54 protein-coding genes (1 of these 54 only partly in view) are annotated in these 56,049 nt (G+C 66.8%); 27 read left to right on the forward strand and 27 right to left on the reverse strand.

Going from position 1 to position 56,049, the window contains the following annotated elements:
* Positions 1-1,005: transketolase-like TK C-terminal-containing protein (locus BS38_RS0112665; protein ID WP_028271143.1), on the forward strand; the 1,005-nt coding region annotated here is incomplete at its 5' end.
* Positions 1,006-1,088: 83 nt separating this feature from the next.
* Positions 1,089-1,700 carry a nicotine blue oxidoreductase gene (gene nboR / locus BS38_RS0112670; RefSeq protein WP_028271144.1) on the forward strand — a complete coding sequence of 204 codons (612 nt, stop codon included), beginning with the start codon at positions 1,089-1,091 and terminating at the stop codon, positions 1,698-1,700.
* 32 nt (positions 1,701-1,732) lie between these two features.
* On the opposite strand, the gene BS38_RS0112675 is transcribed toward nboR, so the two are convergent.
* The 7 genes from BS38_RS0112675 to BS38_RS0112705 all read right to left on the reverse strand — a co-directional run bounded on the left by BS38_RS0112675 (position 1,733) and on the right by BS38_RS0112705 (position 10,935).
* Positions 1,733-2,383 (reverse strand): uracil-DNA glycosylase, encoded by a 651-nt coding sequence (locus BS38_RS0112675; RefSeq protein WP_028271145.1) that lies wholly within the window; start codon positions 2,381-2,383, stop codon positions 1,733-1,735.
* Positions 2,384-2,478: 95 nt separating this feature from the next.
* Positions 2,479-3,462 carry an aldo/keto reductase gene (locus BS38_RS0112680; protein ID WP_028271146.1) on the reverse strand — a complete coding sequence of 328 codons (984 nt, stop codon included), beginning with the start codon at positions 3,460-3,462 and terminating at the stop codon, positions 2,479-2,481.
* A gap of 7 nt (positions 3,463-3,469) precedes the next feature.
* Positions 3,470-6,322 carry a molybdopterin-dependent oxidoreductase gene (locus BS38_RS0112685; RefSeq protein WP_028271147.1) on the reverse strand — a complete coding sequence of 951 codons (2,853 nt, stop codon included), beginning with the start codon at positions 6,320-6,322 and terminating at the stop codon, positions 3,470-3,472.
* 2 nt (positions 6,323-6,324) lie between these two features.
* Positions 6,325-7,395, reverse strand: a complete 1,071-nt coding sequence (locus BS38_RS0112690; RefSeq protein WP_028271148.1) for an FAD binding domain-containing protein — start codon at positions 7,393-7,395, stop codon at positions 6,325-6,327.
* Entirely contained in the window at positions 7,386-8,696 is a 1,311-nt protein-coding gene (locus BS38_RS0112695) for an XdhC family protein (RefSeq protein WP_028271149.1), read from the reverse strand. The genes BS38_RS0112690 and BS38_RS0112695 overlap by 10 nt, the downstream gene beginning before the upstream one ends.
* A gap of 218 nt (positions 8,697-8,914) precedes the next feature.
* A complete protein-coding gene (locus BS38_RS0112700; protein WP_028271150.1) occupies positions 8,915-10,426 on the reverse strand; it encodes an NCS2 family permease in 1,512 nt (503 codons plus the stop codon).
* A 14-nt stretch (positions 10,427-10,440) separates the two neighbouring features.
* Positions 10,441-10,935, reverse strand: coding sequence for a nucleoside deaminase (locus BS38_RS0112705; protein ID WP_028271151.1), 495 nt, complete (start codon positions 10,933-10,935; stop codon positions 10,441-10,443).
* Positions 10,936-11,343: 408 nt separating this feature from the next.
* Between BS38_RS0112705 and BS38_RS0112710 the strand changes: the two genes are divergently transcribed.
* Positions 11,344-12,708: an 8-oxoguanine deaminase gene (locus BS38_RS0112710; protein WP_028271152.1), complete on the forward strand. Its 1,365-nt coding sequence runs from the start codon at positions 11,344-11,346 to the stop codon at positions 12,706-12,708.
* A 42-nt stretch (positions 12,709-12,750) separates the two neighbouring features.
* Positions 12,751-13,995, forward strand: coding sequence for a non-homologous end-joining DNA ligase (gene ligD, locus BS38_RS0112715; RefSeq protein WP_028271153.1), 1,245 nt, complete (start codon positions 12,751-12,753; stop codon positions 13,993-13,995).
* Between the two features lie 9 nt (positions 13,996-14,004).
* Here ligD and BS38_RS0112720 read toward each other — a convergent pair whose 3' ends face one another.
* Positions 14,005-14,199: a hypothetical protein gene (locus BS38_RS0112720; protein ID WP_028271154.1), complete on the reverse strand. Its 195-nt coding sequence runs from the start codon at positions 14,197-14,199 to the stop codon at positions 14,005-14,007.
* Positions 14,200-14,561: 362 nt separating this feature from the next.
* On the opposite strand from BS38_RS0112720, the gene pucL reads away from it, so the two are divergent.
* The 4 genes from pucL to BS38_RS25080 all read left to right on the forward strand — a co-directional run bounded on the left by pucL (position 14,562) and on the right by BS38_RS25080 (position 19,756).
* Positions 14,562-15,470, forward strand: a complete 909-nt coding sequence (gene pucL, locus BS38_RS0112725) for a factor-independent urate hydroxylase (RefSeq protein ID WP_028271155.1) — start codon at positions 14,562-14,564, stop codon at positions 15,468-15,470.
* A 163-nt stretch (positions 15,471-15,633) separates the two neighbouring features.
* Positions 15,634-17,139: a nucleobase:cation symporter-2 family protein gene (locus BS38_RS0112730; protein WP_028271156.1), complete on the forward strand. Its 1,506-nt coding sequence runs from the start codon at positions 15,634-15,636 to the stop codon at positions 17,137-17,139.
* A gap of 103 nt (positions 17,140-17,242) precedes the next feature.
* A complete protein-coding gene (locus BS38_RS0112735; RefSeq protein WP_028271157.1) occupies positions 17,243-18,067 on the forward strand; it encodes a MurR/RpiR family transcriptional regulator in 825 nt (274 codons plus the stop codon).
* 126 nt (positions 18,068-18,193) lie between these two features.
* Positions 18,194-19,756 carry an NCS1 family nucleobase:cation symporter-1 gene (locus BS38_RS25080; protein ID WP_043438575.1) on the forward strand — a complete coding sequence of 521 codons (1,563 nt, stop codon included), beginning with the start codon at positions 18,194-18,196 and terminating at the stop codon, positions 19,754-19,756.
* Between the two features lie 162 nt (positions 19,757-19,918).
* Here the strand turns inward: BS38_RS25080 and BS38_RS0112745 are convergent, their stop codons facing one another.
* A complete protein-coding gene (locus BS38_RS0112745) occupies positions 19,919-20,674 on the reverse strand; it encodes an IclR family transcriptional regulator (RefSeq protein ID WP_011693256.1) in 756 nt (251 codons plus the stop codon).
* 221 nt (positions 20,675-20,895) lie between these two features.
* On the opposite strand from BS38_RS0112745, the gene BS38_RS0112750 reads away from it, so the two are divergent.
* From BS38_RS0112750 to BS38_RS0112775, 6 genes are all read left to right on the forward strand, one after another.
* Complete coding sequence (locus BS38_RS0112750) at positions 20,896-22,338, forward strand: NAD-dependent malic enzyme (RefSeq protein ID WP_028271158.1); 1,443 nt, start codon at positions 20,896-20,898, stop codon at positions 22,336-22,338.
* Between the two features lie 26 nt (positions 22,339-22,364).
* Positions 22,365-23,963 carry a malate synthase A gene (gene aceB / locus BS38_RS0112755; protein ID WP_028271159.1) on the forward strand — a complete coding sequence of 533 codons (1,599 nt, stop codon included), beginning with the start codon at positions 22,365-22,367 and terminating at the stop codon, positions 23,961-23,963.
* A gap of 3 nt (positions 23,964-23,966) precedes the next feature.
* Positions 23,967-25,241: a DUF6986 family protein gene (locus BS38_RS0112760; RefSeq protein ID WP_028271160.1), complete on the forward strand. Its 1,275-nt coding sequence runs from the start codon at positions 23,967-23,969 to the stop codon at positions 25,239-25,241.
* A 10-nt stretch (positions 25,242-25,251) separates the two neighbouring features.
* Entirely contained in the window at positions 25,252-26,064 is an 813-nt protein-coding gene (locus BS38_RS0112765; RefSeq protein ID WP_028271161.1) for a bifunctional allantoicase/(S)-ureidoglycine aminohydrolase, read from the forward strand.
* Positions 26,065-26,119: 55 nt separating this feature from the next.
* Positions 26,120-27,283, forward strand: a complete 1,164-nt coding sequence (locus BS38_RS0112770) for a serine hydrolase domain-containing protein (protein ID WP_043438577.1) — start codon at positions 26,120-26,122, stop codon at positions 27,281-27,283.
* Between the two features lie 134 nt (positions 27,284-27,417).
* On the forward strand, positions 27,418-27,636 hold the full coding sequence (locus BS38_RS0112775; protein ID WP_028271163.1) for a hypothetical protein: 219 nt from the start codon (positions 27,418-27,420) through the stop codon (positions 27,634-27,636).
* Between the two features lie 32 nt (positions 27,637-27,668).
* On the opposite strand, the gene BS38_RS0112780 is transcribed toward BS38_RS0112775, so the two are convergent.
* From BS38_RS0112780 to BS38_RS0112800, 5 genes are all read right to left on the reverse strand, one after another.
* Entirely contained in the window at positions 27,669-28,367 is a 699-nt protein-coding gene (locus BS38_RS0112780) for an HAD family hydrolase (protein ID WP_028271164.1), read from the reverse strand.
* A gap of 45 nt (positions 28,368-28,412) precedes the next feature.
* Entirely contained in the window at positions 28,413-28,724 is a 312-nt protein-coding gene (locus tag BS38_RS0112785; RefSeq protein WP_028271165.1) for a DUF1508 domain-containing protein, read from the reverse strand.
* Between the two features lie 98 nt (positions 28,725-28,822).
* Positions 28,823-29,200, reverse strand: a complete 378-nt coding sequence (locus BS38_RS0112790; protein WP_028271166.1) for a VOC family protein — start codon at positions 29,198-29,200, stop codon at positions 28,823-28,825.
* An 86-nt stretch (positions 29,201-29,286) separates the two neighbouring features.
* Complete coding sequence (locus BS38_RS0112795) at positions 29,287-30,159, reverse strand: fumarylacetoacetate hydrolase family protein (RefSeq protein ID WP_028271167.1); 873 nt, start codon at positions 30,157-30,159, stop codon at positions 29,287-29,289.
* Positions 30,160-30,265: 106 nt separating this feature from the next.
* Positions 30,266-32,059, reverse strand: a complete 1,794-nt coding sequence (locus tag BS38_RS0112800) for a glycoside hydrolase family 15 protein (RefSeq protein WP_028271168.1) — start codon at positions 32,057-32,059, stop codon at positions 30,266-30,268.
* A gap of 152 nt (positions 32,060-32,211) precedes the next feature.
* On the opposite strand from BS38_RS0112800, the gene BS38_RS0112805 reads away from it, so the two are divergent.
* Both BS38_RS0112805 and BS38_RS0112810 read left to right on the forward strand, forming a co-directional pair.
* Entirely contained in the window at positions 32,212-32,943 is a 732-nt protein-coding gene (locus BS38_RS0112805) for a DUF72 domain-containing protein (protein WP_028271169.1), read from the forward strand.
* A 96-nt stretch (positions 32,944-33,039) separates the two neighbouring features.
* Positions 33,040-34,098 (forward strand): App1 family protein, encoded by a 1,059-nt coding sequence (locus BS38_RS0112810; protein ID WP_043438579.1) that lies wholly within the window; start codon positions 33,040-33,042, stop codon positions 34,096-34,098.
* A gap of 44 nt (positions 34,099-34,142) precedes the next feature.
* Here BS38_RS0112810 and BS38_RS0112815 read toward each other — a convergent pair whose 3' ends face one another.
* The 4 genes from BS38_RS0112815 to BS38_RS0112830 form a co-directional block, all read right to left on the reverse strand.
* Positions 34,143-35,642 (reverse strand): GH1 family beta-glucosidase, encoded by a 1,500-nt coding sequence (locus BS38_RS0112815; RefSeq protein ID WP_028271171.1) that lies wholly within the window; start codon positions 35,640-35,642, stop codon positions 34,143-34,145.
* A 40-nt stretch (positions 35,643-35,682) separates the two neighbouring features.
* Positions 35,683-36,072 (reverse strand): hypothetical protein, encoded by a 390-nt coding sequence (locus BS38_RS0112820; RefSeq protein ID WP_028271172.1) that lies wholly within the window; start codon positions 36,070-36,072, stop codon positions 35,683-35,685.
* Between the two features lie 18 nt (positions 36,073-36,090).
* Entirely contained in the window at positions 36,091-36,516 is a 426-nt protein-coding gene (locus BS38_RS25085) for a J domain-containing protein (RefSeq protein ID WP_043438582.1), read from the reverse strand.
* 96 nt (positions 36,517-36,612) lie between these two features.
* On the reverse strand, positions 36,613-37,038 hold the full coding sequence (locus BS38_RS0112830) for an Hsp20/alpha crystallin family protein (RefSeq protein ID WP_028271173.1): 426 nt from the start codon (positions 37,036-37,038) through the stop codon (positions 36,613-36,615).
* Positions 37,039-37,179: 141 nt separating this feature from the next.
* Between BS38_RS0112830 and BS38_RS25090 the strand changes: the two genes are divergently transcribed.
* Positions 37,180-37,515, forward strand: a complete 336-nt coding sequence (locus tag BS38_RS25090) for a MerR family transcriptional regulator (RefSeq protein WP_051628885.1) — start codon at positions 37,180-37,182, stop codon at positions 37,513-37,515.
* A gap of 59 nt (positions 37,516-37,574) precedes the next feature.
* On the opposite strand, the gene BS38_RS0112840 is transcribed toward BS38_RS25090, so the two are convergent.
* Both BS38_RS0112840 and BS38_RS0112845 read right to left on the reverse strand, forming a co-directional pair.
* Entirely contained in the window at positions 37,575-37,883 is a 309-nt protein-coding gene (locus BS38_RS0112840; protein WP_043438585.1) for an MmcQ/YjbR family DNA-binding protein, read from the reverse strand.
* Positions 37,884-37,889: 6 nt separating this feature from the next.
* The gene (locus tag BS38_RS0112845; RefSeq protein ID WP_028271175.1) at positions 37,890-38,672 is read right to left on the reverse strand and encodes a phosphatase PAP2 family protein; all 783 of its coding nucleotides are present in this window, start codon (positions 38,670-38,672) and stop codon (positions 37,890-37,892) included.
* Between the two features lie 146 nt (positions 38,673-38,818).
* Between BS38_RS0112845 and BS38_RS0112850 the strand changes: the two genes are divergently transcribed.
* The 5 genes from BS38_RS0112850 to BS38_RS0112870 all read left to right on the forward strand — a co-directional run bounded on the left by BS38_RS0112850 (position 38,819) and on the right by BS38_RS0112870 (position 44,731).
* Positions 38,819-39,931 carry a DNA alkylation repair protein gene (locus BS38_RS0112850; protein ID WP_028271176.1) on the forward strand — a complete coding sequence of 371 codons (1,113 nt, stop codon included), beginning with the start codon at positions 38,819-38,821 and terminating at the stop codon, positions 39,929-39,931.
* A gap of 319 nt (positions 39,932-40,250) precedes the next feature.
* Positions 40,251-41,375 carry a multiple monosaccharide ABC transporter substrate-binding protein gene (gene chvE, locus BS38_RS0112855; protein ID WP_028271177.1) on the forward strand — a complete coding sequence of 375 codons (1,125 nt, stop codon included), beginning with the start codon at positions 40,251-40,253 and terminating at the stop codon, positions 41,373-41,375.
* Positions 41,376-41,482: 107 nt separating this feature from the next.
* A complete protein-coding gene (mmsA, locus tag BS38_RS0112860; RefSeq protein WP_028271178.1) occupies positions 41,483-43,012 on the forward strand; it encodes a multiple monosaccharide ABC transporter ATP-binding protein in 1,530 nt (509 codons plus the stop codon).
* A 5-nt stretch (positions 43,013-43,017) separates the two neighbouring features.
* Positions 43,018-44,334 carry a multiple monosaccharide ABC transporter permease gene (gene mmsB / locus BS38_RS25095; protein WP_051628887.1) on the forward strand — a complete coding sequence of 439 codons (1,317 nt, stop codon included), beginning with the start codon at positions 43,018-43,020 and terminating at the stop codon, positions 44,332-44,334.
* Between the two features lie 181 nt (positions 44,335-44,515).
* On the forward strand, positions 44,516-44,731 hold the full coding sequence (locus tag BS38_RS0112870; protein WP_028271179.1) for a hypothetical protein: 216 nt from the start codon (positions 44,516-44,518) through the stop codon (positions 44,729-44,731).
* Here BS38_RS0112870 and BS38_RS26455 read toward each other — a convergent pair.
* The 5 genes from BS38_RS26455 to BS38_RS25105 all read right to left on the reverse strand — a co-directional run bounded on the left by BS38_RS26455 (position 44,724) and on the right by BS38_RS25105 (position 48,402).
* Positions 44,724-45,545, reverse strand: a complete 822-nt coding sequence (locus BS38_RS26455) for an NYN domain-containing protein (protein ID WP_051628888.1) — start codon at positions 45,543-45,545, stop codon at positions 44,724-44,726. The genes BS38_RS0112870 and BS38_RS26455 overlap by 8 nt on opposite strands.
* Before the next feature lie 83 nt (positions 45,546-45,628).
* Positions 45,629-46,660, reverse strand: a complete 1,032-nt coding sequence (locus BS38_RS0112880) for an aldo/keto reductase (protein WP_028271180.1) — start codon at positions 46,658-46,660, stop codon at positions 45,629-45,631.
* A gap of 8 nt (positions 46,661-46,668) precedes the next feature.
* Positions 46,669-47,541, reverse strand: coding sequence for an NAD-dependent epimerase/dehydratase family protein (locus tag BS38_RS0112885; protein WP_028271181.1), 873 nt, complete (start codon positions 47,539-47,541; stop codon positions 46,669-46,671).
* Positions 47,542-47,693: 152 nt separating this feature from the next.
* Positions 47,694-48,071 (reverse strand): hypothetical protein, encoded by a 378-nt coding sequence (locus BS38_RS0112890; protein ID WP_156037121.1) that lies wholly within the window; start codon positions 48,069-48,071, stop codon positions 47,694-47,696.
* A 13-nt stretch (positions 48,072-48,084) separates the two neighbouring features.
* Positions 48,085-48,402, reverse strand: a complete 318-nt coding sequence (locus tag BS38_RS25105) for a DUF3040 domain-containing protein (protein WP_051628889.1) — start codon at positions 48,400-48,402, stop codon at positions 48,085-48,087.
* A 135-nt stretch (positions 48,403-48,537) separates the two neighbouring features.
* On the opposite strand from BS38_RS25105, the gene BS38_RS0112900 reads away from it, so the two are divergent.
* The 3 genes from BS38_RS0112900 (at position 48,538) to BS38_RS0112910 (ending at position 50,481) form a co-directional block, all read left to right on the forward strand.
* The gene (locus tag BS38_RS0112900; RefSeq protein ID WP_028271183.1) at positions 48,538-49,017 is read left to right on the forward strand and encodes a universal stress protein; all 480 of its coding nucleotides are present in this window, start codon (positions 48,538-48,540) and stop codon (positions 49,015-49,017) included.
* Between the two features lie 131 nt (positions 49,018-49,148).
* Positions 49,149-49,862 (forward strand): hypothetical protein, encoded by a 714-nt coding sequence (locus tag BS38_RS0112905; RefSeq protein WP_028271184.1) that lies wholly within the window; start codon positions 49,149-49,151, stop codon positions 49,860-49,862.
* Positions 49,843-50,481, forward strand: a complete 639-nt coding sequence (locus BS38_RS0112910; RefSeq protein WP_028271185.1) for a response regulator transcription factor — start codon at positions 49,843-49,845, stop codon at positions 50,479-50,481. The genes BS38_RS0112905 and BS38_RS0112910 overlap by 20 nt, the downstream gene beginning before the upstream one ends.
* A gap of 42 nt (positions 50,482-50,523) precedes the next feature.
* Here BS38_RS0112910 and BS38_RS0112915 read toward each other — a convergent pair whose 3' ends face one another.
* Positions 50,524-52,209, reverse strand: a complete 1,686-nt coding sequence (locus BS38_RS0112915) for a GAF domain-containing sensor histidine kinase (protein WP_028271186.1) — start codon at positions 52,207-52,209, stop codon at positions 50,524-50,526.
* A gap of 358 nt (positions 52,210-52,567) precedes the next feature.
* Here BS38_RS0112915 and BS38_RS0112920 point away from each other — a divergent pair, with 358 nt between their 5' ends.
* Positions 52,568-53,626: a glycosyltransferase family 4 protein gene (locus tag BS38_RS0112920; protein WP_028271187.1), complete on the forward strand. Its 1,059-nt coding sequence runs from the start codon at positions 52,568-52,570 to the stop codon at positions 53,624-53,626.
* On the opposite strand, the gene BS38_RS0112925 is transcribed toward BS38_RS0112920, so the two are convergent.
* A complete protein-coding gene (locus BS38_RS0112925; protein WP_028271188.1) occupies positions 53,596-54,951 on the reverse strand; it encodes a phosphoribosyltransferase family protein in 1,356 nt (451 codons plus the stop codon). The genes BS38_RS0112920 and BS38_RS0112925 overlap by 31 nt on opposite strands.
* Positions 54,952-55,335: 384 nt before the next feature.
* Here BS38_RS0112925 and BS38_RS0112930 point away from each other — a divergent pair, with 384 nt between their 5' ends.
* Positions 55,336-56,049: the 5' portion of a GAF and ANTAR domain-containing protein gene (locus tag BS38_RS0112930; protein ID WP_028271189.1), read on the forward strand. The gene runs 30 nt beyond the window's last position; only the first 714 of its 744 coding nucleotides appear in the window; it begins with the start codon at positions 55,336-55,338; its stop codon lies beyond the right edge, outside the window.

Consider the following 56,049-nt stretch of genomic DNA (forward strand, 5'->3'; position numbering starts at 1 on the left):
GAAGCCGGCGCCGTCGCAGCCTTCACCGCCGCCGGCACCGCCTACGCCACCCACGGCGTGCCGCTGATCCCGGTCTACGTGTTCTACTCCATGTTCGGCTTCCAGCGCACCGGCGACGCCTTCTGGGCAGCCGCGGACCAAATGACCCGCGGCTTCATCATCGGCGCCACCGCAGGACGGACCACCCTCACCGGCGAAGGCCTCCAGCACGCCGACGGCCACTCCCCCATCCTCGCCGCCACCAACCCGGCAGTGGTCACCTACGACCCCGCCTACGGCTACGAAATGGGCCACATCGTCCGCGACGGCATCGAACGCATGTACGGACCGGCTTCCGAAGGAAACAACGGAACCGGTTCAGCTGCTGACCGCAACCTGATGTACTACATCACCGTCTACAACGAACCCATCACCCAGCCCAACGAACCGGAGAACCTCGACGTCACCGGCGTCCTGAAAGGCATTTACCGGGTGTCGGCGTCGGACGCTGAGGGTCCGAGGAGCCAGATCCTGGCGTCAGGCGTTTCGGTCCCGTGGGCGCTGGAAGCCCAGCGGATCCTGGCCGAGGACTGGGGCGTCTCCGCCGACGTCTGGTCCGTCACGTCCTGGAACGAGCTCCGCCGTGACGGCCTGGCGGCCGAGGAGGAGGCCTTCCTGAACCCCGGCGAACCGGCCCGGATCCCCTTTGTAGCCCAGCAGCTGGCCGATGCGCAGGGCCCCGTGGTGGCGGTCTCGGACTACATGAAGGCCGTCCCGGACCAGATCCGGCAATTCCTGCCGCATCAGTTCGCCTCGCTCGGCGCGGACGGCTTCGGCTTCTCCGACACCCGCGCCGCGGCCCGCCGCTTCTTCAAGAACGACACCCACTCCATCGTGGTGAAGACGCTGCAAATGCTCGCGGCGAGGGGCGACGTGGAGGAGGGCGCGCCGTCGTACGCCATGGACCGCTACAAGCTCCTGGACGTCAACGCCGGGACCACCGGCGGAGCGGGCGGCGACGCCTGACCTGCGAATCCACATGACAGATGACGGCAGTGTTCCCGCGGCACACTGCCGTCACCTGTCATGTCGCTGGATAGGCTGGGGCGATGGCTGACTCACTGGAACCGCGCACGACGGCGGTGCTGCTCGCCGCCGGGGCGGGCACCCGTTTGGGACGGGGACCCAAGGCCCTGCTGCCGTTCCGCGGCGGCACCCTGGTGGAAGTGCTCGCCGGGGTTCTGCTCGACGGCGGCTGCCGCGAGGTCGTGATCGTCCTCGGCGCCGACGGGGCGGGAGTCGCAGAAACCGCGGATCTGGGCCGTTATACCGTCGTCGAAAACCCCGATTGGGAGTCCGGGATGGGCGGTTCGTTCCGCGTAGGTGTGGGGGCTGCGCCAGCCGGGGACCACGTGCTGATCGCGCTTGTCGACCAGCCCGGCCTGACTCCGGAAACGGTGTCCCGGCTCTTGGCAGCGCACCGGCCGGGCCGGGTGACTGCCGCCGCCTACCGCGCGCCGGACGGGTCCCTGGAACGGGGTCATCCGCTGCTGCTGGACGCCGCCTTGCGTACCGAAGCGGCGGAATCAGCAAGGGGCGACGCCGGCGCACGGTTCTTCCTCAAGGCGCACCCGGAACTTATCGACCTGGTGGACTGCAGCGACCAGTCCGGCGGCGACGACCTGGACTCAACGGACCAGCTGGGGCTGCTCGGCCAATAGCCCCGGCCGGCAATCCCCAAACCCGCATTCACTCAGGCCCGCACCCCGGCCGCGAGCAGCTCCTCCAATCCGCGCTTGAACCCGGACCGGCCGCCGTGTGCGGGATGCCTGATCTTCGGCACGTCCAGTCCGGACCGTTGCAGGCTGCGGTGCGCCACGTTGCCCACTGCCACCACGGTTTCAATGGGAAACAGCTCCGTCAGCGCCTGCCAAAACGGAGTCCCCAGGATTGCCTCGGCGGCCGTGGGCGTCCGGTTGGACAGGGGACGCCCGGGTACGTGGGTGTGCCACGGGCAGGCGCTCCACAGCACGGGCAGGAAATCCAGCTCGGCCAGCACCTCCCACATCACCGTGGCCGTGGGCTCCGCAGGAATCCCCGCGGCATCCGGCGGCAGCACGTAGCCCTTCCCCGGACCGAACAACCCGAAGCTGTTGGCCGGGCCCTCGAACATGGTGCGGCTGGTGAAGGGAACACCGGTGATCCGCATGCCCCTGAAACCGGGAGCCTCACCCACCAGCAGCACCCTCGGACGCCGCTCCAGCATTTCGCCCAGATACAGCTCCAGGTTGCGTCGGCGCTGCGCATTTTCCGGTACGGCGTGATCGAAGAAATTGTTGCACCCCGGGCCTGTGGCCACGGCTGCGAGCCGCTCAATGAACGCCTCAACGGACCGCGTGCTCACACTAGCCCCCGCCCAAGCGCGAACGGGCAGATAATGCCCGCAAACCGCCGGTTTGGGGTCATTATCTGCCCGTTCGCGCTCAAGTGAGTGACCGGCTACCAGCGCGGGTGGATCGACTCGCGGAAGTAGCGGTCGTAGATTTCGTGGACGCCGACGTCGAACGTTGCGTCAATGCCGCTGACGGCCGCGGCGGCGGCATTGGAGCGGGCCTGTTCCACGTTGCGCGCGCCGGGGATCACCGTGCTGACGCCGTCCTGCGCAGCGATCCAGGCGATCGCCGCCTGGGCGGTGCTGACGCCGTCGGGTACCAGTTCCTCGAACTCGGCCACCGCCTTGAGTCCCTGCCCGAAGTCGACGCCGGAGAAGGTCTCCCCGACGTCGAACGCGGAGCCGGTGCGGTTGTAGTTCCGGTGGTCGTCCGCCGCGAAGGACGTGTCCGCGGTGTACTTGCCGGAGAGCAGGCCCGAGGCGAGCGGGACCCGGGCAATGATGCCCACCCCGGCTGCCTCGGCCGCGGGCAGCACTTCGTCCAGCGGCTTGAGCCGGAAGGCGTTGAGGATGATCTGCACGGTGGCCGTGCCGTCGTGGCGCATGGCCTCGAGGGCTTCCTCGGTCCGCTCCACGCTGACGCCGTAGTTCCGGATGGCACCTTCGGCCACGAGCGTGTCCAGTGCGTCATAGACCTCGGCGTTGCTGTACACGGCGGTGGGCGGGCAGTGCAGCTGGACCAGGTCCAACTGCTCGACGCCCAGGTTGCGCCGGGACCGGTCGGTCCACTCGCGGAAGTTGGCGAGGTTGTAGTTCTCCGGCTGCTGCTCCATCCGGCGGCCCATCTTGGTGGCCACCGTGATGTCCAGGCCGGGGTTGTCCGCCAGGAACGCGCCGACGGCCTGCTCGCTGCGGCCGTCGCCATAGACGTCCGCCGTGTCGAAGAACGTAACGCCCTCTTCCACGGAGGCGGCCAGGATGGCCTGCGCCTGTGCGGGGTCCACGTTGCCCCAGTCCGCCCCGAGCTGCCAGGTCCCCAGTCCAACGATGGAGACGTTCCGTCCGGTCTTGCCCAACAATCGCTTTTCCATCATCCGACTATAGGCCGTTAGCGCTCTCAAGGCGCGGAGTCAGTCCCGCTTCCTTCAGCCCCAGGTAGATCTTGTCCCGTGCGATGGGGAGCTCGGCAAACCTCACCCCCGTGGCGTTCCGGATAGCGTTGGCGAGCGCCGGGGCCACGGGATTGAACGGGCTCTCGCTCATCGATTTCGCCCCGAGCGGGCCCAGTTTGTCGCTGGTCTCGGCGAAATAGACCTCGCTGCGGGGCACGTCCGCGAAGGTGGGGATGTGGTACTGCCGCAGGATGTCCGTGGTGACCTTCCCGCCGTCGTCCACTTTCACTTCCTCGTACAGCGCCGCGCCGAGGGCCTGCGCGATCCCGCCTTCGATCTGGCCGCGGCACTGCCGCGGGTTGACCACCACGCCGGCGTCGGCGGCCTGCACGCTCTGCAGGATCTTCAGTTCGCCGGTGCCGGTGTTGACTGCCACCCGGAAACCCTGGACGTTGAACGCCACCGATCGCGGTGTCCCGCCCCAGTGCCCCTCGGTGGCGAGCTCGACGCCGGCGGCTTCGGCGGCGTCGAAAATATCCGTCAGCGGCACCCGGGCTCCTTCGCACACCACGGCGTCCTCCTCCAGCACGACGCCGGAGGCCTGCACCTGGCGGATGCCCGCGGCGAACGCCCGGATCCGGATGGCGAGTTCTTCCGCCGCAGCCAGCGTGGCCTTGCCGGCCACCACGGTTCCGGCGGAGCCGAAGGCGCCAGTATCGTGCTGCACCAGGTCGGTGTCCGACTGCCGCACCGTGATCCGCCCCGCTGTCGTGGACAGCGCGGTGGCCGCGAGCTGCGCGTGCACGGTGGTGGTGCCGTTGCCGAATTCGGCGGTCCCGACGTCGGCGGCGTACGTTCCGTCTTTGAGGAGCCGGAGCCTGGAGTGGGCAAAGTGGCCGCGCGGCGGGACCGTGTCGATCATGGACAGCGCAGTCCCCTCCCCCGTGACCCAGTCCGGGCCCAGGTCATCGAGGCCGGCGGCCCGGTACCGCTCGAGTCCGCGGGCTAGGGCGTCCTGGACCAGGCTGGTGCACTGGTCCAGGCCGTAGCTGCCGTAGTGCACGTCCTCTTCCGGTTCGGAGTGCGTGGAGAGCATGTCGTCGCCTTCGAGGACCATGTTGCGGCGGCGGAACTCCAGCGGATCCATCCCGATTCCGGTGGCGAGCTCGTCGATGCCGGACTCGATGGCGAAGATCATCTGGCTCAGCCCGTAGCCGCGGAACGCCCCGGACGGCACCGTGTTGGTGTACACCGCGTGGGCGTCCACCTTCTTGTTCGCGCACTTGTACACGCCCAGGGATTCGCCGCAGCCGTGGAACATCACGCCCGGGGCGTGGTTGCCGTAGGCGCCGGTGTTGGTGAGCACGTCCAGCTGCAGCGCGGTGAGCCTGCCGTCCCTGCTGGCACCGGCTTTGAGGTGGATGGTGAACGGGTGCCGGGTGGTGGCGGCCGTGAACTGTTCGGTCCGGGTGAATTCGAGCTGCACCGGTCGCTTCAGTTTCAGCGCGGCAAGGGCCACGACGTCCTCGGTGAGCACCTCCTGCTTGCCGCCGAAGCCGCCGCCCACCCGGCCGGCCACCACGCGGATCTGCTCCTCCGGCAGGCCAAAGACCCGGGACAGCGTGCGCCGGACCAGGAACGGGACCTGGCTGGAGGTACGGACCTGGAGCCGCCCGTCGTGGTCCACGGAGGCGATCGCGGCATGCGTTTCCAGCGCAGTATGCTGCACGCGGTGGGTCCGGTAAGTCTGTTCATGGATGAAGTCGGCCTCGGCAAACCCGGCGGCAACGCTGCCCAGTTCCGAGTGCAGCTCCGCCACGACGTTCTGTTCGGGCCGGCTGATGCGCGCCGCGGCCGCGTCCTTTTCGCCGTGGACCGCCGGGGCTCCGGGGCGCATGGCTTCCTCCGGCGTGAAGACCGCGTCCAGCACCTCGTACTCGACGTCGAGGGCGCGCACGCCGGCTTCCGCCGCCGCCACGGAATCGGCGACGACGGCGGCAACCTTCTGCCCGATGAACCGGACGACGTCGTCCAGGACGCGCGTATCGTCCGGATCGTCGGTGTACAGCTCGTGCTGGGCCGTGGAGAACAACTGCGCCGGCGCGTCCTCATGGGTGAAGACGGCCACCACTCCCGGGATCTCCAGTGCGGCAGTTGAGTCGATGGACAGCACCCGGGCATGGGCGTGCGGCGACCGCGCGAGTTTCAGGTGCAGCAGCCCGGGCAGTTCCTCGGCGGGGACGTCCAGGGTGTAGCGGGCCTTTCCTGTCACGACGGCGAGGCTCGCCGGGGCGGGAACGTCGTCACCCAGCTGGCCCGGCTTGGGCTCCGGCTGCCCTTCGCCGGCGATCCCCGAACCGGGGCCCTTGGGGTCCGGGTGTCCTTCACGGCCGCAGACGGCGTCCTCGATGGCCCGGTATCCGGTGCAGCGGCAGAGGTTGCCCTTGAGGTTCCGGGCCAGGTTCTCCGTCTGCTCCTCGTCGAAGGTCGCGGCCGTCATCACCATGCCGGCGGTACAGAATCCGCACTGGAATCCCTGGCGCTCCAGGAACTGCTGCTGCATCGGGTGGAGCTCGCCGGCGGTTCCGCAGGTGCCGGCGAGCCCCTCGACAGTAGTGACGGAGTGCCCCTCAGCCCGGACGGCAGGGTAGATGCAGCTGTGAACGGGAGTGCCGTCCACGTGGACCGTGCAGGCGCCGCAGTCGCCGCCGTCGCAGCCTTTCTTGACGCCGAAGTTGCCCTGCTCTCGCAGGAAGGTGCGCAGGCACTGGCCGGGACGCGGCTCGGCGTCGGCCGGGACGCCGTTGATTTCAATGGCGCGGGTGGTCTGGTTGGCCATGCTCAGGCCCCTTCCTGCTGTGGCGAAGCCTGCGGTGAAGACGTTTGTTGTGGTGAACCGTGCCGGGGCGAAGCGATTTGCTGGGGCGACTTGCGCTGGGGCGGTTGTGGCTGCGGCGGCCAGAAGTCCCCGGAGACCCGGACCGGCGGAACCCCCGCAGGGGCTGCCAGTTCCGCCCTGATTTCCTCCGCGAGACGGTAGGTCATGTCCTTCCGCCAGGCGGGCAGGCCGTGGATGTCGTCGTGGTACAGCTCCGCCGGAATGGCGGCGTCGAGCGCGTCGACGAGCGCGGCCGCGGAAACCGCCGCAGAGGCCTGATCCCGCGTCGGGACACCGGCCCGCGTCGCGGCGGGAAAGCGCAGCTGCACGGGCCGCTTGGTGGCGGCGGTGACGGTGAGGACCAGGGTGCCGTCGGCGTCGAGCCTTCCGATCAGCAGCACCCCGGACCGTCCCAGGTTGCTCAGCGACAGGCGCCGGAATGCCACCCGGGACGCCAGCGCCGACGCCGGGAGGCGGATGCTGCGCAGGAGCTCACCGGGTGCCAGGCAGTTTTTGCCGTCCCCGGTGACGAAGGCGGCCACAGGAACCGTGCGGCTGGCACCGCCCGGGCCCAGAACCGTGGCCTGGCCGTCGAGGGCGGCGCACATCGAGATCATCGGCCCGGCCGGCAACGAAGTGCAGAGGTTGCCGCCCACCGTGGACATGTTCCACACCTTGAAGGAGGCCACGAAGGAGTCGCAGCACGGCCGGATGAGGTCCAGGGCGGGCCAGGAGGCTGCCTTGTCACGGCTGGCGGAGGCGGACCCGGCGGCGGTCGCCACGGCCTCGGACTCCGGCAGGGCATAGAGTTCGGCCACCGTGCAGGTTGCCGCAAGCTCGATGCCGGCGTCCGTCACCGTGACGGCGGGCCAGCCGGCGTCGCCAAGGTCCAGCAGCCGCCGGAGCGGCTCCTTGCCGAAGGCGAGGCTCCCGTAGGAGAAGAGGACTGTCCCGCCGGCGAGCCAGGCATCGCCGTCGCGCCATTCTGCCGGGTCCTGGGTGCGGACCACGGCCTCGATGGTGTTCATGTCCATGGGGTCTCCTGGTGTTGCGGGGTGTTGAGGTTCTGAGTTGTGACGGCCTGAAGGGGTCCGGTGTGATGAGACCCGGCGTGGATCGGGCCGGTGCCGTCCTTCAGCGATGAAGCCTGGACGGATGCACCGGCGGAGCGGCTGCGGCTGGCCACGAGTTCGGCGGTGATGGACACCGCCACTTCGGCCGGGGTGACCGCGCCGAGGTCCAGTCCGATGGGCGAATGCAGCCGGGAGAGGTCTTCGGTGCTGACTCCGGCGGCAAGCAGTGAGTCGACGCGCTGGCGGTGGCTGCGGCGCGATCCCATGGCGCCCACGTAGGCCAGGTCCAGGCCCAGCGCTGTGCGGAGCAGCGGAATGTCAAACTTGGGATCATGGGTCAGGACGCACGCCACGGTCCGGGCGTCGATCCGTCCGGCCGCTGCTTCCTCGGCCAGGTACCGGTGCGGCCAGGCGGTGACCACCTGCTCCGCACCGGCGAACCGTGCCTGGCTTGCGAAAGCCGGCCGGGCGTCGCACAGGGTCACGTGGTAGCCGAGCAACTGTGCGGCGGGCAGCAGGGCGGCACCGAAGTCGTTGGCGCCGAAGATCAGCAGCCGGGCGGGTGGCAGCCGGCTCTCCACCAGCAGGGTGATCGGTTCCGGGCCGGTGGCCGGGCCGGTCCCTGCTTTTTGTGGCACGGTTGTGCCGGAAAGGCACCCCTCCGGCGGGGCAAGCCGCACCAGGCCGGTGCGCCCGCCGCGCAGTAGCGGTTCCAGCTGGGCAGCAGCAGCCCGTGCCAGGCGTCCGGCCTCCGGCGCACCGGTGGAGGCCAGCCCCAGCAACGCTGCAAGTTCGGCCGAAGAATCCGCCCGGAAGCTTGCCGGATCCGGGATCACGACGGCGCCGCCCCCGTTGGCGTCCACCCGCCGGATCAGCGCGAGGGCGCTCGCGGGTCCGGGACCGGCCAGGGTCCGCAGGTTCTCCAGCCGGAGCCCGCCGGGCGCCGAGCCCAGCGGCTCGATATGGATCTCCAGCTCACCGCCGCAGGTCAGCCCGACGGCGAACGCGTCCTCGGCGCTGTAGCCGAAAAACTCACGGCGCGTGCCGCCGTCGTGCATTGCCTGCAAAGCCGCCTCCACCACGGCGCCTTCAACGCAGCCGCCGGACAGGCTGCCCAGCACGTCGCCGGCCTCGGACACGAGCATGGACGTGCCCAGCGGCCTCGGCACGGATCCGCCGGCGCCCACCACGGTGGCCACTGCGCAGCGCTGGCCGGTAACGGCCGGCTGCCACTCCCTGAGTGAGGGCATCAGATCCAACATTGCTGCACTCCCTTTTCCTGTGCGGCGATGGTGTCCATATTCTCGTTCCTATCCTGCGCCGGGGGAAGCACCGGCAGTTGTTGCGCCTGCGTCAGTTTCGTTGCAGTTTTCGCTGCGGTTTGGTGGACCGGCATTTTGGTGGACCGGGGCCGGCCCCATCTGCCTGCCCCGGTCCGGTCTAAGGGTGTTCCTACGCGCGGGTTCCTGCGCCCGGAGTGCTACGCACCCAGCAGGGCGTTGATGGGACCGCGGGCGAAGTACACCAGGAAGCCGGCGGTGACCACCCACATCAGCGGGTGCACCTTCCGGATCTTCCCCGAGCAGGCGCTGATGACCGCCCAGGAGATGAAGCCGACGCCGATGCCGTTCGCGATGGAGTAGCTCAGCGGCATCGTGACAATGGTCAGGAACGCCGGCAGCGCCACGGAGAACTTGCTGAACTTGATCTCGCGGATCTGGGCCATCATCATCGCGCCCACCACCACCAGGGCGGCGGCAGCAACTTCCAGCGGCACCACGGAGGTGAGCGGGGTCAGGAACATCGAGCCCAGGAACAGCACGCCCGTCACCACGGAGGCCAGCCCGGTGCGGGCGCCCTCCCCGATGCCCGCCGCGGAATCGATGTACACGGTGTTGGACGAACCGGACGTCGCGCCGCCGGCGACGGCTCCCAGGCCTTCGACAATAAAGGCCGACTTCAGCCGCGGGAACGTGCCGTCCTTGTGCGCCACGCCGGCGCTCTTGGCCAGGCCGGTCATGGTGCCCATGGCGTCGAAGAAGTTGGTGAACACCAGCGTGAACACCAGCATGGTCGCGGCGAGCCCGCCGATCCGGCCGAAGGCGCCGAACAGGTCGAACTGGCCCACCAGGGACAGGTCCGGGGCGGACACCAGGTGGCCGGAGAGGACAGGGGTGTTCAGGTGCCAGCCGCCGGGGTTGCCCGCGCTGCCGGGGCCGATCTTCATCACGGCCTCAACCACGGCCGCCAGTGCGGTGGTGGCCACGATGCCGATCAGCAGGCCTCCCTGCACCTTCCGGGCCACGAGGACTCCCATGACCAGCAGGCCCACAATGAACACCAGGGTGGGAACCGAGGTGATGGATCCGTTGTCGCCCAGCTGGACCGGAGGACCGGCCGTGGTGGCCCGGACAAAGCCGGAATCCACGAATCCGATGAAGGCGATGAACAGGCCGATGCCCACCGTGATGGCGGCCTTCAGTTCCTTGGGGACTGCCCGGAAGATGGCCGTCCGGGCGCCGGTGACACCGAACAGGACGATCAGGATGCCGTTGATGACCACCAGGCCCATGGCCTCGGCCCAGGTAACCTCCTGGATCACGGCCACGGCCAGGAAGGAGTTGATGCCCAGCCCGGCCGCGAGCCCGAAGGGCAGGTTGGCGATCAGCCCGAACAGGATGGTCATAACGCCGGCGGTGAGGCCGGTGACGGCACCCACCTGTGCTGCGGACAGCCAGCCGCCGGCAACATCGGTGGGGGCGTTGTCCGCGCTGAAGCCGCCAAGGATCAGCGGGTTCAGGATGACGATGTAGGCCATGGTGAAGAACGTGACCAGGCCGCCGCGCACCTCGCGGGCCACAGTGGAACCGCGCTTGGTGATGTCGAAGAAACGGTCCAGGAAAGCGTTCGTCGGCTGCGGGCGCTTGGGGGCGGCAGGCTGTTGCCCGTTGCCTTGCGGATGTCCGCCCGTGGTGGTGTCCAGGATTGTCATCTCAGCCACCGGCCCTAGTAGTCAATCCTGGAGTCGAGCGTATTCCAGGTGTTGAAGGGTTCGAGGATCGGCGGTGCCTGCGGGTCGTCGAGTTCCAGCTTGGCCACCGGCATGAGCGCGTCGCGCCCGCCGTTTTCGAAGTACTCGTAGAACACGGCGTCGTCGAAACCCACGGACGCGGCGTCGTGCCGGTCCGCCGCAAACACCACCCGCTCCACCCTGGCCCACAGCGCTGACGCCAGGCACATGGGGCACGGCTCGCAGCTGGTGTAGAGGGTTGCGCCGGTGAGGTCGAACGTGCCCAGCTCGCTGCAGGCGCGGCGGATGGCCGTGACTTCGGCGTGGGCTGTGGGGTCATTCGTGGCGGTGACGCGGTTGACGCCGCCGAACGTTTTTCCGTCTGCCGTGACGATGACGGCGCCGAACGGGCCGCCGCTGTTCAGGACGTTGGCCGTGGCCAACCTGATTGATTTGGCCAGGTAATCCTGGGCCGTGACGGTGGTACTCATGATGCGACTCCCTTTGCTGGGAAGCCGGTACGCCGAGGTGGGACGAAATGGCCAGATGCGACGGTTACCAGGCTTCAGCATGTGCTTTTGAAGGTTAAGTTGCGCCTGGTAGATAGCTTCCCCGGAGTCCGGGGGCCCGCCTTTGGCAAAATCGAGATTAGCACCGGAACGTGAGCTGCGCCATAGGTTTTGGAAAGTTAATTTCGTGATGTGAAATTGCGTCGGCCTGGCGGGGCCCCGGAAGGGGCCGCAGGCTGTCACAATCCAGTGCGTTGACGCGGCGCTTCCCGCCGTCCTACGCTGATGCCCAACCGGCGCCCGCTTTAGCCTGCGCCGGGAGCCTGGATCAGCAGACAGGCCCTCACTGAGCTGGCATTTCATCCGCACGCTCAGACAGGAATCCCGTTTATGGCTACCCAACCCTCCGCACACCGGCTCTGGATCCGGAATCCGCTCGCGGCCTTTACCGCCAACACCCTGGACGCCTCCGGCGGCATCGTGGTGAGCGGCGGAGTCATCACGGAAGTGCTTGCCGCCGGCCAGCTACCGTCCGCGCCCTGCCAGGAAACGTTCGACGCCGGCAGCCACGTCCTGCTGCCCGGCCTGATCAACACGCACCACCACTTTTACCAAACGCTTACGCGTGCCTGGGGTCCGGTGGCCAACGCCCCGCTGTTCCCGTGGTTGCAGAACCTGTACCCGGTCTGGGCGCGGCTGACGCCGCGGGACCTGGAACTGGCCACCACTGTTGCGCTCGCGGAGCTGCTGCTCTCCGGCTGCACCACCGCAGCGGACCACCACTACCTTTTCCCGGACGGCATGGAGGACGCCATCGACATCGAGGTCCGCGCGGTGCGGGAGCTGGGCATGCGGGCCACGCTCACCCGCGGCTCCATGACGCTCGGGGAGGACGACGGCGGGCTGCCGCCGCAGTCCACCGTCCAGGCGCCGGAGGTCATCCTGGCCGACAGCGAGCGGCTGATCCGCGAGTACCACGAGCGCGGCGACGGCGCCGTGATCCAGATTGCCCTGGCCCCGTGTTCACCGTTTTCCGTGACGAAAGAGATCATGGCCGAGAGCGCCTTGCTCGCCGAGCGGCACGACGTCCGGCTGCACACGCACCTGGCCGAAACCCTGGACGAGGAGGACTTCTGCCGGGAGATGTTCGGCCTGCGCACGGTGGAGTACCTGGAGAGCGTGGGCTGGCTGACGGACCGGACCTGGCTGGGCCACGGCATTCATTTCAGCGACGCGGAAATCGCCGCGCTGGGAGCCGCGGGCACCGCCGTCGCGCATTGCCCCACCTCCAACATGCGGCTGGCCTCAGGCACGGCGCGTGTGCTGGAACTGGAGGACGCTGGAGTCCCGGTGGGGCTGGGAGTGGACGGATCGGCGTCGAACGATGCCTCCAACATGATCCTGGAGGCGCGGCAGGCGCTGTACCTGCAGCGGCTGCGCTACGGCGCGCAGGTGCCGGTGGAGCGTGCGCTGGGCTGGGCGACGCGGGGCTCGGCGGCGGTACTGGGCCGCGGTGATCTGGGGCAGCTGGCGCCGGGGATGCAGGCGGACCTGGCCCTGTTCAGACTCGACGAGCTGCGGTTCTCCGGCAGCCACGATCCGGTGGCCGCGCTCCTGCTGTGCGCGGCAGACCGGGCAGACCGGGTGATGGTGGGCGGCCAGTGGCGGGTGGTGGACGGGCAGATTCCGGGACTGGATCTTTCTTCGTTGATTGCGAAGCACTCGGCTGCGGCGCGGAAGCTGGTGAACGGGTAGGGGCCCTATGCCCGGGCATCCGTTCGTTGCTAGCGTGACGGAATGAACCCGTCGAAGACTCCGGCCGAGATCCTGGCGATTGACGGCACCGAGGTTCGCATCTCGAGCCCCGACAAGGTGGTGTTCCCCGAGCCGGGGCTGACGAAGCTCGACCTGGTGCGCTACTACCTCGCGGTCGCGGATGGTGCACTGCGCGGCGCGGGCGGCCGGCCCATGGTGCTCAAGCGCTTCCCGAAGGGCATCGACGCCGAGCCGTTCTTCCAGAAGCGCGTGCCGGAAAACCATCCCGGTTTCATCGAGACGGCAACACTGCACTATGCGTCCGGGACATCGGCCGAAGAGGCCGTCATCCGGGATGCCGCAGGCCTTGCCTGGGTGGTGAACCTTGGCTGCCTCGACCTCAATCCGCATCCCGTGCGCGCCGAGGACCTCGAACATCCCGACGAGCTCCGGGTGGACCTCGATCCGATGCCCGGGGTCGGCTGGTCGCAACTGGTCGACGTCGCCTATGTGGCGCGTGAGGTGCTCGACGACGCGGGGCTGGTCGGGTGGCCGAAGACGAGCGGGTCGCGCGGGCTCCACATCCTGGTGCGCATCGCACCGCAGTGGTCATACCGCGACGTGCGGCTCGCCGCAGAGACGCTCGCCCGCGAGGTGGAGAACCGCGCTCCCGGACTCGCCACCGCGCGGTGGTGGAAGGAGGAGCGCGGCGAGAGCGTGTTTGTCGATTTCAACCAGAACGCCAAGGACCGCACAGTGGCATCGGCGTACTCGGTCCGGCCGCTGCCCGATGCCCGGGTTTCGACGCCGCTCACCTGGGACGAGGTCCGCACCACGCGGCCGGAACAGTTCACGGTGCTCACCGTGCCGGAGCGGTTCGCAGCGGTGGGCGACCCGCACGCCGGGATCGACGACGCGGCGGGTTCACTCGACGGGCTTCTGGCGCTGGCAGCACAGCTCGGCCCGGCCGAGAAAGCGCCGCGCAGCGGAGACGCCGCAGGCCGCCGGCAGTCGGTGATGCCGCTGATCGAGGTGGCCCGGACCAGGACCAAGTCCGAGGCGCTTGCCGCGCTGGACGAGTGGAAGGCCCGGCATGCGGACGTTGTCCCGGACCTGCATCCGGCCGACGTACTGGTCGATGGAATGCGCGGCTCAAGCTCGCTCTGGTACCGGGTGCGGGTGAATCTTCAGCACGTTCCGGAGGCGGAGCGTCCGCCGCAGGAGGAACTCATCGCCGACTACGACCCCTGGGCGGGCAAGGTGTGGCCGGGGCGTACCGAGTCCTGAGGTCCGCCGCTATGGCCGGCGACGCGGGCCGCCGAAGCCCGGCAGGCCGTGGACCCAGCGCGAGAACCGGCCCGGGACGTGCTCCCGGTCTGCGGGCAGGTAGAAGTCCGGATCCGTTCCGCCTCCGAGGGGGAGGTAGAACTCCTGGACTGAGGGTGCCGCCGTCTGTGCCGGTGCAACCGGCGTCGTGTCCTGCTGGTACATCTGATCCTCCTCCAAGGTGGTTGATAGCGTTCTTCGAATTTCCACAAAATGGAAAATAACTTTTGCTATGCGAAATAGCGTAGAACGCCCCCTGGCCGTTCGTCAATGGTTCCGGGCATCGTCGGTCACAATCGGATTTTTCAAGGAGTGATGTACACCACGGCAAAGCTCGGCTACGCTTTAAGTCAACTCGTGGCGTAGGTCACGTAACCTGGGAGCAGCAGGCAGGGTCGTAATGAGCTGGCGTCATTGGATGCCGGCTCTTTTTTGTTGGGTCGGCTCCATCAGAAACGCGTGCGAAACACGCGCTTAATTTCAATGATGGAACCTAGGTTCCACATCACGGAAGTTGGGAACAGACCATGAGCAGCAAAATCATCCTCGGCCAGAACCAGTACGGCAAGGCCGAAGTCCGGGTTGTAAAAATCACTCGCGACACCGACCGCCACGAGATCGAAGACCTGAACGTCACCTCGCAGCTGCGCGGGGACTTCGCCGCCGCCCACCTCGAAGGCGACAACAGCCACGTCGTTGCCACGGACACGCAGAAGAACACCATCTACGCGTTTGCCCGTGAAGGCGTCGGCTCACCGGAGGCCTTCCTCCTGCGGCTGGGCGAGCACTTCACGTCCAGCTTCGACTGGGTCACCGGCGGCCGCTGGGAAGCCGAGTCCTACAGCTGGGAGCGGATCCAGGCCCACGGTGCCGAGCACGACCACTCCTTCGTGCGGAAGGGCCAGGAAGTCCGCACGGCCGTCCTGGTCCGCGACGGCGCGGCAGCACACCTCATCTCGGGCCTGAAGGACCTCACCGTCCTCAAATCCACCCAGTCCGGCTTCGTCGGCTACCCGCGGGACAAGTACACCACCCTGCCGGAAACCACGGACCGCATCCTGGCCACGGATGTTTCCGCCCGCTGGCGCTTCAACGCCAACACCGACTACAGCTCGCTCGACTTCAACAAGAGCTACGAAGACGTCAAGAGCCTGCTGCTGGAAGGCTTCACCGAGAAGTACTCCCACGCCCTTCAGCAGACCCTGTTCGATATGGGCGCCAAGGTCCTGGAAGCACACAGCGAGATCGACGAAATCAAGTTCTCGATGCCCAACAAGCACCACTTCCTGGTGGACCTCTCGCCGTTCGGCCTCGACAACCCCAACGAGGTCTTCTTTGCCGCCGACCGCCCGTACGGCCTGATCGAGGCCACCGTCCAGCGCGAGGACGCCGCCCCGGCGGACATCGCCTGGTCCGGTATCGCCGGCTTCTGCTAAGCCGCACCTCGGTGGTTGAGCCTGTCGGGACCCCCGGTTTCGACAGGCTCAACCACCGGGCATTCGTTGAGTGAGCCCGTCGAAACCCACCAACGATCCACAACTGTTAGCCAGACACCGTTAGCCAGACAAAGACGTCTGCCATGAACCAAGAAAGTCTGCCATGAACACCAAGAAGAAATCCGGCGCTGCAACGGCCGCCACCGGCCGCAAGCAGTCCGACCGCCCCGAAGACCAGCGGCTGCCCCTCGGAAGCACGTTCGCCTACGGCTTCCAGCACGTGCTCACCATGTACGGCGGCATCATCGCCCCGCCGCTGATCATCGGCGCAGCCGCCGGCATGTCGTCCCAGGACATCGGCCTGCTGATCGCCGCCTGCCTTTTCGTCGGCGGCCTGGCCACCATTCTCCAGACGGTCGGCATCAGGTTCTTCGGATCCCAGCTGCCCCTGGTCCAGGGCGTGTCCTTCGCCGGTGTTTCCACGATGGTGGCGATCGTCCACGGCGGCGGCGGGATCCAGGCGGTGTTTGGCTCGGTGATTGCGGCTTCGCTGATCGGCCTGCTCATCACCCCCCTGTTTTCGAAGATCATCCGCTTCTTCCCGCCGGTGGTCACGGGCACCGTCATCACCACCATCGGCCTGACGCTGATGCCGGTCGCGGCCAACTGGGCCATGGGCGGCAACAACAAGGCGCCGAACTACGGCAGCATGGCCAACATCGGCCTTGCCGCAGCCACCATGGCGATTGTGCTGCTGCTGAGCAAAGTGGGCAACGCCGCCATCTCCCGGCTTTCCATCCTGCTGGCCATGGTGCTCGGCACGGGGATTGCGTTCGTCTTTGGCATGGCCGATTTCTCCAAGGTGGGCCAGGGCGAAATCGTCGCGTTCCCCACCCCGTTCGCGTTCGGCCCGCCCACGTTCGAAATCGCCGCGATCATCTCCATGCTGATCGTCATCCTGGTGACGCTCACCGAGACCTCTGCGGACATCATCGCCGTGGGCGAGATCGTGGGCACCAAGGTTGACTCCAAGCGCATCGGCGACGGCCTGCGGGCGGACATGCTCTCCAGCGCCATCTCCCCGCTGTTCAACTCCTTCACCCAGAGCGCCTTCGCCCAGAACGTGGGCCTCGTTGCCATCACGGGCGTCAAGAGCCGCTTCGTGGTCAGCGCCGGCGGCCTGATCCTGGTGATCCTGGGCCTCCTGCCGGTTCTTGGCCGGGTGGTCGCAGCGGTGCCGACGCCCGTCCTGGGCGGCGCCGGCGTCGTACTCTTTGGAACTGTTGCCGCCAGCGGCATCCGGACCCTTGCCAAAGTGGAGTACCGGAACAACATGAACCTGATCATCGTGGCGGCGTCCGTGGGCTTCGGCATGATCCCGATCGCTGCGCCGGCGTTCTACGACAAGTTCCCGTCCTGGTTCGGCACCATCTTCCACTCGGGCATCAGCTCGGCCGCGGTCATGGCCATCCTGCTGAACCTGCTCTTCAACCACCTCAAGGCCGGCAATTCCGAGAACCAGTCCGTCTTCGTGGCCGGCACCGGCCGCGTGGTCCGCGAAGAGGACCTCAAGTGCCTGGCCGACGGCGACCGTTACGAGGGCGGCAAGCTGATCGACTGCGACGGCAAGGAAGTCCCGGTGGAGTCGGCGTCGAAATCTGACCACTAAGCCCGCAGGCGACCCAAGAAGCGCGAGCGGACAGTTGCGGCCCCTTTCCGAAGGGCCGCAACTGTCCGTTCGCGCTTTGCCTGTCCTGTGAGACGGTTGTTTCATGAGGATCGATGAACGGATCGAACGGCACTATGCAGAGCTGAGCCCCCAGGAGCAGAAGGCGGCGGACACGCTCCTGGACCGCCTCGGCGACCTCGCCGTCTACAACGCCGCGGAACTTGCACGCCTCAGCGGGGTCTCCAAGGCAACCATGAGCCGGCTGTTCCGGCGGCTCGGCTTTGAGGATTTCAACGAGGTCAAGGAACACACCCGGTCCATCCGTTCCAGCGGCATGCCGTTGGGTCCGCAGTCGTCCGACGGCGGCCTGGCCGCCCATTTCGGGCAGGAACAGGAAAACCTGCGCCGCCTGGCCGAATCACTTGACGAGGACAAACTCTCGGAGGCCAGCGGCAAGCTCGCCGGCGCCGGAACCGTGCTGCTGCTCGGCTTCCGCAACAGTTTTCCCGTGGCGCTGCACTTCCGGCAGCAGCTCCTCCAGTGCCGCCCGGCCGTGGCCGTGGCGCCGCAGCCCGGGCAGAGCATCGGCGAAGAGCTCGCCGGCCTGGGCGCGGGGGACGCGGTGGTGCTGTTCGGCTTCCGACGGCGGCCTGCCGGGTTCAGTAAAGTCCTCCAGGCAGCGTCCGCCACCGGGGCAACCACGGTTCTGATCGGGGACCCGAGCGCGCGCCGGCTGGCCGCGGACGCCACGCTGTGGCTCGAGTGCCCGGTGGACGGCGCGCAGGCCTTTGACAGCTACGCCGCTGCCATGAGCCTGGTCAGCGTCCTCGCGAACGGCGTCCTCATAGCCTCGGGACGTCCCGGCCGCGAGCGCGTCCGCGAGGTCACGGCCCAGTTCGACGCCCTGGGCGAGATCGAAGCGAAGTAGGTCGAGGCCAAGAGGCGACGTAAACAGGAATTGTTGCACCAGAAACAGCACTGAAACATTGGTTCCATCTAATTGAAAGCGTGAAACGGCCGGATCGGCGGCTGTCCCAATCTTTCAGAGGAAACCATGACAGACTCCGCGATGGCCGCACCCCGGGTTGAAGCGCCCGCCCGCACCGGCCAGCTCCCCGACTACGATCCCCGGCTCAGCAACGAGGACCTGGTCCCGCTGAAGAACCAGCGCTGGACCAGCTACAACCTGTTCGCGTTCTGGATGTCAGACGTCCACAGCATCGGCGGCTACGTCACGGCAGGCAGCCTCTTCGCCCTGGGCCTGGCCAGCTGGCAGGTCCTCGTGGCACTGCTGGCGGGCATTGTGATCGTCAACATCTTCTGCAACCTCGTGGCCAAGCCCAGCCAGCTGACCGGCGTCCCGTACCCGGTCATCAACCGGGCCGTCTTCGGCGTCAAGGGCGCCAACATCCCGGCCATCATCCGGGGACTGATCGCGGTTGCCTGGTACGGCGTCCAGACGTTCCTTGCCTCCGAGGCCCTGGTGATTGTCTTCCTCAAGTTCTTCCCCGGCATGGCACCGCTGTACGACGTCGAACAGAACGGCTTCCTGGGACTCTCCGCCCTGGGCTGGATCTGCTACGGCATCCTCTGGGTGGCCCAGGCTGCGCTGTTCTGGAACGGCATGGAAAGCATCCGCAAATTCATCGACTTCGCCGGTCCCGCCGTCTACGTGGTGATGCTGGTCCTGGCCATCTACCTGGTGTCCAAGGCCGGCATCGGCAACATCAGCCTGAATCTTTCCAGCGGTCCGCCCCTGGACTTTGCCGCCTCCATCCCCGTGATGATCTCCGCGATCGCCCTGGTGGTCTCCTACTTCTCCGGCCCGATGCTCAACTTCGGCGACTTCGCCCGCTACGGCAAGAGCTACAAGGCGGTCAAAAAGGGCAACCTCCTGGGGCTGCCGGTGAACTTCCTGTTCTTCTCGCTCCTGACCGTCATCACGGCGTCGGCCACCATCCCGGTGTTCGGGCGCCTCATCACGGACCCGGTCAAGACGGTCCAGGAAATCGACACCGTCTTCGCGGTGCTGCTGGGCGGACTGACCTTCGTCATCGCCACCGTGGGCATCAACATCGTGGCCAACTTCATCTCGCCCGCGTTCGACTTCTCCAACGTCAGCCCGCAGAAAATCAGCTGGCGCGCAGGCGGCATGATTGCCGCCGTCGGCTCCGTCATCCTGACCCCGTGGAACTGGTACTCCAACAACGACGCCATCCACTACACCCTCGGCGTCCTGGGCGCCCTGATCGGCCCGCTCTTCGGCATCCTGATCGCCGGGTACTACGTGGTGAGCCGGCAGAAGGTCTGGGTGGACGACATGTACACGCTGAAGACCACCGGCCGGTACTGGTTCCGGAACGGCTACAACCCGAACGCGGTCAAGGCGGTGGCCATCAGCGGCGCCATCTCCATCGCGTCCGTGGTGATCCCCAAGATCCTGCTCGACACCGGTGCCACCGCAGTGAACGCGACCTGGATCGGCAACTACAGCTGGTTCCTCGGCTGCGCGCTCGGCTTCCTCGTCTTCAGGGCGCTGGAGCGCAAGTCCCCGATGATCTCGCTCGAGCCCGCCGGCGTGGACAGCGGCGCGGTCAGCGACGGCACGCTGGCTTAGCACCCGCCGCCGTCGAACCCCGAATCCTGAACCCTCACGTTGTCCAAGCGCGAACGGACACTTGCGGCCCCCTTCCGTCAGGAAGACGGGCCGCAAGTGTCCGTTCGCGCTGGGAGGAGGGGGCTTAAGTGTCCGTTCGCGCTGGAAGTACGACGGCGGGGGTCAGTTTTGGTTGAGCTCGTCCGAGATCGCCTGGGCTGCTTCGCGCAGCAGCGGCACGGCGCGTTCGGCGAAGGACTGGTCCACGCGGGACACCGGCCCGGACACGGAAATGGCCGTGGGCGTCGGCGCGTTGGGGACTGCCATCGCAAAGCAGCGGACGCCGATCTCCTGCTCCTCCTCATCGATGGAGTAGCCGCGTTCACGGATGAGCTTCAGGTCCAGGAGCAGGGAGTCGATGTCGCCGATGCTCTTGGGGGTGGGCGTCGGCATGCCGCTGCGCTGGACGATCCCGCGGACGGTCTCGTCATCCAGCTGGGCCAGGATCGCCTTGCCCACGCCGGTGGCGTGGGTGTGGGCGCGGCGGCCCACCTCGGTGAACATGCGCATGGAGTGCAGGGACGGCACCTGGGCCACGTATATGACCATGTCCGAGTCCAGCACCGCCATGTTGGACGTCTCCCCCAGCCGGTCCACGAGGGACTTGAGCTGCGGACGGGCGAGTGCGCCGAGCTGCTTGTTGGCGCCTTCGCCGAGCCGGATGAGCCGCGGGCCGAGGGCGTAGCGGCGGTTGGGCAGCTGGCGGATGTAGCCCAGGGTGACCAGCGTGCGCAGCAGGCGGTGGATGGTGGGAAGCGGCAGGTCAGTGGAGGACGAGAGCTCGCTGAGCGTGACGTCTCCGCCGGCATCAGTGATCAGTTCCAAAAGTTCGAAGACGCGCTCAACGGACTGCACGCCTCCCGGGGCTTTTTCAGCCATAACCGTGGTCTCCTGCGGTATCGGTTCCGACAACTCTTATCCACATCGTGAAAAAAATTGCTTAGAAGACCCAAGATACAGCACGCGCAAGGCTCCGTCGATGCACCTTCAGGGCTTGTGTTTCCACAAAGTAGATAATAATATCCATAATACGAAAACATCTGATTGAGCAGTACGCCCGGAGGCACTCAGCGTCCGGGCCCGACGAGGAGGAACATTCAATGGCGAACCCGAGCCCCGGAAATTCGATCACCCTGCGCGTTGAGGCGCCGTCCAGCTTCACTGCGACCAGCGAACTGGCCGCCGCCGTCGGAGCTGCCGGCGCAGCCATCACCGCCCTGGACGTCACCGAGTCCCACCACGAGACCCTGGTTGTGGACGTCACCTGCAACACCACCGACGACGAACATGCCGCCCGCGTCAAGGATGCCCTGAACGCACTCGACGGCGTCACGGTCCAGCACGTCTCCGACCGCACCTTCCTGATGCACCTCGGCGGCAAGCTCGAGGTTGTCCCGAAGGTTGCCCTCCGCAACCGCGACGACCTCTCCCGCGCCTACACCCCCGGCGTCGCCCGCGTCTGCCTGGCCATCGCGGAGGACCCCTCAGCGGCCCGCAACCTGACGGTCAAGCGCAACACCATCGCCGTCCTTACCGACGGGTCGGCCGTCCTTGGCCTGGGGAACATTGGCCCGGCCGCTGCCCTGCCCGTCATGGAAGGCAAGGCCGCCCTGTTCAAACAGTTCGCCAACGTTGATGCCTGGCCGGTCTGCCTCGACACCCAGGACACCGAAGAAATCATTATGATCGCCAAGGCCATGGCCCCGGTCTACGGCGGCATCAACCTCGAAGACATCGCCGCCCCGCGCTGCTTCGAGATCGAAAACCGCCTCCGCGAGGAACTGGACATCCCGGTGTTCCACGACGACCAGCACGGCACGGCAATCGTCACCCTGGCCGCACTCGTCAACGCCCTCCGCGTGGTGGGCAAGAAGCTCGCCGACGTCAGGATCGTGGTGTCCGGTGTCGGCGCCGCAGGCTCGGCCATCATCCAGCTCCTCAAGGCCCAGGGCGCCCAGCACATCGTCGCCGCCGGCCGCTCCGGAGCCATCCACTCCGGCGAGGAATACAGCGACGAACACCGCAGCTGGATCGCGGCCAACACCAACGAAGAAGGCTTCTCCGGCACGCTGCACGAGGCACTCGTCGGGGCGGACGTCTTCATCGGCGTCAGCGCCCCGCACGTCATCGGCGAGGAGCAGGTGGCCGCCATGGCCAAGGATGCGATCGTTTTCGCCATGGCCAACCCCACCCCGGAAATCGACCCGGTGGTAGCGTCGAAGCATGCGGCAGTGGTGGCTACGGGGCGCAGCGACTTCCCCAACCAGATCAACAACGTCCTGGCATTCCCGGGCTTCTTCCGCGGGCTGCTCGACGCCGGCGCCTCGGACATCACGCCGGACATGCTGGTGGCCGCAGCCGAAGCCATCGCCAACCGCGTGGCTGACGACGAACTCAATGCCAGCTACATCATCCCCAGCGTTTTCGACCCGCACGTTGCCGCCGACGTGGCCACGACTGTAGCCAACGCGGCGCACGCAGCCAAGGCCGCCGCAGCCCCGTCAGCCGCAGCAAACGCAGCCCTAGAACCCGCCAACGCCTGATTCGCAGCCCAGAAAGGACCCGGACAATGGCTCTCTCAGTCACAGACCCGCAGCCGATTGCACGAGCAGAGGAAATCCTCACCCCGAAGGCCCTGGCCTTCGTCGAGGAGCTCCACAAGCGGTTTGCGGGCACCCGCGCCGAACTCCTCAAAGCCCGCGTGGCCAAGCGCGAGCAGGTGGCCCGGACCGGAAAGCTTGATTTCCTGCCCGAAACCAAGGATGTCCGCGCGGGCGACTGGAAGGTGGCGCCGGCACCGGCCGCGCTGCAGGACCGCCGCGTGGAAATGACCGGCCCTGCCTCGCCGGCCAAGATGGCCATCAACGCCCTCAACTCCGGTGCCAAGGTGTGGCTGGCCGACCTCGAGGACGCCAGCACCCCCACCTGGGCCAACGTCATCGACGCGATCCTGAACCTCCGCGATGCCGCCGCGGGGACCCTGAGCTACACCTCCCCCGAGGGCAAGGAATACCGGCTCCGCACCGACGCGCCGCTCGCCGTCGTGGTGGCCCGTCCCCGCGGCTGGCACATGGATGAGCGCCACCTCCTGCTCGACGGCGAACACACCGTGGGTGCGCTGGTGGACTTCGGCCTGCACTTCTTCCACACCGCCAAGCAGCTCCTCCTCAACGGCCAGGGCCCGTACTACTACCTGCCGAAGATGGAGAGCCACCTCGAGGCCAGGCTCTGGAACGAGGTGTTCGTCTTCGCGCAGGACTTCCTGGGCATCCCGCAGGGCACCATCAAGGCCACCGTGCTGATTGAGACCATCCCGGCAGCTTTCGAGATGGACGAGATCCTGTACGAGCTCCGCGACCACGCCGCAGGGCTTAACGCCGGCCGCTGGGACTACCTGTTCAGCATCATCAAGTACTTCCGCGACGCCGGCGCCAGCTTTGTGCTGCCGGACCGCGCCACCGTGGCCATGACGGCACCGTTCATGCGCGCCTACACGGAGCTGCTGGTCAAGACGTGCCACCACCGCGGCGCCTTTGCCATGGGCGGCATGGCGGCCGTCATCCCCAACCGCAAGCAGCCCGAGGTCACCGCCCAGGCGTTCGAGAAGGTCCGTGCGGACAAGACGCGCGAGGCCAACGACGGCTTCGACGGCTCCTGGGTGGCCCACCCGGACCTGGTGCCGGTCTGCCAGGAAGTGTTCGATTCCGTCCTGGGCGAGCGGCCCAACCAGCTGGACAAGCAGCGCCCGGAGGTCAGCGTCACGGCGGACCAGCTCCTGGACATCGCCTCGGCCGACGGCAAGGTCACCGAGGCCGGGCTTCGCCTGAACCTCTACGTCGCGGTCGCATACACGGCCGTGTGGATCTCCGGCAACGGCGCGGTGGCCATCCACAACCTGATGGAGGACGCCGCCACGGCCGAAATCTCCCGTTCGCAGGTCTGGCAGCAGATCCGCAACAGCGTGGTCCTGGCCGATACCGGAAACGCGGTCACACGTGAACTGGTCAGCACCATCCTGGCCGAGGAGACCGAAAAGCTCCGCGGCGAAGTGGGCGAGGAGTCATTCGTCAAGTACTACAAGCCGGCCAGCGACCTGATCGGGGACATCTGCCTGTCCGAGGATTACACCGACTTCCTCACCACTCCGGCCTACGAACTGGTGGGCTGAGGCATGGCGGTACCCTCCGGCTCCCTCAGCGCGCACGATCTCGCGCAGATCGACGCACAGCTGGCCGACACCGACCGGCTGCTGGAGCGCAACTACCCGGGCGACGACGGCACCCGCCAGCCGGTACATACCGTGTATGTACCGGCGGACCGTTTCACGCCGTCGTTCTCCGCTGAGTGGGGGGCTACGGCACTGGCCGCGGCGGAAGCCCACGGCGGCCTGGCCCGTCTGGGCCACCTGCTCGGCCAGGACGCCGAACTTGCCGAAGCCGTGGCCGCGCGAGTCCAGGCGAAACTGGAAAGCGAACCGGTTGAGGACCTGCGCCTGGACTTCGAAGACGGTTTCGGGGAGAGGGGCGACGACGCCGAGGACGCGGCCGCTGTTGCGGCGGCTTCCGCCGTGGCCGCGGCAGTCGCGGCCGGCTCAGCGCCCCCGTTCATCGGCATCCGGTTCAAGTGCTTCGAGGCGGCCACCCGTGCCCGCGGCCTGCGCACCCTGGACCTGTTCGTCTCCGGACTGGCCGCAGCGGGCGAGCTGCCGCAGGGCCTGATCCTCACCCTTCCCAAAGTCACCACCGTGGCGCAGGTGAAGGCCATGGACTTCGCCGTGTCCCGGCTGGAGGAAGCGCACTCGCTGCCCGCCGGCCGGCTGCGGTTCGAGGTGCAGGTGGAAACGCCGCAGCTCATCCTCGGCCCGGAAGGAACATCGCCGGTGGCGCAGCTGCCGCACGCGGTCCCGGGACGGATCAGCGGCCTGCACTACGGCACGTACGACTACTCCGCCTCGTTGCAGATCTCCGCGGAATACCAGTCCATGGAACATCCGGTGGCGGACTTCGCCAAGGAAGTCATGCAGCTGGCGGTGGCCGGGACGGGCATCCGCTTGTCGGACGGCTCCACCAACATCATCCCCGTGGGCGACAACGTCGAAAACGCGTGGCAGCTGCACGGCCGGCTGGTGCGGCGCTCCCTGGAGCGCGGCTACTACCAGGGCTGGGACCTGCACCCGGCCCAGCTGCCCAGCCGCTTCGCGGCCACCTATGCTTTCTACCGCCAGGGCCTGCCCGCCGCGGCGGCACGGCTGCGCAACTACGTGGACCGGACCGAGGGCGGGGTCATGGACGAACCCGCCACCGCCCGCGCGCTGGCCGCGTTCGTGCTGCGCGGCGTCCAGTGCGGAGCCGTCGGCGCCGAAGACGTCCAGGCGCTTGCCGGCGTCGGAATCCCCCAGTTGACCGGCCTTGCGCACCCGCGGCTGGCCCACTCCACTTCGAAGTAAGGATCCAATGATGGGAAAGTATTACTACCCCCAGGGCGGCCTGCCGCCGCAGACCCACCTCACCACGGAACGGGCCATCGTCACGGAGGCCTACACGGTCATCCCCAAGGGCGTCATGACCGACATCGTGACCAGCACCCTGCCGGGGTTCTCCAACACGCGCTCCTGGATCCTGGCCCGCCCGATTGCCGGGTTTGCCACCACGTTCTCGCAGCTCATCGTGGAGATCGGCCCCGGCGGCGGCGCTCCCAAGGCCGAGTTTGAGCCCGGCGTCGAAGGCGTCGTTTTCGTCACCAAGGGCAAGGTCAACCTGACCCTCGACGGCGAACTCCACCAGCTTGAGGAAGGCGGCTACGCCTACCTGGCCGCCGGATCCGCCTGGGGCCTGGAGAACGTCTCGGATGACATTGTCTCCTTCCAGTGGATCCGCAAGGCCTACGAGCGCCTTGAGGGCTACGAGGCAAAGTCCTTCGTCACCAGTGACGCCGAAGTGGAACCCACCGCCATGCCGGATACCAACGGCGCCTGGAAGACCACCCGCTTCACGGATTCCAGCGACCTGGCCCACGACATGCAGGTGAACATCGTGACGTTCCAGCCGGGCGGGGTCATCCCGTTCCCGGAGACCCACGTCATGGAGCACGGCCTGTATGTCCTCGAAGGCAAGGCCATGTATCTGCTCAACAACGACTGGGTTGAGGTGGAGGCCGGCGACTTCATGTGGCTGCGCGCCTTCTGCCCGCAGGCCTGCTACGCCGGCGGCCCGGGCGAGTTCCGCTACCTGCTGTACAAGGACATGAACCGCCAGATCCGCCTGACCTGACCGGCTTCGCGGCCGCGGCCGACGGCTATTGACGCGTCTGAAAGCCCTGAGGAACATGAGTTCCGTGGCACGGATTCGCGCACTGCCGTTCCGGACCGCGGCCGCGGCGACCGTCGCCGTGCTGGTCGCCGCACTGGGCGGCTGCACTGCGGCTCCGGAACCGCCGGAGCAGCCCTCGTCGCTGGCACGGCTGGCGGCAGCGCTGGAAGAGTTTGGCAACGAAATGCTCGACGACGGCGCCCCCGCCGTCCTGATGCAGGCCAAAGTGCGGGGTGAAGAATGGTCACGCGCTTCCGGGGTGAGAAGCCTCGAAGGCAGGGAACCGCTGGAGGTTGACGATCCCGTGCCCGTCGGACGGGTCACCGAGTCCTTCATTGCAGTGTCCGTGCTCAAACTCGCGGTTGAAGGCAGGCTGGGCCTTGAGGACCCTGTCAGCCGGCATTTGCCGGACTTCGAGAGCATCATGCACCCGCCGGGGCCGGTCACGGTTCGGCGGCTCCTGCAGCACGAGTCCGGGATGCCGGACTACCTCGTCCCGCTGCTTCAGCAGGGTAGCCTGGGCGAGGTGCTGGCCGCCGGCCGCAGCCACCGGGAGCTCCTCACCCTGGCCGCGACCCGCAAGTGGGAGCCGCGGCTGGCGCAGGGTTACGAGTACTCGGGTTCGGACTACGTCGTGCTGGGCATGATCGTGGAACGGCTTCGAGGGTTGCCGATTAGCGACGTCCTGCGATCCGACGTGACGGAACCGCTCGGCCTCACCGCCACGCGGATGACCGAACGCGGCCCCGCACCTCCCGCACTGGTCCACGGCTACGTCACCAGTTCCGGCGAGCGCCTCGATGTCAGCTACCCCGCAGTCCGCGCAGGCGACCCTGCCGTGGGCCTGGTGTCCACAGTCGCCGACCTGAACACCTTCTACGCCGCGCTGCTCGAGGGCCGCCTGATCCCGCGGTCCATGGTCACGGACATGCAGACCCCGCCTTACGCCCGGTACGGGATGGGGATCCAGCGCTGGAACGACACCTGCACCAACAACTTTTACTACGGCCGCGCCGGTGATTCAGCCGGCTACGGCACTATTTCGATGTCCAGCGCCGACGGAACCCGGCAGGCATCGGTCTCCCTGGCTGCCCCGCCGCAGCCCTTCAGCCTAAAAGGCAACGGATTGGCGGAGGACCTCGTCGACGTCCTGGAGGAAGCCCTCAACTCAAGCTGTTAGGACTCGCTCCGTGGGACCGGCGCCGCCAGCACGGCGAGGGCGGCGACAAGCTAAGCACACTGAGCAATTCCCTTGCATGCTGACGCCGCGGACCCTAGCGTTGAAGAATCCGAGCATCGAGGAAAGGCAACGAAATGACGCTGTATCAACCAGAGCCGGTGGAGATTTCAACGCGCATGCGTCCCGGCGAGTGGACGGAATCCAGCCTTGAAGAACTGGTCACGTCGTACCGCGCCAAGCTGATGGAAATGGGGGCAGGGCCCGCCGATGTCATCACCGAAGTTGAACGGGACGACGACGGTTCGGTCAGCGTCGCGGTCTCCTGGAACAAGGGCGCCATCGCAGATGCCTAAGGCCTCCCGTCGCTAAGGGGCTTCCCTGATCGTTAGGAGCTCCTGGCGAGCCTGCCAATAGCGCTGTCGCGCAGGTTCGCCAGGAGATCCCGTGGATTCTCGTATGTTTCCACGGCGCCGGCCTCCAGCAGTTCGGCGGCAGAGGTTCCGCCGCACGTGAGCCCGATGGTGGGAATGCCAAGCCGGCCGGCGGCGTAGACGTCCCAGACGGCATCTCCCACGTAGACCACGTCACCTGCCTGCAGGCCCACCGCATCCAGGGCTGCCTGGAGGATGTCCGGAGCGGGTTTCCCGGCCTTGGCATCGTTGGCACAGGTCGCGGCGTGCAGATAGGAATCGGCCCGCAATGTTGACCGCAGGGCGTCAAGGTCCTGCTTCCGCGCGGAGGACGCCAGCGCCACGGCGAATCCGCTCTCATAGCACTGGGCCAGGAGGTCCCGCGCCCCGTCCAGCGGACGGAGCGCGGGCCAGAAGGTGGCGAAAATCGCGCCGTGGGAGGACTTGATGGAGGCGTCGCCCGATTTGTCGCGGCCTGCCGGCAGGAGGTGGTCCAGCAGTTCCGCACCACCCATGCCTACGGAGCGGTGGATGGCCGACATCGGGACGTCTAGCCCCGCCTCCCGGAACGCCTGCCACCAGGCGAACGTATGCAGGTAGCAGGAATCAACCAGGGTCCCGTCGACGTCGAACAGAACGCCGTGCTTCCGGCCGCCCGGCCCGCTAGGCGTCATAGCCGTTAGGCGACATACGTGTTGGGTGACATGGCCTGCCCTGTTTCAGTAGTGCGTGCGGGCACGTTTGATACCCGTGGCCCCCGTTGGCCTGCCGGACCCCAGCACGCCGATGTTCTTCGGCGCCTTGACGTGCTGCCGCACAGGCGGTTGCTTCAACGGTTCGGAGTCCTGGCTCTCGCTGAGGTCCCGGATCAGCCCGGTGCCTGCGATTTCGCGGGCCTTGGCCACGCCGGCCGCTGCGGCACGCTTGGTGGGGAAGGTCACTGAGATCGCCATCAGCGTTCCGTTTCCGTCAATGAGCTTGACGCGGTATCCGCCGTCGGGCGCATCAACCAGTTCGAAATGTCCAGCCATTGCAGTTCCTCCGCTTCAACCCCAACCTGAGGTATTAGTAAGTATACTTACCTCCGCGGGTAACGGAAGACCTGCTGTCCTGTTCAGGCACGGCCTGGTCAGGCGCTGACCACCGAGAGCACGTTGCCGGCCGGGTCCTTGAACCACGCAATCGCCATCCCGCCCTCCTTCATGATCCCCTTGGCATCAGTGGGCATGGCAGGGTCATCGTAGATTTTGGTTTGGACGCCCAGGCCGTTCAACTCGTCCACGGCCTGTTCCACATCCTCGGCGACAAGGTTCAGCACCGTGAAGGTCGCGGCCTCGTGGTTGTCCTTCGGGTAGATCATGACCCGGGAACCCGACGGGAGCTGCACCTGGAGGGTTCCCATCCCGCCGTCGGAGACGTCCAGTCCCAGTGTCTCGCCGTAAAACGTCCTGGCCTTTTCCAGATCATCAACGCTGAAGCTGGAAAAGGCGTCCTTTGGCTTGAACATGGCACTCTCCTCGGGCCCGGAATCTGTTGGATACGGCCCAGCGTGCCACAAGCCGGCGCCCTTGGCGAGGGGTTCCGGCTTGGCCGTCAGACGGCCGGGGTCCGGCGAAGAACCTGGCGCTGGCGGCCCAGTCCCTCGACTTCGAGTTCCAGGACGTCGCCGTCTTGCAGGTAGGGGAAGCGCCCGGAGAGGGCCACTCCCTCGGGGGTGCCGGTCAGGATGACATCGCCGGCCTCCAGCACCATGAACTGGCTCAGGTGGTGCACCACGGCCGGGACGTCGAAGATCAGGTCCGCCGTGGACGAGTCCTGGCGCACTTCGCCATTCACCCAGGTCTGCAGCCGCAGCGCCGATGCATCCAGGGCGCCGGCCGGTACAAACCACGGGCCCAGCGGAGTGGAGCCGGGGAGCGACTTTCCCTTCACCCACTGTCCTGCGGCGCCGGGCAGCTGGTATTCCCGCTCCGACAGGTCGTTGGCGACCACGTAACCCGCCACACATTCCGCGGCTTCGTCCGTCGAGGCCAGGTAGGAGGCCCGGCGCCCGATCACAACAGCCAACTCCACTTCCCAGTCGTACTTGCGGGACAGCGGCGGGATGGGGGCGTCGTCGAACGGACCGGCCACGGTGTTGCTGGGCTTCAGGAACACCACCGGAACCTCCGGGACGGCCGCCGCGGACTCCGCGGCATGACCGGCGTAGTTCAGGCCGATCCCCACGACGGCCCCCGGCCGGGCCAGCGGTGCGCCGAAGCGCAGCGTACCGGCGTCGGGGATTTCAGCCAGGCTCCCGGCCGCAAGGGCATCGCGGACCCGGGCGACGCCTCCGGCTTCCAGGAACGCACCGTCGATGTCAGCGGCAACGCCGGCGAGCGAATACCACTTTCCGTTGGATTCAGGGCCCTCCGGCTGAACGGCCGGCTGTTCCCTGCCCGGATCTCCGAGACGCGCAAATTTCACCGGTCCACACTCCTTCGTGCCTGTTCCAATAGGTTCCGTGACCATGGAACCATGCAGCCGGCAGCTGCCCCCAGCTGAACCAAATGTGACCGGCCGGGGGCGGAGGTCAGTGCCCGTGCACGGGGGCGTCGCTGCGCTGGACACTGTCCTCGTAGAGCTCCATGGCGCTCATAACCAGCGCGAAGTGACTGAATGCCTGCGGCGTGTTCCCCAGCTGTCGGCCCGACTCCACGCCCCACTCCTCGCTCAGGAGGCCCACATCGTTGCGCAGTGCCAGGAGCCGTTCAAAAAGCTCCTTGGCTTCGCGGCGCCGGCCCACGCCGATGAGTGCTTCCACCAGCCAGAAGGAACAGGCCAGGAAGACGCCTTCGTCACCGGGCAGCCCGTCGTCCGCTTCTTCCGGGCGGTACCGCAGCACGAAGCCGTCGTGGGTGAGTTCGCGCTGCACCGCCTCGACGGTGCCCAGCACCCTGGGGTCATCCGGCGGCAGGAAGCCGACGCGCGGAATCAGCAGCAGGCTCGCGTCCAGCTCCGGGCGCCCATAGGACTGGACAAAGGTGTTGCGCTCCGCGTCGAAGCCGTTCGCCATGACGTCGGCATGGATCCTGTCGCGCAGGGCTTCCCAGCGGTCCGCGGGCCCCACCAGGCCGAAGTCCCGCACGCCCTTGACCATCCGGTCCGCGGCGACCCAGGCCATCACCTTGGAGTGCGTGAAATGGCGCCGCGGGCCACGCATTTCCCACAAGCCGTTGTCCGGCTGCTGCCAGGCACCTTCGAGGTGTTCCATGAGGGCAACCTGGACGTCCCAGGCTTCGTCGCTGTGCTTCAGCAGCGAGTGCCGGGTCAGGGCCAGGCAGTCCAGCACCTCGCCCCAGACGTCCAGCTGGAGCTGGCGCGCGGCTCCGTTGCCGATCCGGACGGGTGCTGATTTTTCATATCCCTCGAGCCACGGCAGCTCCATCTCCGGCAGCCGCCGCTCGCCGTGGATGCCGTACATGATCTGCAGGTCCGCCGGGTCCCCGGCCACTGCCCGCAGCAGCCAGTCCCGCCAGGAGGCGGCTTCGTCGGTGTAGCCGGCGGCCAGCAGCGCCTGCAGCGTCAGCGTGGCGTCCCGCAGCCAGCAGTAGCGGTAATCCCAGTTGCGCGGGCCGCCCAGCTGTTCGGGCAGGGACGTGGTCACCGCCGCCACAATGCCTCCGGTCGGGGCGTAGGTCAGGGCTTTCAGGGTGATCAGCGAGCGCTGGATGGCCTCCCGGTACGGTCCGGTGATCTTGCACTTGGCGGACCATTCGCGCCAGAAGGACTCCGTTGAGTCCAGGTATGCCTCCGGGTCGATGGACCGGGGCCGGGGCAGGTGGCTCGGGGTCCAGGTCAGTACGAAAGGAATCCGCTCGCCTGCGTGGACCGTGAAGTCGCTGACAGTGTGCATGCGTTCGCCCCGCAGCGGGGCTTCGGTGACCAGGTAGGCTGCATCCGGGCCGGCGATGGCGTGGATGCCGTGGTTGTCGTGCCGGACCCACGGCACGATGTGGCCGTAGTCGAACCGCAGCGTGAGTTCGCCGCGCATCCGCACCGAACCGCGGACGCCGACGACGATCCGCACAATGTCCGCCACACTGTCGCGCGGCGGCATGAAGTCGATGACCTTGACCTTGCCACCGGGAGTTTCCCACTCCGTTTCCAGGATGAGGGTCCCCTTTCGGTAGTGGCGGCGGGTGCATTCCCCGCCGTCGGCAGGCGCCAACAGCCACCGCCCGGCCCTCGGCGTGTCCAGCAGGGCGTTGAAGCAGGCCGGCGAATCAAACCTCGGCAGGCACAGCCAGTCGATGGAGCCCCCGGTGCTGATCAGGGCAGCCGTGTGCAGATCGCCCACCACGGCGTAGTCCTCTATGCGTGCCATGGTCCTTACAGTGCCACAACCGCTCCGGGCCGACTACTATCCAAGGCATGCTGCAACGGAACTTCGGAAACTCCCGGCGGGTCTGCTCCTGGCAGGGAACGCTCCCGGCGCGGTCCGGGCCCGGCGCGGACTGACTGAGGTCCAAGGACACCATGGGGATCCATATCGGGACGTCCGGCTGGAGCTACGACCATTGGGAGAACGTGCTCTACCCGCCGGGACTTCCGGCGCGCGACCGGCTGGCCCACTACGTGGCGCGGTTCGGCACGGTGGAGCTGAACGCAAGCTTCTACCGCTGGCCCCGGGAATCATCCTTCGCCAGCTGGCGCCGGCGCCTTCCGGAGGGCTTCATGATGTCCGTCAAGGCCCCGCGCGGGCTCACCCATGCGAAGAAGCTCTATGGGCCCGACGCGTGGGTGGAGCGCATCACCAGGTGCTGGCATGAGCTGGGCGACAAGCGGGCGGTACTGCTGGTCCAGCTTCCGCCGGGCCTGGGCCGCGACGACGCCCGTCTTGACTACTTCCTGGCGGCCCTGCCGTGGTGGGTGCGCGTGGCAGTGGAATTCCGCCACACCAGCTGGGACCACCCCGAGGTGTATGCGCTGCTGGAGCGCCACGGAGCCGCCTATTGCATCATGAGCGGCGCCAACCTGCCCTGCATCCTGCGGGCCACGGCGCCGTTCGTGTACGTCCGCCTGCACGGGCCGGACCACGAGTACCTCTACGGGGGTTCGTATTCGGAGGAGGACCTCCGATGGTGGGCTGAACGGATCCGGGAGTGGAAAGGCCAGGGCAGGGACGTGTTTGCCTATTTCAATAACGACGGCGGCGGCAACGCCGTGCGGAACGCCGACACCTTGCGGTGGCTCCTCGGGGAAGGCTGACGCCCGGTACAGCTTGTACGGTGCGGCTTGTTACGGTGCGGCGCCTTAGTACCAGCACGCCGGTGCCGACGGGCGCCGTTGTGGCAGAGTGGAAGCATGGAATTGGCGCCGCAGGAATCATCGTTGCCCGGAACCCACGCGCTCCGGGCGGCCCACAAGGTCTCGGACACGGTCAACACCGTCCGCATCACGCTGGCCAGGCGCTGGAATTTTGTTCCGCAGACCGTCGCCTACCAAGGGTACGGGTCGACCTCGTGGGTGCGTGTCCTCGGCCGGGTGGTGCTGACCACCAAGCCCAAGCCGGGAAGCCGCGCCGAGCACGCCGCGAAGAACGGAAACCAGAACATCCGCGGCTGGCGTGCATTCACCAGCGTCCCGCTGCAGTTCACCGAGGTGGACATCGAAATCGAGGGCGTGACCACCCGCGTCAAGGCGGACCGCGGCGGCCTCGTGGACACCGTGGTGGAGGTAGCACTCTCCCCGGGCTGGCACACCGCGACGCTGCGGGCCGTCGGAACCGAGGCCGTGCAGGCGAACATCATCGTGATAGGTCCCGACACCAAGTTCGGCATCGTCTCAGACATCGACGACACCGTGATGGTCACTGCACTGCCCAGGCCGTTCCTTGCCCTGTGGAACACCTTCGTGCTCAGTGAGAGGGCACGCATGGCCACGCCCGGAATGCCGGTGCTCATGGACCGCCTGGTGGTGGAACACCCCGATGCGCCGGTGATCTACCTGTCCACCGGACCCTGGAATGCCGCACCCACGCTGGCACGGTTCCTGACCCGCAACATGTACCCCGCCGGTCCCCTCCTGCTGACGGACTGGGGGCTGACCCAGGACCGCTGGTTCCGCAGCGGCCAGGAGCACAAGAACGGCAACCTGGACCGGCTCGCCAAGGAATTCCCCGATATGCGCTGGCTGCTGATCGGCGACAACGGCCAGCACGACGAGCAGATCTACTCCAGGTTTGCCCGGGATCACGGCGACCGTGTGGCCGCCATCGCCATCCGCCAGCTGTCGGTGGGCGAGTCTGTCCTGGCCGGCGGCCACTCGGAGAACGGTGACCACACGGGCTCAAAGGTCCCGTGGATCTACTCCCCCGACGGCGCAGGCATCACCAAGGGCCTCGCCGACCTCAAAATCGTGTAGCCGGCGAACGCGTGGCCGGTCAGTGGCCGGCCACGCGTGAGGCGTCATGCCACCGGCTCCGGCTCACCGGCCGCACTCGAATCGACTGCGGCGGCGGCTCCGTTCTTGCGGGCTTCCTGCAGCTCCTGGAGCCAGTAGTAGGAGGCTTTGGGCGTCCTGGTAAGCGTCTCAAAGTCGACATGCAGGAGGCCGAACGGCTGCTTGTAGCCCGCGGACCACTCGAAGTTGTCCAGCAGGGACCAGACGTAATAGCCGCGCAAGTCAACGGATTCCGCGGGGCCTCCGGGGCTTGTGGCCTCCACCGCGCTGGAAATGTGCTCGGCGAGATAGCGCAGGCGGCGCTCGTCCGGAATGATAATCCGGTCCCCGGCCTTGTCCCGCACCACCAGGTCCTCAAAGCTCGCCCCGCCTTCGGTGATGAAGACCGGCGGCAGGTCCGGATAGCGTTCGGCCATTTCGGCAAGCGCCACCGGCATGTAGTCGGGCCTGATGGGCCACCCGTATGCCGTGGTCTCGGCGTCGGGAAACTCGGTGATGTGGAAGGGCGCGCCGGGAGCGCTGCCGCTGAGGTCATCCCCCATGGCCTCCGCCATCCCGGGAGGAACGGCGCCGTCGCCGGGCCCGGCGGCGACCATCGTAGGCATGTAGTAGTTGAGCCCGTAGAAATCCAACGGCTGCGAGATCAGTTGCAGGTCCTCGTCGGAGGGGCTGAACGAACTGAAGAACGTGGCGGCCCGAACGACGTCCGGGTACTTCCCGAGCAAGACGGGATCCGCGAACAGCCTGTTCTGGAAAACATCCATGAGCGCTGAGCTCAGCTTGTCCAGCGGGTTGATCGAGGCCGGAATCATGGGTGAGTAGACGTTGGTGATCCCGACCTCGCCGGGGACGTTGGCGGCACGCAGTGCCTGCATGGCCAGGCCGTGGCCGAGGAGCTGGTGGTGCACGGTGGGCAGCGCCTTGAGCAACTGCGCTTCGCCGGGCGCGTGGAGGCCCAGGGCATAGCCGTTGGTTGTTACCGTGGCAGGTTCGTTGACGGTACACCACCGGGCTACCCGGTCGCCGAAGGCTGCTGCCGCAATGGAGGCGAACTCGCCGAGCCGGTAGGCCGTATCGCGGTTCATCCAGCCGCCGGCTTCGTCGAGCGGCAGCGGTGTGTCCCAGTGGTAGAGCGTGACCATCGGGGAAATACCGCTGGCCAGCAACTGGTCCAGCAGCCGGTCGTAGAAGTCCAGGCCCTTGGGATTGACCGGGCCGCTGCCGCCGGGCTGGATGCGGGACCAGGACAGCGAGAACCGGTAGGAGTCGATGCCCAGGTCCTTCATCAGCGCGACGTCTTCGGGCATCCGGTGGTAATGGTCACAGGCCGTGACGGGGCTGTGGTCGTCCACGATCGCCCCGGGTTTCCGCGCAAACACATCCCACCCGGATGGTCCGCGGCCGTCCTCGTCCAAGGCACCCTCGATTTGGAAGGCGGCCGTTGCGACGCCCAGCGTGAAGGACGGCGGGATCGTGGCAGCCAGGTCTTTGGCGGAGTAGTTCATCTGCTTGATCCCTTATGTAGTTTCGGGTGGTGGACTGATTTTAGTGCACCGCCGCGTCGGAGCCGAAGAGGAATTCCTTGGCATGCGCCAGCGCTTTTTTGAAAGCATCGTTGCGAAGGGTAATGAGGTGTTCCGTGTCATCGGCTGCCGGTTCGAGGTAACCGGTGAACCCGGGACGCAGCACCCAGATGTCGCCGCCCGGCGGGAGGTAGAACACCCCGAAGGACCGGTGCTGGCTGTCATCCGGTGTCCAGATGGGGACCACCGCCAGAGCCGCCCCTGTCTCGGGATGGATCCACTGGGCCCGCGGGAGCGGTTCCTCGTGGGCCTCGGGATCCAGGAACGGGGCTGTGCCCACACCCCAGCGTTGCTCGAAGCGTTCGTGGAACGCCGGAATCAGATGCGAATCAAAACGGCGCCAGGCGCTCATGGACTGCTCCTCTTCTACTTATCCGGTGCCCGGCCAGGGGCCGCGCTCCCAAAGCACTGGTGTGACCCGCAGCAGCGGGGGCTGCGGAGTGTGTACCCGGCGGACCGGCACCTCGCGGGGCCCGCTGCGGCTAAGATCGCCGGGGTTAAGGTCGCGGGTGATATGCGGAACGGACAGCGCACGGTCGTATTCAGCGCGCGTTTTCGCATCACTCAGCACTGCGAAGGCTTCCATGATGCCCAGCAGCCCGCTGTTGGATCCGCTGCGCCGGCCGGCCACGGCGGCGCCGGCATCTTCACCGGACCAGTCCGGTTTGCCGGACCCGTCTTCGAGATCGGGATGATGGAGCCGCATCAGGGCCCGGTAGGCACGCGCAATCTCCTGGCGCGTGGCCGTCCTGGCCACGTTCAGTACGCCGTAGTAGTCAGGCAACTGGTTGGTCATCGCGTTCACACTGCCTGCCTCGTCGCGGGGCTGCGGCTGCGTGCCGGGGCAGCGGCCGGCACCGACCGGCTGCCGCCCCGGACGCCCGTTCAGCGGCTAGGTGCTGATCTCGTGCATCTTGTCGTGCTTGGTTTCGATTTCGATCTTGCGCGGCTTCGCCTGTTCGGCAACAGGAATGCGGAGGGTCAGCACGCCGGCGTCGTAGCTGGCCTTGACGTTCTCCGTGTCGAGGGTGTCACCGAGGATCAGTTGGCGGCTGAAGACACCGCGGGGCCGCTCCGAAACGACCAATTCCACGTTGGGCTGGGTTTGATCGCGCCGTTCAGCCCGCACAGTCAAAACGTTCCGCTCAACATTGAGGTCCACAGAGTCCACGTCGACTCCCGGCAGATCGAACGCGACGACGAACTCCCCGTCCTCCTGCCAGGCATCCATCGGCATGGCCGCGGGCCGCGCCGCGGTTCCAAACACCTGCTGGGTAAGCCTGTCCAGTTCACGGAACGGGTCCGTACGCATCAACATCATTTCCCACTCCTTCACCTTGTGGTTGTTCCATTTCCTTCTAGCTACCCGCCAATATCTATGGTGGCTGGTATAGATTTTTTATAGCACCGGTGAGAAACTGTGGCAAGGGCATCCGGCACGAAAATTCTATGGAGGATCATGGCCGAGCGCAGTGCGGAGACAGGCCTGTACGCGATCTCCGTGGTGGCCCACCTGGTGGGAACGGGCCAGCAGAACATCAGGCTTTACGAGCGGAAAGGCCTACTCACCCCGGACCGCACCTCCGGCGGGACCCGGCAATACAGCGACGCGGACCTCGCCGTGCTGAAACGCATCGGCGAACTGCTGGACGACGGGCTCAACCTGGCCGGCGTGGCCAAGGTGCTGGAACTCGAGGCGGCCAACACCAGGCTCAGGGTCGAACTGAAAAGGGCCCGCTCACGCCTGCGCGACCGGTCAACAGGGCTGGCCGGCGGGGCTGGGCCGCGGGGCTGAGCCGCGGCTCAGGGCAGGGAGGATCAGGGCAGCGGGGCTGACCCCCGGGGCAGGGAGGATCAGGGCCGGCCGCCGGCAATCAGGTAGGACTCCTCGAGAAGCTCAGCCAGCTCCTGCACGTCGATCCGGTCCAGCCGGACCAGCACCAGCTGCGGTGACCGCTCATGGTGCGGGGTCCAGAAATACGTGTCCGGGTTAGTTCCGGCCAGCGCTTCCCGCTCACGGGTCTTGACCGTGAGGACGCCGTCCTCCCAGATCCTGGCCATCAGGGTCCGAGCGAACCACGCAGGCTGGTTCCAGCTGGGCCGCTCCGTGACGCCGGGCAGCGACAGGCAGATGCGGCGGACGTCCCCTTCGTCGGCGGCCACCCGTGGCTAGCTTTCGGCCGTATCGGCCTTGGACAGTTCGCCGGTGATTTGTTCTCCCGGGATGCGGGCCGTTCGCCACGTGTCCAGGGCAATGACGGCGCCCAGGACCACGAAGGAAATGAACAGGGAGGCCAGTGCATCACTGACCCAGTGGTAGCCGAGGTAGAGCCTGCTGATTGAGGCCAGGAAAATCCCGAAGACGGCGGCGGCGAAGCCAGCCACTGCCGGCCATGTGCTTTGGCGGCGAGAGAAGATCAGGAACGTGGTAACCAGCAGGAAATCGCAGGCACCGAGTACATGCCCCGAGGGGAAGGAGAACGTGACGTCGGGGCCGAAAAGCATGAGGTCCAGGGGCGGACGCTGGCGGCCGACCGACCGGCCGATGATTTGTGCGAGCGCCACTCCGGTGAGCATGGCGCCTGCCAGCAGCAGCGGCCGCCAGGCATGCTTGGCGGCGATGCCCCACACCACGGTGACCACCAGCACGATGATCGGCAGGGCAATGGGCCCGAAGACAATCGCGAGGAAAATCATCAAGGCCGTGATCGGCTCCGACCGCTGGGTGACCAGCCAGGACCGCGCGGGTTCATCCAAACCGGTCAGGCCGTCCCGCCCCAGGACGTCCGTCAAGGTCAACAGGAAGAGTCCGGTACCCAGGATCATCAGGATCACGGCGACGCGGTAGAGGTTCTTACGGGACGCAGCGCTCATGTACCGTTCTTCGACGACGAATTTGTCATGGAAAACCCGCCACCAGTGAGGCGATTTCCGGGATCGATCTTCAGCCATGTGCCGCTTCCACCTATGCAGTCTTATAGATTTGTGTCCGCTGAGATTATCCCGGTTCGGCGATTTTGGCTCGCGGAACCGGGAATCGGGTTCCGCTTCCTCCTCGGCGCACCCGGCCTGGACGGCTGCAACGGTAGCCTGACTGCATGGGTGCCATGAACGAACTTATTGACCAGGCCGCGGTCGGCAGGCTGCTGCGCGTACTCGCGGATGCCGCCCCCGGCACGTCCTGGCCCAGCGTCGAAGCTGCCGGGGCCTCGCTCGCGGACCTCAGCCTCCGGGAACGGACCGACCACGTGAGCCGGGGGCTGCTCGCGGATTTGGCGGCCGACGGAAATCCCGGGGACTATCCGACGGCGGCGCACCTCTTCCGCCGCGCCCTCACGGACCCCGACTTCACCGGCTGGACCATCTGGCCGGTGACGGAAACAGCAGTAACGCTCGCCCTCGATTCATCCGGATCCGCCGATTTTGAAGACTGCCTTCAGCTTCTCGCCGAGCTGACTCCGCGGCTGACCGGGGAATTCGCCATCCGGCGGCTGCTGGCCGCCGACCTGGACCGTGCCCTCGCCGTCGTGCTGACCTGGACCGCCCACCCTGACGCGCATGTGCGCCGGCTCGCCAGCGAGGGGACCCGCCCGTACCTCCCCTGGGCCGTCCGGGTCCCGGGCCTGATCCAGCGCCCTGAGGCCACGATTCCCATCCTCGACGCCCTCTACCGGGATCCGCACGAATACGTTCGCCGTTCGGTGGCGAACCACCTCAATGACCTGGCGCGCCACTCTCCTGAGGAAGTCGTGGCCGCGGCCGCAGCATGGACAGCAGCACCGGATGCCAATACGCCGTGGGTGGTCCGCCACGGACTGCGCACGCTGATCAAGAAGGCCCACCCTGGCGCCCTCGCCCTCCAGGGGTTCGCTCCGGCGTCGCTCTCGGTGTCCCCGCCCAGGCTGGACCGGGACACCGTGGCGCTGCCTGCGGACCTCGCCTTCGAATTCGAGATCTCCAACACGGGGGCCGCTCCGGCCAGGCTCGCAGTGGACTACATCGTCCACTACATGAAGGCGAACGGCTCCCAGGCAGAAAAGGTCTTCAAACTGACAGCCCTGACCCTGGACCCCGGCGAAACCCGGACGATGTCCAAACGGCACGCCTTCCGCCAGATGACCACCCGCGTGCACCACCCTGGCAGCCACGCCCTGGAACTGCAGATCAACGGCATCCGGTACGCCCATACGCAGTTCCTCGTGGAGGTCTGAGCCGCCGCCGGACCGCATCAGGGAATTCAACGGCGCGGGCTGCTCCCCGCTGACAAAAATGTGATTTGACTCACAGATCCACCGAGAGCTAAGCTCAACGAGTTGTTAGCGCTAACAACTCGGTCTATGATTTCGATCATCACCCAGCCGGCGCCGGAGCCTTGCGCTCCGTCCGGCGAGATTTACTTCCGATGAGCGGGCTCCGGGCCGCCTCGTCAGTCGACCGGATCCTCCCGGCCGGCCCCACAGCCGCAAAGCGCAGATGCTTTCCGGTTTAGCACCAGTTCGCGGACCGAGCCGTCCGCGGAAGGAGAACATAGTGAGAATCAAGAAACTCCTGGGCGCGTTCGCCGTCGTCCTCGCAGTGACGGTGGGGGCCACAGGCTGCGGCAGCCGGGGCGGCGCCGCCACCCCGAGCGCCAGCTCGGATAATTCAGGGGCGCTTGTGGGCATCTCCATGCCCACGCAGACCTCGGAGCGCTGGATCGCCGATGGCGGAAATGTCGAGAAGTCCCTGAAGGAACTGGGATACAAGACGGACCTGCAGTTCGCCAACGACGACATCCCCACCCAGGTTTCGCAGATCGAAAACATGCTCACCAAGGGCGCCAAATCGCTCATCATCGCCGCAATCGACGGCACCACGCTCACGGACGTCCTGGCCAAGGCCAAGGAGCAGAACGTCAAGGTGATCGCCTACGACCGCCTCATCAACGGCACCCCCAACGTGGACTTCTACACCACGTTCGACAACTACACCGTGGGCGTCCAGCAGGCCACTTCGCTGCTGACCGGACTGGGCCTGGTGGATGCCAGCGGCAAGAAGGTGGACGGCAAGGGTCCGTTCAATGTCGAACTGTTCGGCGGCAGCCCCGACGACAACAACGCCAACTTCTTCTGGACCGGGGCCATGGACACCCTCAAGCCGTTCCTGGATGCCGGCACGCTCAAGGTCCCCAGCGGCCAGACCAAGTTCGAACAGGCCGCCATCCTCCGCTGGCAGGCGCCCGTTGCCCAGAAGCGCATGGAGGACATCCTCACCGCCGCCTACAGCTCCGGCACCAAGCTGGACGGTGTGCTGTCCCCCTATGACGGACTGTCCATCGGCATCATCTCCGCGCTGACCAGCACCGGCGGCTACTCCAAGGGAAGCCTGCCTGTCGTCACGGGCCAGGATGCCGAGAAGGGCTCAGTGAAGTCCATCGTGGCCGGCGAGCAGTATTCCACCATCTTCAAGGACACCCGCCAGCTTGGCGCCCAGGCCGTCAAGATGGTCGACGCCGTCCTGAAGGGCAAGGAGCCTGAGGTCAACGACACGGAGACCTACAACAACAAGGTCAAGGTTGTCCCGTCCTACCTGCTGGAGTCCGTGATCATCACCGCGGACAACTACAAGAAGGAGCTCATCGACTCGGGCTACTACACCGACGCCGACGTCAAGTAGCCGCGTTGAGGGTTGTGGCCGGGCCGTCACCGGTCCGGCCACACCCCTCCGGCAGGCCCCTGCAGCCGCAGGAAGGCCCAGGATCGACCAGTCAGTGGGAATTGACGATGAACACACCCATTCTTCAAATGCGAGGAATCACCAAGACCTTTCCGGGCGTCAAGGCACTCCAGAACGTCACGCTGGATGTGAAGCGCGGCGAGGTGCATGCCATCTGCGGCGAAAACGGCGCCGGGAAATCCACCCTCATGAAAGTGCTGTCAGGGGTCTACCCGCACAGCTCATTCGACGGAGACATCCTCTTCGAAAACGAACCGTGCACGTTCAACAGCATCAGCGACAGCGAGAAGCGCGGCATCGTCATCATCCACCAGGAGCTGGCCCTGAGCCCCTATCTTTCGATTGCCGAAAACATCTTCCTCGGCAATGAACTGACGAAGAACGGGTGGGTGGACTGGCGCAAAACAAACCTCGAAGCCGCCAAGCTGCTGGCCCGCGTGGGACTCAGCGAAAATCCCGTCACGCCTGTCCAGCACATCAGCGTCGGGAAGCAGCAGCTCGTCGAAATCGCGAAGGCACTCTCCAAAGAGGTCAAACTCCTCATCCTGGACGAGCCAACGGCCGCGCTGAACGACGAGGACTCCGGCCACCTGCTGGACCTGATCCTCCACCTGAAAGGCCAGGGCGTCACCAGCATCATCATCAGCCACAAACTCAACGAGATCCGCAAGGTGGCGGATGCGGTCACCATTATCCGCGACGGCAAGACCATCGAAACCCTGCGTCTGGACGAGGGCCAAATTACCCAGGAGCGGATTATCCGCGGCATGGTGGGCCGGGACCTGGACAGCCTCTATCCGGACCGCGACCCGAAGATCGGCGAGGAAGTCCTCCGGATCGAGGACTGGTCGGTGCGGCACCCCCAGGACCACTCCCGGATGGTGGTCACCAACGCGAGCCTCAACGTCCGAAAAGGCGAGGTGGTGGGACTGGCCGGCCTCATGGGCGCCGGCCGGACCGAACTGGCCATGAGCGTCTTCGGCCGGACATACGGCACCGCCGTGTCAGGAAAGGTCTACAAGCATGGCCGGGAGATCAACACGTCCACCGTCTCGGATGCCATCAAGCACGGCATCGCCTACGCAACCGAGGACCGCAAGCACTACGGCCTGAACCTCATTGAAGACATCAAGCGGAACATCTCCATGGCAGCCCTGCGGAAACTGGCCAAGCGCGGCTGGGTGGACAAGAACCAGGAAACCATCGTCGCCAACAGCTACCGGCAAAGCATGAACATCAAGGCACCGTCAGTGGCTGCGATCACCGGCAAGCTGTCCGGCGGCAACCAGCAGAAGGTCGTGCTGAGCAAGTGGATGTTCTCCGACCCCGACGTGCTGATCCTGGACGAACCCACCCGCGGCATCGACGTCGGGGCCAAGTTCGAGATCTACACCATCATCACCAAGCTCGCGGCAGAGGGTAAGGCGGTCATCGTGATCTCCTCCGAACTCCCCGAACTGCTGGGCATCTGCGACAGGATCTACACGCTGTCAGCAGGCCACATCACCGGCGAAGTGCCCATCGCCGACGCTTCACAGGAGACCCTCATGCACCTTATGACCAAAGAGAAGGAATAGCGACCATGTCCGCCCTCCGAGAATCCCTCGGCTTCCTCGCAAGCCGCCTCCGCCAGGTCGGCATCTTCGTCGCCCTGATCCTGATCGTCCTGCTCTTCCAGGTCCTCACCGACGGCATCCTGCTTCAGCCACAGAACGTCACCAACCTCGTGGTGCAGAACAGCTACATCCTGATCCTGGCCATCGGCATGGTGATGGTCATCATCGCCGGCCACATCGACCTGTCCGTAGGCTCCATCGCGGGCTTCATCGGTGCCGTATCCGGCGTGATGATCGTCCACTGGGGCTGGGCATGGTGGATCGCCATCCCCGCCTGCCTCCTGGTCGGCGCACTCGTCGGTGCCTGGCAGGGATACTGGATCGCCTACGTCGGCATTCCGGCCTTCATTGTCACCCTCGCCGGCATGCTGATTTTCCGCGGCCTGACGCTGATCACCCTCAAGAACCAGCAGATCACCCCGTTTCCGGACGAACTCCGCGCCCTCGGCGGCGGCTTCCTCCCGGACATCAGCGGGGGCACCTCCGTCCTCGAATGGCTCACCGTCATCCTCGGGGTCGGAGGCACCGCGGCCATCCTCTTCCAGGCCATCAAGGAGCGCCGCGTCCGCCGGAAGTTCAACCTAGAGAACGAACCCATGGCCTGGTTCGCGGTAAAGACCGCGTTCATTGCCCTGCTGATGCTCATCATTACCTTCCTGCTGGCGAGCTACCGGGGAACACCGATCGTCCTGATCGTGCTCGCGGCCCTGGTGATCATCTACTCCGCCCTGATGAACAACAGCATCTTCGGCCGGCACACCTACGCCATCGGCGGGAACCTGCATGCAGCGGAGCTCTCCGGCATCAAGACCAAGGCCGTCACCTTCCGGCTCTTCGTCAACATGGGCGTTCTGGCGGCCCTCGCGGGCCTCGTGTTTACGGCCCGCCTGAACTCGGCCCAGCCGGCCGGCGGCACCGGGTTCGAACTGGACTCCATCGCCGCGGCGTTCATCGGCGGCGCCGCGGTGCAGGGCGGCATTGGCACCGTGGCCGGCGCCATGATCGGCGGGCTGATCATGGGCGTGCTCAACAACGGCATGTCCATCCTGGGCCTCGGCACCGACTACCAGCAGCTCATCAAGGGCCTGGTCCTTCTCCTCGCTGTCGGCTTCGACATCTTCAACAAGAACCGCAGCGGCCGCGGAGGAGGAAGCACCCTCGGCACGCGGTTCAAGCTGAAGACCACGCCTCCGGCCGCTGCAGAAAGCACGGAGACCGCCGCGGACCGCCCGGTCGCAGTGGCCGCCAGCTCCCGGCAGGCAAGCACCGTCCGGAACTCCTGACAAAGAGAGGCCGACGGCGGCAGGCAACTGCCGCCGTCGGCCTCCGCCGCTTCTTCGGGCCTTGCCGGCGGCCCTCCGGCTGCCCCCGCGGAGCCCGCCCGCACTGGAAATGTGATTTGCTTCACAGTGCCGGCGCGGATAGCATTCCATCACTGTTAGCGATCACAGAGAAGGACCTGGAATGACTGCCTCCCTCCCCGAGCCCGAGACAGCCGACGACTGGCAGCAGCTGATTGGCAGCCGTGTTGAACTGCGGATCGACGGCCGGATGGTGCGCACCGGCGAGGTGGAGGACGCCACCGATGATTCCGCCGTCATGTGGCTGCGGTTCGACGGCAATCACGGCCGGCAACTGGTGTCCAAGTTCGACGGCTACCAGGTTGTTCCCGTCAGCTGAGGGCTTTGCTTGCCGCCTTGGCAACGGGCGCGGTGGTCACTTTGAGTCCGCACCCCTGCTCGGCAAATGCCGTCAGCGTCTTGTAGCCGAAGGTCTTGTAGGTGACGTTGGGCCAGCGGTCCCGCAGAAGCTGGCCGAGGCGGGGAGCGTTGACCAGGCCCTTCACCCAGAGGGTGGGATCGTCCTTGAGGAAAGCGTGGACACTGGCTTTGTAGAGCTCAAGTTCGGTGTGCGGCGCGGTTTTCTTTTTCGCCGGCTTGGCGGGCGCCGGTGGCTTCTTCACTGCCGGCACCGGCACCACGACGGCGGGCGCCGGGATGTCGATGACATGGAAATGGTCGGCCACCGACTGCAGGACCTTGTTGACGACGCCGGCGTTCGGCTGGGAGGTTGTCGCAACCAGTGACCGCTTTCCCAGCGCATGCAGGCGGCGCAGGAGCGGGACGAAGTCACCGTCGCCGCTGACGATCACAAAGAGCTCAATCCATGGCATGTCCGCGGCCACTTCGAGGGCGTCGACCACCAACTCGATGTCCGCGGCGTTCTTGCTGGGCTGGTCAAACGAGAAAATCTGGACGGGCTTGATGTTGTGGGCCAGCAGCTGGCTCCGGTACCCGGCCATGTCCGGGCGTCCCCAGTTGGCATATGCCCGCGCCAGCGCCGTTCGCCCGCCAAGGCCCGTGTCCCCCACGACCTTTTCAATGGCGCGGACCACCGTGGCCAGCGGCACGGATGTGACGTCGTTCCCGTACCCGCCGAAGAGATTCTCCATGTCCAGGAAAATAGCCACGTTCCGCTGCCGCGATCCTGCCACGTTAACCGTCCTCCCCCAGCGAATAGTAAACAGATCCTATCCCCCCGCGGGGCCCCGAAGCGGCGGGGCCCCGCCGTCGCCGGCTAGCGGCCGCCTTCGATCTTCCGGCTGCGCTGCTCCTGTGCCATCGGACCGTACGGGTACACGCCAACCCGGGGCTGGCTGGCCTCCGTCAGCCGCCGGGTCTCCTCCTCCGTCAGTTCAAGCTCCGCAGCGGCGAGGTTGTCCGCCAGCTGCTCCGTGGTGCGGGCCCCGAGGATCACGGACGTCACCGCGGGGCGGTCCGCCAGCCATGCCAGCGCCACCTGCGAGGGACTCACTCCGTGGTCCGCAGCGATCTTCTCCACGGTTCCGATGACCTCCCACGTCCGCGGATCGTCATTGCGCGCCTGCCAGGCTTCCATGCCGCGTTTGGGATTCTCGCCCAGCCGGGTGGCCCCCGCCGGTGCCTCGTCGCGCTTGTACTTCCCGGAGAGCCAGCCGCCGCCCAGCGGGGACCACGGGAGCAGGCCGATCCCCGCGTCCAGCGACGCCGGAACAATCTCCGACTCAATCTCCCGGACCAGCAGGCTGTACTGCGGCTGCAGCGTCACCGGCGCGCTCCAGCCGTGCGCCTTGGCGACGTGCACAGCCTTGGTCAGCTGCCAGCCCAGGAAGTTGGAGAAGCCGTAGTACGCGATCTTTCCGCTGCTGACGGAGTCATGCAGGAAGCGCAGCGTCTCCTCCAGCGGCGTAATGGGGTCCCACGCGTGCATCTGGTACAGGTCGATCTGTTCGACGCCGAGGCGGCGCAGCGAGTCGTCGAGGGCGCGGGTGAGATGGCGTCGGGAGGTTCCGAGGTCGTTGGGGGCCTGGCCCATGGGGAAGCGTCCCTTGGTTGCCAGGACAGCGCGGTCCCTGACCTCGGGGCGGGCGGCAAGCCAGCGGCCGATGATCTGTTCGGACACCCCTTGGCTGTAGACGTCAGCGGTATCGATGAAGTTGCCGCCTGCGGCGAAGTAGTCGTCCAGGATGGCGAAAGACGTCTCCTCGGTGGCTTCAGCGCCGAAGGTCATGGTTCCCAGCGCGTAGTTGGAAACGACGGCGCCGCTGTTGCCTAATGTGCGGTACTGCATGGTTCTCCTCAGTCCTCGGTGGGCGTGGTGCGGTTCGAGTGGTAGCTGCGCCAGGTGTGCTCCGGAGCGAATCCCAGCAGGCGCTTGGCTTTGTCGATGGACAGCATCGTTTCGTGTTCGCCGAGTTCCTTGACCACCTTGACGCCGGGGAAGACTTCGGCGGCGAGGCTGGCACTGGACCGGCTCATGACCGTGTCCTCGTTGGCGATAATGAACGCTTCGAATCCGGGCTTGCCGTTCTCCAGTGCGCGGGCCACCGCCTGCGCACCGTCGCGGCCGTCGATGTAGCCCCAGAGGTTCCACTTCCGCAACGTGGCATCGGCGTCAAAGGAAGGGAAGTCCTCGTAGTCCTCGGGGTCCATCACATTGGAGAACCGCAGGCCCGTGATGCTCAGGTTTGGATCCCAGCGGGTCAGCTGAATGGCCATCTGCTCCTCCAGGTGCTTCACCAGGGAGTAGGTGCTTTCCGGGCGGGCCGGATATTCCTCGTCCACCGGGATGTAGGGAGGGTCGACGTCGAACGGCAGTCCCAGCACCGTCTCGCTGGAGGCGTACACCACCTTCTTGATTCCGGCCCGCCGGGCCGCCTGGAAGACGTTGTAGGTGGCGAGCATGTTGTTCTCGAAGGTGGCCGCATCCGGCGCATGGCCCGGCGCGGGGATGGCTCCGAGGTGCACGATCGCGTCAAAGCCCCCGTGGCGGTCGTCGAGGCCCAGGATGACGTCCAAAACCTGCCCGTAGTTGCGCAGGTCCACCTCGGTGAAGCCGCGGCCCCTGGTCCCCGTGCGGTCCAGGTTCAGGACGTCATGGCCGTCCTCGGTTAGCCGGCGCACCACGCTCCTGCCCAGCTTTCCGCTTCCGCCAGTCACAGCAACTCTCATCAGGAACTCCTCTGGGTAGTTGTCGGCGGCCGGTCGTCCGTAGCTGCCTGCCGCCGTCGTCATTCCACCCTAGGGGCGCGGCCGCTCGGATGCAGCCCTTCTGGCTGGCCCTCTGAGTCCTAGGAAAGAACGTCCCCCGCCCGCCGGGGGCTTCAGCCGAGCCGGAGCAACAGGGGAAGGGTGTTGGTGATGATGGTGAAGGCGGCCGCAGCGATGCCAATGACTGCCGGGATGATCCCTGACGCCTCGCCGCGGCCACGCGCCCTGAACCCGAGGACGGCCGCAGCCAGCTCCGGGGCCAGGATCAGCACCAGGGCGGGTCCCGCAGCGCTCACAATGACGCCCGGCGGTAGCGAATCCCCGCCGTCGTAGCCCTGCAGGGAGAGCAGCCCTTCACCAATGATCATGCCCGCCACGAACGCGGCAGGAATGGCGGCAACGGCGATCCAGGCCCAGCGCAGAAGCCGGCGTCCGGGCAGGGATCCGCCGGAATCCGGGGCGGCTGCGGGCACCGGGCTGCGTGATGTCATCGGTGAAGGAGCGTCAGATGTGTTGCGACTGGCCCGGCAGGCCCATGCTCGGGCGCCCGAACGGAAGCCGGCTCGGACTGAAACCAAGGGATGCGTAATAGCCGCCGGCAACCATCACGGCAAAACCGGCGACGCCCAGGTACACGAGCTGCACCACAGCGCCCGCAATCACCGCAAGGAACCCGCAGACCACGCACAGGGCACCGAGGACCACCCGCCGCATCAATGACCAGGACTGGCCTTCCATGCGCGCGGCGAATTGCGGATCATCCTCGTGAAGCGACTGCTCCATCTGCCTGAGGACGTCCCTTTCATGTTCAGAAAGCGGCATCTTTGACCTCCGAACCGGATTGATATTAAGGATCGTTCATGTAGCGGTTAAGTCAATAGAGCCAAAAGTCATGGGCGGATCGCGGTGACTTTGGACCCTAGGCAGGGGGTCCCGGGCAGGCGCACGCTGGAACCCATGAACACTGAAGAACGCATTGTGGTGGGCGTGGACGGCTCCGAATTCTCCACAGCTGCGCTGCAGCTCGCCGGACGCATGGCCGGCAGCCTCAACGCCCCGCTTGAGATCATCACCTGCCTCGGAACCTCCGATTTCTACCTCGCTTCCCACATGCCGCCCGGGCGCGTGCCCAGCATGGAGGAACTCGAGGAAACAGCGAAGCGCCTGGTGGACCAGGCCATCGGGAGGGCCTTCGGGGCATCTCCGCCGGCCCAGCTGTCCCGCACGGTGAAGTTCGGGCCGCCGGCAAAGACACTGGTGGATGAAAGCCGCCATGCCCGGCTGCTGGTGGTGGGCCGGCGCGGGGAGGGCGGCTTCCTGTCGCAGGTCATGGGATCCGTCAGCGGAGCCTGCGCCGCGCATGCGCACTGCCCCGTCCTGGTGGTGGGCCAGGACACCAAAGTGGCCGAACCGGAACCGGGTCCGACGTCCGGGTGAAGACGGGCGCCTCCACCGCGGGACTCCGGGGCGTTCAGTGACTTTGTGCCCTAATCCCGGTTCTCGTGCAAGCCCTAACCTGAATGCATAAGCGCGGCAATCACCGCGTGCCAAGTCCCGGGAGCGTCGTCATGAAAGCAGCAACGGCGAGCATCATCGCAGGCGCAGTCCTCCTGCTTTCCGGCGTCCTGCTGCTGCTGGACGCCCTGCGTGTCCTGGACACCGCCCTTCTGGTGTGGCCGCTGATCTTCGGCACCTCCGGCGCCGTTTTCCTGGCGGTGTTTTCCAGGAACCGCGCCAACTGGTGGGCGGCCATCCCGGGGTTTGCCCTCCTGGGGCTGGCCGCGGTGGTCACCACCACTCAGCTGTGGCCCGGTTCAGCGGGCGACTGGCCGGGCGCATTGTTCTTCTTGTTCCTCTCCGCCGGCTTCGCGGCGGTGTACTTCCGGGAGCCAGCCAACTGGTGGGCCCTGATTCCGTGCGGGGTCATGCTCACGCTCGCCTTGATGGTGGCATTGCCGCCGGGGCTGGACGGAACGCCGGTGGCCGCCGTGCTGTTCCTGGGGCTCGCCGCAACCTTCGCCACGGTGTCGCTCACCCCGGAGCGGATGAAATGGCCCCTGATCCCGGCCGCCGTGCTGGCCACCCTGGGGCTTGCCTTTGCCATTCAAGCCACCGTCACCTTCCGCACCCTGGAGTACCTGACAGCAGTGGTGCCGCTGCTGGCCGGCGCCTACCTGCTCTATTACGCCTTCCACAACCGCCGCAGCGGCCGCGGGCACACGGGCGGGGCTATAACCGATCCGATGAAGCAAGGACTGGGTGATGCTCACGGTGGCCACTGACCCAGCAATCGGGAACGACGTTGTTGGGGGGACGCGCGTATACATCCTGGACAGCCACGCGCTGGTCCGGACGGGGCTCCGCGAGCTGCTCGAAGAGGCGCACTTCGACGTGGTCGGCGAGAGCGGGTCGGCCTCCGAGGCAAGCCTCCGCATCCCGGCCCTGAGCCCGGACCTGGTGGTGATCGGAGCTCATCTCCCGGACGGCACCGGCATTGAAGTGTGCCGGGAAATCCTCTCCGACAACCCCGGACTCCGGTGCCTGCTCCTGAGCAGTTACGACGACGACCACGCGCTCAGCAGCGCGGTGCTGGCCGGAGCGGCCGGCTATGTGCTCCGGCAGCTGCCCGGGACCGCACTCCTGGAGGGCATCCGCCGGGTAGCCACGGGCGAATCGCTGCTGGAGCCCGGCGTCGAACGCAAAGTCATGGAAGGCCTCTACAAAACGCAGGTGAGCCGCCGTCACAGCCGGTTGAGCTCACAGGAACTCAGGGTCCTCACCCTCATGAGCCAGGGCATGACCAACCGCGAGATCAGCGAGGAAACGCGCTTTGCCCGGGCCACGGTGACACTCCAGGTGGCGGGAATCCTCACGAAACTGGGCTTCGAGTTGCGCGGCTGACACCGTTCGCCCACCGGGCGCCGGGGTCAGGGCTGCCGGGGGTCAGGGCTGCCGGGGACACACGGAAGGGGCGGTCCACGTCAGTTGGGTACCGTGGCCGGGGCTGCTTTCGATGGAGCACTCGCCGCCCAGGGCCATGGCCCGGTGCTTCATGTTGTCGATGCCGCTGATGCGGGTCGGGTTTTCAAACCCGCAGCCGTTGTCCGTAATCCTGAGTTCCACGCCCTCCGGCTGGGCGGTGAGCGAAATGTCGATTTCATCAGCACCTGAGTGCCGCACCGCGTTGCTCAGCCCCTCGGACAGCACCGCCAGCAGCTGCTCCACGACGGCGTCGGGCACTGCTTCGTCCACCGGTCCCGTCAGCTGGACCTTGGGTGAAAAGTCCGAGTTACGGATCCCCTCGTGGATGGTCCGCATGATGAGGCCGGTGAGTGGTTCCTTCGGGCCATGGCCGGTCCGCATCGAGTAGATGGTGTCCCTGAGCTCGTGGATGGTGCCGTCCAGTTCGGCCGTCACTGCAGAGATCCGCTCCTGGGCCACAGGGTCCGGCACGTACCGGCGCAGGCTCTGCATGCTCAGCCCTGCTCCGAAGAGCCGCTGGATCACCAGGTCGTGCAGGTCCCGTGCGATCCTGTCCCGGTCCTTGGAGAGCAGCTGCTCTTCCCGCCGCAGCCGGGCCCGGACCAGTCCGAGTGCCAGCCCTACCCGGGACCCGAAAACGGCGCTGGACTGCAGGTCGGACTGGATGTACGGCGGTCCGCCGGCGGGGCGCGCCAGGATCAGCAGGCCGCGTTCGCTGCTCTGCCGTCCGAGCGTTGCCACCAGCAGCGGACCAAGTTTCTCGTCGGCGCCGGGTCCGAAGACCTCGTTGGGGTCCCTGACCAGGGCGGAGCTTCCAGTTTCCAGGACGTCGGCGATGACGTCCGACGGCGGCAGCTCCTGGCGGGCCGACAGGGACTGGACGCCCACCATGGTTTGGCAGCGCTGGATGCCTTCGGCATCGGGGTAGGCAATCACGGCCAGGATGGAGTCCGAGACGGTCAGTGCGCGTTCGGCAACCAGGTCAAGGTTGTCGGTTTCGTCGGGGAACAAGGCCGAACTCAGCTGATCGCTGACTTCCAGCCCGGCCTCAAGCCAGCGCTGCCGCCGGCGCGTGTCATCGTACAGCCGGGCATTCTCGATGGCGACGCCGGCGGCAGACGCCAGCGCCGAAGCGAGTTCCTGGTCCTCTTCGGTGAACGGTCCGCCGTCGAGCTTCTCGGTCAGGTAGAGGTTTCCGAAGACGGAACCGCGGACCCTGACGGGAACCCCCAGGAATGTCTTCATGTCGGGGTGGTTCGGCGGGAACCCGCTGGCCATTTCGTGCCCGCCGAGGTCGTCGAGCCGCAGTGCCTCGGGCCGGCGGATCAAGTGTCCCAGCACGCCGCGGCCGGTGGGGAGGTCGCCGATCAGCCGGACGCCGTCGTCGTCGATTCCCACAGTAATGAAGTGTCCCAGCTCATGGTCGCCGTCGATCACGCCAAGCGCGCCATAGCGCGCCCCCACCAGCTCGCAGGCGGACTGCACTACCCGGTCCAGGACAGCTTCAAGGCTGAGGTCTTCGGTGAGCGAAACCACGGCGCCCAGCAGGCCCTGCATCTGGTCCTGGGCACGCACGAGTTCATCTGCGCGGGCCACGAAGTCGCGCAACAGGTCCTCCGTGCGCCTCCGGATGGGTTCACGCCACATAGGGCCACCATACGCAAGGTTCACGGCGGACAGGGTTTGAAATTTCGAGGGCTGGCACTTTTGGAGCGGGATCGCCGCTCAGGCGGCCACGGGCAGGCTCGTGTGATAAACGTTGCTCGAATACCGGAAGGTCCGGGCTCATGCGACTCCCCAAGGCAGCGAGACACAAACGGCGGACTGCTTCACCGAGTTCCTAATGCATCAACCCCAGACTGATATCAACACAGTACCAAGACGGACACAGTGGCTCAAGGGACAGCGTAACGGGACTAAAGGCACTGGGAAACACTTGCCGCGGCTGGCAGTCTGAACGGGCGGATTAACGCGGCGTCCCCGGGATACGAGGAGATGACCCAACGTGCGAATCGGACTGATCGCTCCGCCCTGGCTGCACGTGCCCCCGCCCCGCTACGGCGGCACCGAAGTGGTGGTGGACGGGCTGGCCCGCGGCCTCGTTGCTGCGGGTCACGACGTGCTGCTGGCCGCCCCGGCAGGAAGCACCTGCCCGGTCCCCCTGGTGCCGGACATGCCTCCGCCCAGCGCCGGCTCGGCCGCCACCTGGTCCGCGGGTGCCGAGCTCTACCACGTGGCCCTTGCCTATGCCGCCCTGGCGGACGTGGACCTGGTCCACGACCACACGGTGGCCGGCCCCTTCTTCCGCTACCGCCCGGCCACGCTGCCGGTGGTCACCACCAACCACGGGCCGTTCAGCTCGCAGCTGGGCGACCTCTACCGGCTGATGGGACCGGAGGTGGCGATGGTGGCTATTTCGCATCGCCAGGCCGCGGATGCCGCCGGCGTGCCGATCGCCCGGGTGATCCACCACGGCATCGACGTTGATGCCGTGCCGGTGGGAGACGGCGCCGGCGGCTACGCGGCATTCCTGGGGCGGATGAGCCCGGACAAGGGGCCGCGGGAAGCCATCCTGATTGCGCGGCAGGCGGGCGTCAGGCTTCTGATGTCCGCCCGCATCCAGGGTCCGGAAGAACAGGAGTATTTCGACAGCCAGGTGGCCCCGCTCCTCGGCCCGGAAGTCGAGTTCCTCGGAGAAATCACAGCGGCGGAAAAGTACCAGCTGATGGGCGGCGCCGTGGCGTTCCTCAACCCGATCCAGTGGCCCGAACCCTTCGGGCTGGTGATGATCGAAGCACTGGCAGCCGGCACCCCCGTGGTGGGCACGGGTTCCGGGGCGGCACCGGAAATAGTGGACGACGGCGTCACCGGGTACCTGCGGACCGGCATCGATCAGCTGGCCGGGGCCCTGGCGCTGGCCCCCGGACTGGACCGGGCCGCCTGCCGCCGGGCCGCTGAGCTGCGCTTCAGCGTGGGCCGGATGGTGGCCGATCATGTTTCCCTTTATCAGGAAATATTGGGCACCCTCCCGGATCAGTCCCCGGCCTCGTCGCCGCCTGCCTGAACGCCGCCGGCCTGATCGTCGCCTGGCTGAAGGTGGCGGAGGAACCAGTCCCTGGCCAGCGCCGCAGCCTCAGACAACGTTCCGGGCTCCTCGAAAAGGTGCGTTGCCCCCGGAACCACGGACAGCTGGCTGGGGCAGCGCAGCAGCGCCTGGGCCCAGCGGTTGAGTTCCAGCACCTCACGGTCCGCCCCGCCCACAATCAGGAGCGTGGGGGCTCGGACGGCGGACAACCGCTGGCCGGCAAGGTCCGGACGGCCGCCCCGCGAGACCACGGCATCAATCCGGGCGCCGGGTTCCGCCGCAGCCCACAAAGCAGCACCGGCTCCCGTGCTGGCACCGAAGTACCCGATGCGGCTCCTGGCCGTGTCCGGCCGCCCGGCCAGCCATGCCGTCGCGGCAGTTAGCCGGCCGGCAAGCAGCCCGATGTCGAACACGTTGGCGCGGTTGAGTTCCTCGGCCGGTGTGAGCAGGTCCAGCAGCAGGGTTCCCAGGCCTGCGCGCTGGAGGAAGGACGCCACGAAACGGTTGCGGGGGCTGTGCCTGCTGCTGCCGCTTCCGTGCGCGAACACCACGACGGCGGCCCCCGCCGCCGGCAGGAACAGGTGCCCTTGGAGCTGCGCCTCTCCCGCGTCGATCTGGACGTCCTCATCCACGGCCGTGCCGTTGGCAACGGTCTGGGCACTGTGCAGACGCTTTGCTGCCGCATCGAGCAACAGCACCACTTCGTCGTCGCCGGTGGGCGAAAAGTCACGGTAGTGATAGCCGACGGCGGTGAACTGGCGGGGCGTGGCCAGGCAGACGATTTCATCCGGTTCCGTGAGGTCCGCGAGGGTGTCAGCCGGGGCCACCGGCACCGCCAGAATCACCTTGGCGGCGCCGAGCTGGCGGGCGATGCGGCAGGCAACCCGGGCCGTGGACCCGGTGGCGATTCCGTCGTCGACAATCACGGCGGTGCGGCCCGCCAGGTCGGTGCGGGTCCGCCCTTTCCTGAACCGGGCCACCCGCGACTCGAGCAGGGCGCGCTCCCGTTCCTCCACGGCAGCAAGCTCGGCTTCGGTCACGCGCACATGGGAGATGATGTGCTTGTCCAGCACCCGCGCGCCGCCTTCACCGATGGCTCCCATGGCCAGCTCGGGCTGGAACGGCACTCCCAGCTTCCGCACCACGATCACGTCCAGGGGCGCGTCCAGCGCCGTCGCCACCTCGAACGCCACCGGAACACCGCCCCGGGGCAGCCCAAGGATCACGATGTCCTGCCCGCGAAGGTATCCGAGGCGCTGCCCCAGCCGCCGTCCCGCCTCAACCCTGTCCTCGAAAATGCTCATGGCCAGCCGTTCGCCTCGTGGCTAAAGGCCGCCGTGCCGGTCCGGGCAATCCAGGGGTTTGCGCCCCGGCATGCGGGATGGGACGTCGGCGGCCGCTCTTCTCCAACTATCCGGCAGGTGGCGGCTCGCTGCGAGGGACTTTCGGCCCGGATTCCGGGGCGTTGGCAGCCTCCGGCCACTCCGCGCGGGGCAGGCGCGGCCGCGTTGTCACATGCGTCCGCGGCCCGGCAACAGCTGTATATAATTTCCCGGTACGGTTTAGCAGAGAGCCGTTGGATAGTTCTACGATCCGGCCCTCTGCCTGCCATCTGCGTTGTGACCGACGCGGCCGGCACCTGCGCCGCCGGGTCGTTTTGACCTGAACGAAACGGCAGCAAGAACATCGTGGCCAGCGAGTCGACCGCACACACCGCAACGTCCATCAGCCAGCATCTGCACGAAATGGTGTTGAACAGCTCGGACGTGGAGCAATTCCTTCACGAACTCGCCCGGGTATCCGCGCGCAGCCTTTCCGAACCGGGGGACGCCGTCCTCTGCGGGATTACGCTGCTCCGGCACCGGAAGGCCGCCACAGTGGCCAGCAGCAGCCCGGAAGCCCAGGCGATGGACGAAATCCAGTACGACTTTGGCGACGGCCCGTGCATGACCGCGTCCCGCGACCAGGTGACCGTGCACATCAAGGACCTCCGGGCACATGAACGCTGGCCCAAGTACTCCGACACAGTGCTGGGGCACGGCGTCCGGTCCATCCTCGCCGTGCCATTCCGGCTCGACGGCGACACCCGCGCGGCCCTGAACCTCTACTCCCACCGGCCCGGCCGGTTCGAAGGCAAGGTCCTGGAACTCGCCGAGGACTTCGTCAGCCAGACGTCCCTGGCCCTCCGGCTGGCGGTGCGGTTCGCCCACTACAGTGAGACGGCGGCCAACCTGAAGGCAACCCTGGAGTCCCGCACCGCGATCGACGTCGCCATCGGCATCATCATGGCCCAGAACCGGTGCAGCCAGGAGGAGGCCTTCGAGCTCCTGAAGGCGGCCTCAAGTACGCGCAACGTCAAACTGCACGGCGTGGCCGCGGCGATTGTCGATTCCCTCGGCCAG

The organism is Arthrobacter sp. UNC362MFTsu5.1 (genome assembly GCF_000685965.1).
Taxonomy (GTDB): domain Bacteria; phylum Actinomycetota; class Actinomycetes; order Actinomycetales; family Micrococcaceae; genus Arthrobacter.

Excerpts from the sequence above, each read along its gene's own strand:
- BS38_RS0112690 (WP_028271148.1), bottom strand. The coding sequence starts at position 7,395 with ATGGACATGAACACCATCGAGGCCGTGGTCCGCACCCAGGACCCGGCA.
- mmsA (WP_028271178.1), top strand. The coding sequence starts at position 41,483 with ATGAACACACCCATTCTTCAAATGCGAGGAATCACCAAGACCTTTCCG.
- BS38_RS0112760 (WP_028271160.1), top strand. The coding sequence starts at position 23,967 with ATGGCGGTACCCTCCGGCTCCCTCAGCGCGCACGATCTCGCGCAGATC.
- BS38_RS0112885 (WP_028271181.1), bottom strand. The coding sequence starts at position 47,541 with ATGAGAGTTGCTGTGACTGGCGGAAGCGGAAAGCTGGGCAGGAGCGTG.
- BS38_RS0112745 (WP_011693256.1), bottom strand. The coding sequence starts at position 20,674 with ATGGCTGAAAAAGCCCCGGGAGGCGTGCAGTCCGTTGAGCGCGTCTTC.
- BS38_RS0112695 (WP_028271149.1), bottom strand. The coding sequence starts at position 8,696 with ATGTTGGATCTGATGCCCTCACTCAGGGAGTGGCAGCCGGCCGTTACC.
- BS38_RS0112900 (WP_028271183.1), top strand. The coding sequence starts at position 48,538 with ATGAACACTGAAGAACGCATTGTGGTGGGCGTGGACGGCTCCGAATTC.
- BS38_RS0112815 (WP_028271171.1), bottom strand. The coding sequence starts at position 35,642 with ATGAACTACTCCGCCAAAGACCTGGCTGCCACGATCCCGCCGTCCTTC.
- BS38_RS0112785 (WP_028271165.1), bottom strand. The coding sequence starts at position 28,724 with ATGGCTGGACATTTCGAACTGGTTGATGCGCCCGACGGCGGATACCGC.
- BS38_RS25085 (WP_043438582.1), bottom strand. The coding sequence starts at position 36,516 with ATGACCAACCAGTTGCCTGACTACTACGGCGTACTGAACGTGGCCAGG.
- BS38_RS0112890 (WP_156037121.1), bottom strand. The coding sequence starts at position 48,071 with ATGACATCACGCAGCCCGGTGCCCGCAGCCGCCCCGGATTCCGGCGGA.
- BS38_RS0112845 (WP_028271175.1), bottom strand. The coding sequence starts at position 38,672 with ATGGCTGAAGATCGATCCCGGAAATCGCCTCACTGGTGGCGGGTTTTC.
- BS38_RS0112710 (WP_028271152.1), top strand. The coding sequence starts at position 11,344 with ATGGCTACCCAACCCTCCGCACACCGGCTCTGGATCCGGAATCCGCTC.
- BS38_RS0112805 (WP_028271169.1), top strand. The coding sequence starts at position 32,212 with ATGGGGATCCATATCGGGACGTCCGGCTGGAGCTACGACCATTGGGAG.
- BS38_RS0112770 (WP_043438577.1), top strand. The coding sequence starts at position 26,120 with ATGAGTTCCGTGGCACGGATTCGCGCACTGCCGTTCCGGACCGCGGCC.
- BS38_RS0112790 (WP_028271166.1), bottom strand. The coding sequence starts at position 29,200 with ATGTTCAAGCCAAAGGACGCCTTTTCCAGCTTCAGCGTTGATGATCTG.
- BS38_RS25080 (WP_043438575.1), top strand. The coding sequence starts at position 18,194 with ATGACAGACTCCGCGATGGCCGCACCCCGGGTTGAAGCGCCCGCCCGC.
- nboR (WP_028271144.1), top strand. The coding sequence starts at position 1,089 with ATGGCTGACTCACTGGAACCGCGCACGACGGCGGTGCTGCTCGCCGCC.
- BS38_RS0112810 (WP_043438579.1), top strand. The coding sequence starts at position 33,040 with ATGGAATTGGCGCCGCAGGAATCATCGTTGCCCGGAACCCACGCGCTC.
- ligD (WP_028271153.1), top strand. The coding sequence starts at position 12,751 with ATGAACCCGTCGAAGACTCCGGCCGAGATCCTGGCGATTGACGGCACC.
- BS38_RS0112705 (WP_028271151.1), bottom strand. The coding sequence starts at position 10,935 with ATGAGTACCACCGTCACGGCCCAGGATTACCTGGCCAAATCAATCAGG.
- BS38_RS0112765 (WP_028271161.1), top strand. The coding sequence starts at position 25,252 with ATGGGAAAGTATTACTACCCCCAGGGCGGCCTGCCGCCGCAGACCCAC.
- BS38_RS0112820 (WP_028271172.1), bottom strand. The coding sequence starts at position 36,072 with ATGAGCGCCTGGCGCCGTTTTGATTCGCATCTGATTCCGGCGTTCCAC.
- BS38_RS0112830 (WP_028271173.1), bottom strand. The coding sequence starts at position 37,038 with ATGTTGATGCGTACGGACCCGTTCCGTGAACTGGACAGGCTTACCCAG.
- BS38_RS0112735 (WP_028271157.1), top strand. The coding sequence starts at position 17,243 with ATGAGGATCGATGAACGGATCGAACGGCACTATGCAGAGCTGAGCCCC.
- BS38_RS0112775 (WP_028271163.1), top strand. The coding sequence starts at position 27,418 with ATGACGCTGTATCAACCAGAGCCGGTGGAGATTTCAACGCGCATGCGT.
- BS38_RS0112800 (WP_028271168.1), bottom strand. The coding sequence starts at position 32,059 with ATGGCACGCATAGAGGACTACGCCGTGGTGGGCGATCTGCACACGGCT.
- BS38_RS0112700 (WP_028271150.1), bottom strand. The coding sequence starts at position 10,426 with ATGACAATCCTGGACACCACCACGGGCGGACATCCGCAAGGCAACGGG.
- BS38_RS0112880 (WP_028271180.1), bottom strand. The coding sequence starts at position 46,660 with ATGCAGTACCGCACATTAGGCAACAGCGGCGCCGTCGTTTCCAACTAC.
- BS38_RS0112685 (WP_028271147.1), bottom strand. The coding sequence starts at position 6,322 with ATGGCCAACCAGACCACCCGCGCCATTGAAATCAACGGCGTCCCGGCC.
- BS38_RS0112870 (WP_028271179.1), top strand. The coding sequence starts at position 44,516 with ATGACTGCCTCCCTCCCCGAGCCCGAGACAGCCGACGACTGGCAGCAG.
- BS38_RS0112905 (WP_028271184.1), top strand. The coding sequence starts at position 49,149 with ATGAAAGCAGCAACGGCGAGCATCATCGCAGGCGCAGTCCTCCTGCTT.
- BS38_RS0112780 (WP_028271164.1), bottom strand. The coding sequence starts at position 28,367 with ATGACGCCTAGCGGGCCGGGCGGCCGGAAGCACGGCGTTCTGTTCGAC.
- BS38_RS0112910 (WP_028271185.1), top strand. The coding sequence starts at position 49,843 with ATGCTCACGGTGGCCACTGACCCAGCAATCGGGAACGACGTTGTTGGG.
- mmsB (WP_051628887.1), top strand. The coding sequence starts at position 43,018 with ATGTCCGCCCTCCGAGAATCCCTCGGCTTCCTCGCAAGCCGCCTCCGC.
- BS38_RS0112720 (WP_028271154.1), bottom strand. The coding sequence starts at position 14,199 with ATGTACCAGCAGGACACGACGCCGGTTGCACCGGCACAGACGGCGGCA.
- BS38_RS0112680 (WP_028271146.1), bottom strand. The coding sequence starts at position 3,462 with ATGGAAAAGCGATTGTTGGGCAAGACCGGACGGAACGTCTCCATCGTT.
- pucL (WP_028271155.1), top strand. The coding sequence starts at position 14,562 with ATGAGCAGCAAAATCATCCTCGGCCAGAACCAGTACGGCAAGGCCGAA.
- BS38_RS25105 (WP_051628889.1), bottom strand. The coding sequence starts at position 48,402 with ATGCCGCTTTCTGAACATGAAAGGGACGTCCTCAGGCAGATGGAGCAG.
- BS38_RS0112850 (WP_028271176.1), top strand. The coding sequence starts at position 38,819 with ATGGGTGCCATGAACGAACTTATTGACCAGGCCGCGGTCGGCAGGCTG.
- BS38_RS25090 (WP_051628885.1), top strand. The coding sequence starts at position 37,180 with ATGGCCGAGCGCAGTGCGGAGACAGGCCTGTACGCGATCTCCGTGGTG.
- BS38_RS0112925 (WP_028271188.1), bottom strand. The coding sequence starts at position 54,951 with ATGAGCATTTTCGAGGACAGGGTTGAGGCGGGACGGCGGCTGGGGCAG.
- BS38_RS0112915 (WP_028271186.1), bottom strand. The coding sequence starts at position 52,209 with ATGTGGCGTGAACCCATCCGGAGGCGCACGGAGGACCTGTTGCGCGAC.
- BS38_RS0112730 (WP_028271156.1), top strand. The coding sequence starts at position 15,634 with ATGAACACCAAGAAGAAATCCGGCGCTGCAACGGCCGCCACCGGCCGC.
- BS38_RS0112750 (WP_028271158.1), top strand. The coding sequence starts at position 20,896 with ATGGCGAACCCGAGCCCCGGAAATTCGATCACCCTGCGCGTTGAGGCG.
- aceB (WP_028271159.1), top strand. The coding sequence starts at position 22,365 with ATGGCTCTCTCAGTCACAGACCCGCAGCCGATTGCACGAGCAGAGGAA.